The organism is Actinospineispora eucalypti (assembly GCF_039543365.1).
GTDB classification, from domain to species: Bacteria; Actinomycetota; Actinomycetes; order Mycobacteriales; family Pseudonocardiaceae; genus Pseudonocardia; species Pseudonocardia eucalypti.
On sequence record NZ_BAABJP010000057.1, the window covers coordinates 1 to 55,806 of the forward strand.

General features: G+C 71.6%; 54 protein-coding genes (1 of these 54 only partly in view). 19 read left to right on the forward strand and 35 right to left on the reverse strand.

The window, feature by feature from the left end; genetic code table 11:
- Positions 1-1,207, reverse strand: a 1,207-nt coding sequence (locus ABEB12_RS36965; protein WP_345703470.1) for an HlyD family secretion protein, incomplete at its 3' end; no start/stop codon positions are given.
- A gap of 124 nt (positions 1,208-1,331) precedes the next feature.
- On the opposite strand from ABEB12_RS36965, the gene ABEB12_RS36970 reads away from it, so the two are divergent.
- Positions 1,332-2,108 (forward strand): efflux RND transporter periplasmic adaptor subunit, encoded by a 777-nt coding sequence (locus tag ABEB12_RS36970; RefSeq protein WP_345703471.1) that lies wholly within the window; start codon positions 1,332-1,334, stop codon positions 2,106-2,108.
- Between the two features lie 65 nt (positions 2,109-2,173).
- Here the strand turns inward: ABEB12_RS36970 and ABEB12_RS36975 are convergent, their stop codons facing one another.
- A complete protein-coding gene (locus ABEB12_RS36975) occupies positions 2,174-2,599 on the reverse strand; it encodes a response regulator (RefSeq protein WP_345703472.1) in 426 nt (141 codons plus the stop codon).
- 98 nt (positions 2,600-2,697) lie between these two features.
- Between ABEB12_RS36975 and ABEB12_RS36980 the strand changes: the two genes are divergently transcribed.
- Both ABEB12_RS36980 and ABEB12_RS36985 read left to right on the forward strand, forming a co-directional pair.
- Entirely contained in the window at positions 2,698-3,354 is a 657-nt protein-coding gene (locus ABEB12_RS36980) for a response regulator (protein ID WP_221497679.1), read from the forward strand.
- A complete protein-coding gene (locus ABEB12_RS36985; protein WP_185060688.1) occupies positions 3,351-5,459 on the forward strand; it encodes a PAS domain S-box protein in 2,109 nt (702 codons plus the stop codon). Before ABEB12_RS36980 ends, ABEB12_RS36985 begins: the two co-directional genes overlap by 4 nt.
- Positions 5,460-6,291: 832 nt before the next feature.
- On the opposite strand, the gene ABEB12_RS36990 is transcribed toward ABEB12_RS36985, so the two are convergent.
- Positions 6,292-7,131 carry a L,D-transpeptidase family protein gene (locus ABEB12_RS36990; RefSeq protein WP_185060687.1) on the reverse strand — a complete coding sequence of 280 codons (840 nt, stop codon included), beginning with the start codon at positions 7,129-7,131 and terminating at the stop codon, positions 6,292-6,294.
- Positions 7,132-7,521: 390 nt separating this feature from the next.
- On the opposite strand from ABEB12_RS36990, the gene ABEB12_RS36995 reads away from it, so the two are divergent.
- Positions 7,522-7,704: a hypothetical protein gene (locus ABEB12_RS36995; RefSeq protein ID WP_185060686.1), complete on the forward strand. Its 183-nt coding sequence runs from the start codon at positions 7,522-7,524 to the stop codon at positions 7,702-7,704.
- Positions 7,705-7,750: 46 nt separating this feature from the next.
- Positions 7,751-8,845 (forward strand): calcium:cation antiporter, encoded by a 1,095-nt coding sequence (locus ABEB12_RS37000; RefSeq protein ID WP_185060685.1) that lies wholly within the window; start codon positions 7,751-7,753, stop codon positions 8,843-8,845.
- A gap of 424 nt (positions 8,846-9,269) precedes the next feature.
- On the opposite strand, the gene ABEB12_RS37005 is transcribed toward ABEB12_RS37000, so the two are convergent.
- The 4 genes from ABEB12_RS37005 to ABEB12_RS37020 are packed head-to-tail and all read right to left on the reverse strand — an operon-like array spanning position 9,270 to position 12,409.
- A complete protein-coding gene (locus ABEB12_RS37005; protein WP_345703473.1) occupies positions 9,270-10,262 on the reverse strand; it encodes a transporter substrate-binding domain-containing protein in 993 nt (330 codons plus the stop codon).
- Positions 10,263-10,278: 16 nt separating this feature from the next.
- Positions 10,279-11,034 carry an ATP-binding cassette domain-containing protein gene (locus tag ABEB12_RS37010; protein ID WP_185061369.1) on the reverse strand — a complete coding sequence of 252 codons (756 nt, stop codon included), beginning with the start codon at positions 11,032-11,034 and terminating at the stop codon, positions 10,279-10,281.
- An 8-nt stretch (positions 11,035-11,042) separates the two neighbouring features.
- Complete coding sequence (locus ABEB12_RS37015) at positions 11,043-11,924, reverse strand: ABC transporter permease subunit (RefSeq protein ID WP_185060684.1); 882 nt, start codon at positions 11,922-11,924, stop codon at positions 11,043-11,045.
- Positions 11,921-12,409: a GNAT family N-acetyltransferase gene (locus ABEB12_RS37020; protein WP_345703474.1), complete on the reverse strand. Its 489-nt coding sequence runs from the start codon at positions 12,407-12,409 to the stop codon at positions 11,921-11,923. Before ABEB12_RS37020 ends, ABEB12_RS37015 begins: the two co-directional genes overlap by 4 nt.
- Before the next feature lie 74 nt (positions 12,410-12,483).
- On the opposite strand from ABEB12_RS37020, the gene ABEB12_RS42305 reads away from it, so the two are divergent.
- The 3 genes from ABEB12_RS42305 to ABEB12_RS37030 are packed head-to-tail and all read left to right on the forward strand — an operon-like array spanning position 12,484 to position 15,120.
- A complete protein-coding gene (locus tag ABEB12_RS42305) occupies positions 12,484-12,618 on the forward strand; it encodes a putative leader peptide (protein ID WP_425572308.1) in 135 nt (44 codons plus the stop codon).
- A gap of 52 nt (positions 12,619-12,670) precedes the next feature.
- Positions 12,671-13,732 (forward strand): LLM class flavin-dependent oxidoreductase, encoded by a 1,062-nt coding sequence (locus ABEB12_RS37025; RefSeq protein ID WP_185060683.1) that lies wholly within the window; start codon positions 12,671-12,673, stop codon positions 13,730-13,732.
- On the forward strand, positions 13,729-15,120 hold the full coding sequence (locus tag ABEB12_RS37030) for an NtaA/DmoA family FMN-dependent monooxygenase (protein ID WP_185060682.1): 1,392 nt from the start codon (positions 13,729-13,731) through the stop codon (positions 15,118-15,120). Before ABEB12_RS37025 ends, ABEB12_RS37030 begins: the two co-directional genes overlap by 4 nt.
- Positions 15,121-15,283: 163 nt before the next feature.
- On the opposite strand, the gene ABEB12_RS37035 is transcribed toward ABEB12_RS37030, so the two are convergent.
- The gene (locus tag ABEB12_RS37035) at positions 15,284-16,132 is read right to left on the reverse strand and encodes an exodeoxyribonuclease III (RefSeq protein ID WP_345703475.1); all 849 of its coding nucleotides are present in this window, start codon (positions 16,130-16,132) and stop codon (positions 15,284-15,286) included.
- A 2-nt stretch (positions 16,133-16,134) separates the two neighbouring features.
- Positions 16,135-17,043, reverse strand: a complete 909-nt coding sequence (locus ABEB12_RS37040; RefSeq protein ID WP_221497678.1) for an FAS1-like dehydratase domain-containing protein — start codon at positions 17,041-17,043, stop codon at positions 16,135-16,137.
- Between the two features lie 197 nt (positions 17,044-17,240).
- On the opposite strand from ABEB12_RS37040, the gene ABEB12_RS37045 reads away from it, so the two are divergent.
- Positions 17,241-17,495 (forward strand): hypothetical protein, encoded by a 255-nt coding sequence (locus tag ABEB12_RS37045; RefSeq protein ID WP_185060680.1) that lies wholly within the window; start codon positions 17,241-17,243, stop codon positions 17,493-17,495.
- A 75-nt stretch (positions 17,496-17,570) separates the two neighbouring features.
- On the opposite strand, the gene ABEB12_RS37050 is transcribed toward ABEB12_RS37045, so the two are convergent.
- Together ABEB12_RS37050 and ABEB12_RS37055 are read right to left on the reverse strand one after the other, a co-directional pair.
- Entirely contained in the window at positions 17,571-18,452 is an 882-nt protein-coding gene (locus ABEB12_RS37050) for a GDSL-type esterase/lipase family protein (RefSeq protein ID WP_185060679.1), read from the reverse strand.
- A gap of 158 nt (positions 18,453-18,610) precedes the next feature.
- Complete coding sequence (locus ABEB12_RS37055) at positions 18,611-19,474, reverse strand: GDSL-type esterase/lipase family protein (RefSeq protein ID WP_185060678.1); 864 nt, start codon at positions 19,472-19,474, stop codon at positions 18,611-18,613.
- A gap of 110 nt (positions 19,475-19,584) precedes the next feature.
- On the opposite strand from ABEB12_RS37055, the gene ABEB12_RS37060 reads away from it, so the two are divergent.
- Positions 19,585-20,562 (forward strand): lipase family alpha/beta hydrolase, encoded by a 978-nt coding sequence (locus tag ABEB12_RS37060; protein WP_345703476.1) that lies wholly within the window; start codon positions 19,585-19,587, stop codon positions 20,560-20,562.
- A gap of 941 nt (positions 20,563-21,503) precedes the next feature.
- Here ABEB12_RS37060 and ABEB12_RS37065 read toward each other — a convergent pair.
- From ABEB12_RS37065 to ABEB12_RS37075, 3 genes are all read right to left on the reverse strand, one after another.
- Positions 21,504-22,394, reverse strand: coding sequence for a GDSL-type esterase/lipase family protein (locus ABEB12_RS37065; protein WP_185060676.1), 891 nt, complete (start codon positions 22,392-22,394; stop codon positions 21,504-21,506).
- Between the two features lie 98 nt (positions 22,395-22,492).
- Positions 22,493-23,545 (reverse strand): acyl-CoA dehydrogenase family protein, encoded by a 1,053-nt coding sequence (locus tag ABEB12_RS37070; protein WP_185060675.1) that lies wholly within the window; start codon positions 23,543-23,545, stop codon positions 22,493-22,495.
- Entirely contained in the window at positions 23,542-24,711 is a 1,170-nt protein-coding gene (locus tag ABEB12_RS37075; protein ID WP_185060674.1) for an acyl-CoA dehydrogenase family protein, read from the reverse strand. The genes ABEB12_RS37070 and ABEB12_RS37075 overlap by 4 nt, the downstream gene beginning before the upstream one ends.
- Positions 24,712-24,844: 133 nt before the next feature.
- Between ABEB12_RS37075 and ABEB12_RS37080 the strand changes: the two genes are divergently transcribed.
- On the forward strand, positions 24,845-25,573 hold the full coding sequence (locus ABEB12_RS37080; RefSeq protein WP_185060673.1) for a DUF998 domain-containing protein: 729 nt from the start codon (positions 24,845-24,847) through the stop codon (positions 25,571-25,573).
- A gap of 132 nt (positions 25,574-25,705) precedes the next feature.
- On the opposite strand, the gene ABEB12_RS37085 is transcribed toward ABEB12_RS37080, so the two are convergent.
- The 4 genes from ABEB12_RS37085 to ABEB12_RS37100 all read right to left on the reverse strand — a co-directional run bounded on the left by ABEB12_RS37085 (position 25,706) and on the right by ABEB12_RS37100 (position 29,647).
- A complete protein-coding gene (locus ABEB12_RS37085) occupies positions 25,706-27,187 on the reverse strand; it encodes a mannitol dehydrogenase family protein (RefSeq protein WP_185060672.1) in 1,482 nt (493 codons plus the stop codon).
- A gap of 4 nt (positions 27,188-27,191) precedes the next feature.
- Positions 27,192-28,295 carry an SPFH domain-containing protein gene (locus tag ABEB12_RS37090; protein WP_185061366.1) on the reverse strand — a complete coding sequence of 368 codons (1,104 nt, stop codon included), beginning with the start codon at positions 28,293-28,295 and terminating at the stop codon, positions 27,192-27,194.
- A gap of 98 nt (positions 28,296-28,393) precedes the next feature.
- Complete coding sequence (locus tag ABEB12_RS37095; RefSeq protein ID WP_185060671.1) at positions 28,394-28,822, reverse strand: NfeD family protein; 429 nt, start codon at positions 28,820-28,822, stop codon at positions 28,394-28,396.
- Positions 28,823-28,840: 18 nt separating this feature from the next.
- Positions 28,841-29,647: a DUF3097 family protein gene (locus tag ABEB12_RS37100; protein ID WP_185061365.1), complete on the reverse strand. Its 807-nt coding sequence runs from the start codon at positions 29,645-29,647 to the stop codon at positions 28,841-28,843.
- A gap of 107 nt (positions 29,648-29,754) precedes the next feature.
- Here ABEB12_RS37100 and ABEB12_RS37105 point away from each other — a divergent pair, with 107 nt between their 5' ends.
- On the forward strand, positions 29,755-30,549 hold the full coding sequence (locus tag ABEB12_RS37105; protein WP_185061364.1) for a hypothetical protein: 795 nt from the start codon (positions 29,755-29,757) through the stop codon (positions 30,547-30,549).
- Positions 30,550-30,555: 6 nt separating this feature from the next.
- Here the strand turns inward: ABEB12_RS37105 and ABEB12_RS37110 are convergent, their stop codons facing one another.
- Positions 30,556-30,993, reverse strand: a complete 438-nt coding sequence (locus ABEB12_RS37110) for a mycothiol transferase (RefSeq protein ID WP_185061363.1) — start codon at positions 30,991-30,993, stop codon at positions 30,556-30,558.
- A 298-nt stretch (positions 30,994-31,291) separates the two neighbouring features.
- On the opposite strand from ABEB12_RS37110, the gene sfnG reads away from it, so the two are divergent.
- Positions 31,292-32,410, forward strand: coding sequence for a dimethylsulfone monooxygenase SfnG (gene sfnG, locus ABEB12_RS37115; protein ID WP_185060670.1), 1,119 nt, complete (start codon positions 31,292-31,294; stop codon positions 32,408-32,410).
- Here the strand turns inward: sfnG and ABEB12_RS37120 are convergent.
- From ABEB12_RS37120 to ABEB12_RS37150, 7 genes are all read right to left on the reverse strand, one after another.
- The gene (locus tag ABEB12_RS37120; protein WP_185060669.1) at positions 32,407-33,465 is read right to left on the reverse strand and encodes a ferrochelatase; all 1,059 of its coding nucleotides are present in this window, start codon (positions 33,463-33,465) and stop codon (positions 32,407-32,409) included. The genes sfnG and ABEB12_RS37120 overlap by 4 nt on opposite strands.
- On the reverse strand, positions 33,437-34,207 hold the full coding sequence (fabI, locus tag ABEB12_RS37125; protein WP_185060668.1) for an enoyl-ACP reductase FabI: 771 nt from the start codon (positions 34,205-34,207) through the stop codon (positions 33,437-33,439). Before fabI ends, ABEB12_RS37120 begins: the two co-directional genes overlap by 29 nt.
- A gap of 13 nt (positions 34,208-34,220) precedes the next feature.
- Positions 34,221-34,925 carry a 3-oxoacyl-ACP reductase FabG gene (gene fabG, locus ABEB12_RS37130; RefSeq protein ID WP_185060667.1) on the reverse strand — a complete coding sequence of 235 codons (705 nt, stop codon included), beginning with the start codon at positions 34,923-34,925 and terminating at the stop codon, positions 34,221-34,223.
- Between the two features lie 33 nt (positions 34,926-34,958).
- On the reverse strand, positions 34,959-35,939 hold the full coding sequence (locus tag ABEB12_RS37135) for a VWA domain-containing protein (RefSeq protein WP_185060666.1): 981 nt from the start codon (positions 35,937-35,939) through the stop codon (positions 34,959-34,961).
- A complete protein-coding gene (locus tag ABEB12_RS37140) occupies positions 35,939-36,886 on the reverse strand; it encodes a DUF58 domain-containing protein (RefSeq protein WP_345703490.1) in 948 nt (315 codons plus the stop codon). The genes ABEB12_RS37135 and ABEB12_RS37140 overlap by 1 nt, the downstream gene beginning before the upstream one ends.
- Before the next feature lie 71 nt (positions 36,887-36,957).
- Positions 36,958-37,980 (reverse strand): AAA family ATPase, encoded by a 1,023-nt coding sequence (locus ABEB12_RS37145; RefSeq protein WP_185060664.1) that lies wholly within the window; start codon positions 37,978-37,980, stop codon positions 36,958-36,960.
- A gap of 94 nt (positions 37,981-38,074) precedes the next feature.
- Positions 38,075-39,385 (reverse strand): NlpC/P60 family protein, encoded by a 1,311-nt coding sequence (locus tag ABEB12_RS37150; RefSeq protein WP_345703478.1) that lies wholly within the window; start codon positions 39,383-39,385, stop codon positions 38,075-38,077.
- 268 nt (positions 39,386-39,653) lie between these two features.
- Between ABEB12_RS37150 and ABEB12_RS37155 the strand changes: the two genes are divergently transcribed.
- The 3 genes from ABEB12_RS37155 to ABEB12_RS37165 are packed head-to-tail and all read left to right on the forward strand — an operon-like array spanning position 39,654 to position 43,208.
- On the forward strand, positions 39,654-42,479 hold the full coding sequence (locus tag ABEB12_RS37155) for an aconitate hydratase AcnA (RefSeq protein ID WP_185060663.1): 2,826 nt from the start codon (positions 39,654-39,656) through the stop codon (positions 42,477-42,479).
- A 43-nt stretch (positions 42,480-42,522) separates the two neighbouring features.
- A complete protein-coding gene (locus ABEB12_RS37160) occupies positions 42,523-42,780 on the forward strand; it encodes a ribbon-helix-helix protein, CopG family (RefSeq protein WP_221497676.1) in 258 nt (85 codons plus the stop codon).
- Entirely contained in the window at positions 42,777-43,208 is a 432-nt protein-coding gene (locus tag ABEB12_RS37165) for a PIN domain-containing protein (RefSeq protein ID WP_185060661.1), read from the forward strand. Before ABEB12_RS37160 ends, ABEB12_RS37165 begins: the two co-directional genes overlap by 4 nt.
- A gap of 9 nt (positions 43,209-43,217) precedes the next feature.
- On the opposite strand, the gene egtD is transcribed toward ABEB12_RS37165, so the two are convergent.
- The 4 genes from egtD to egtA are packed head-to-tail and all read right to left on the reverse strand — an operon-like array spanning position 43,218 to position 47,642.
- A complete protein-coding gene (gene egtD / locus ABEB12_RS37170; protein WP_185060660.1) occupies positions 43,218-44,189 on the reverse strand; it encodes an L-histidine N(alpha)-methyltransferase in 972 nt (323 codons plus the stop codon).
- Positions 44,186-44,986 carry an ergothioneine biosynthesis protein EgtC gene (gene egtC, locus ABEB12_RS37175; protein ID WP_185060659.1) on the reverse strand — a complete coding sequence of 267 codons (801 nt, stop codon included), beginning with the start codon at positions 44,984-44,986 and terminating at the stop codon, positions 44,186-44,188. Before egtC ends, egtD begins: the two co-directional genes overlap by 4 nt.
- An 8-nt stretch (positions 44,987-44,994) precedes the next feature.
- Positions 44,995-46,317, reverse strand: a complete 1,323-nt coding sequence (gene egtB, locus ABEB12_RS37180) for an ergothioneine biosynthesis protein EgtB (RefSeq protein ID WP_185061361.1) — start codon at positions 46,315-46,317, stop codon at positions 44,995-44,997.
- A 20-nt stretch (positions 46,318-46,337) separates the two neighbouring features.
- Complete coding sequence (gene egtA / locus ABEB12_RS37185; RefSeq protein WP_185060658.1) at positions 46,338-47,642, reverse strand: ergothioneine biosynthesis glutamate--cysteine ligase EgtA; 1,305 nt, start codon at positions 47,640-47,642, stop codon at positions 46,338-46,340.
- A gap of 161 nt (positions 47,643-47,803) precedes the next feature.
- Here egtA and ABEB12_RS37190 point away from each other — a divergent pair, with 161 nt between their 5' ends.
- Positions 47,804-48,379, forward strand: coding sequence for a TetR family transcriptional regulator (locus ABEB12_RS37190; RefSeq protein ID WP_185060657.1), 576 nt, complete (start codon positions 47,804-47,806; stop codon positions 48,377-48,379).
- Positions 48,380-48,429: 50 nt separating this feature from the next.
- Here ABEB12_RS37190 and ABEB12_RS37195 read toward each other — a convergent pair whose 3' ends face one another.
- The 5 genes from ABEB12_RS37195 to ABEB12_RS37215 all read right to left on the reverse strand — a co-directional run bounded on the left by ABEB12_RS37195 (position 48,430) and on the right by ABEB12_RS37215 (position 54,790).
- Positions 48,430-49,551 carry a PIN domain-containing protein gene (locus ABEB12_RS37195; protein WP_345703479.1) on the reverse strand — a complete coding sequence of 374 codons (1,122 nt, stop codon included), beginning with the start codon at positions 49,549-49,551 and terminating at the stop codon, positions 48,430-48,432.
- 698 nt (positions 49,552-50,249) lie between these two features.
- Positions 50,250-52,187, reverse strand: a complete 1,938-nt coding sequence (locus ABEB12_RS37200; protein ID WP_425572310.1) for an ABC transporter ATP-binding protein — start codon at positions 52,185-52,187, stop codon at positions 50,250-50,252.
- Between the two features lie 107 nt (positions 52,188-52,294).
- Positions 52,295-52,654 (reverse strand): PLDc N-terminal domain-containing protein, encoded by a 360-nt coding sequence (locus tag ABEB12_RS37205; protein WP_185060654.1) that lies wholly within the window; start codon positions 52,652-52,654, stop codon positions 52,295-52,297.
- Between the two features lie 120 nt (positions 52,655-52,774).
- Positions 52,775-52,984: a helix-turn-helix domain-containing protein gene (locus ABEB12_RS37210; protein WP_185060653.1), complete on the reverse strand. Its 210-nt coding sequence runs from the start codon at positions 52,982-52,984 to the stop codon at positions 52,775-52,777.
- A gap of 177 nt (positions 52,985-53,161) precedes the next feature.
- A complete protein-coding gene (locus tag ABEB12_RS37215; RefSeq protein WP_185060652.1) occupies positions 53,162-54,790 on the reverse strand; it encodes an ATP-binding cassette domain-containing protein in 1,629 nt (542 codons plus the stop codon).
- Positions 54,791-54,932: 142 nt separating this feature from the next.
- On the opposite strand from ABEB12_RS37215, the gene ABEB12_RS37220 reads away from it, so the two are divergent.
- Together ABEB12_RS37220 and ABEB12_RS37225 are read left to right on the forward strand one after the other, a co-directional pair.
- Positions 54,933-55,724 carry a glucose 1-dehydrogenase gene (locus tag ABEB12_RS37220; RefSeq protein ID WP_185060651.1) on the forward strand — a complete coding sequence of 264 codons (792 nt, stop codon included), beginning with the start codon at positions 54,933-54,935 and terminating at the stop codon, positions 55,722-55,724.
- A gap of 15 nt (positions 55,725-55,739) precedes the next feature.
- Positions 55,740-55,806: the start of a lycopene cyclase family protein gene (locus ABEB12_RS37225; protein ID WP_345703480.1), read on the forward strand. The gene runs 1,133 nt beyond the window's last position; 67 of the gene's 1,200 nt are visible here — the first part of the coding sequence; its start codon is at positions 55,740-55,742; its stop codon lies off the right edge, out of view.

Genomic DNA, 55,806 nt, shown 5'->3' on the forward strand with positions numbered 1-55,806 from the left:
CCTCGAACGGCACCACCACCTGGAAGGTGTTGATGTCGTTCAACACCACGAACGCGCCACCACCTGGACGCGTGGCCGACAGGCCACCACCGGCGTTACCCGCCGAGTCCGACGTCGCCGCCGCACCCACACCCGGAATCGCCGCGCCACTACCCGGAGCCAACGCCGACGTCGGCGCCCCATTGCCCACATACTCGCCGACCACACCGGTCAACGCCGACACCGTCCCGGCCACCGGCGAGTACAACGTGGTGTTCTCCACATTCCGCTGCGCGTTCGCCACCTGCGCCCGCGCCGCCTCGACCGCGCCTTCCTGCGCGTCGATATTCGCCTCGCGGTCGGTGTCCTGCAACTCCTCGTTGTTCCGCGCGGTGATCAGGTTCAGCTTCTCCCGCTCCACCGTCACCTTGCCCGCAGCCCGCGCCGAATCCCGCGACGCCACCGCCGCGTCATACGACTGCTTCGACGCCATGTAGGTCTGCTTCGTCTTGATGTAGGTGTCCCGCTGCGACTGGCAGGGGTCGACCTGGTCCGCCAAGCCGCCCTGACCGGTCAACCCACTGACCAGGCCACCACTGCCGGGTTGACCGCTGGACGGGTCGTTCGCCGCGTCCGTCGCCGACTGGTCATCCGGCGCTGCCGGCGCCACGCCGCCCAACCCACGACACTCCTTGTAAGCCGCGTACGCCGCTTCCAGGGCCGCCTTGTCCATCTCCAGCTTCTTGCGGGCGTGGAACACCGCCGTGTCGTTCTGGTCGTTGACCGCGTCGACCTGCCGCTTGACCGCGTCGTAGATGTCCTTGGACTGGTTCTCCACCCGGCCGGCACCCTCAGCCTGGTTACCGTTCACGATCTTGTCCAGGTTGGCCTGCGCCTGGTCCAACAACCCCTGCAACCGGTTCAGCTCCTGCTTCGCCGGGAAGTCATCGATCTTGGCCACCAACTGGCCGGGCTGCACCTTGTCACCCACCTTGACCGCGACCTCAACCAGCTTGCCGCCCGTGGTGAAGCCCAGGTTCTGCGAGGTAACCGCCGCCAACGCACCCGAGGCGGACACCTTCGTGGCCACACTGCCGCGCTCCACCTGCGCGGTCGGCGGCGCCGGTGTCGAGCCACCACACGCGGTAACCACCGCCATGGTCAGCCCGACGAACAGCGCGCCCACCGATACTCGTCGCAGTGCCGAGTTCTTCTGGAACGCAGTCACTCCACCCTCCCCAGTTGTCCAGATGATCTGTCCAACGCGGGGAATAGCCATAAGGTACGGTGAGTTTACTAAGGTAATGATTGCTGAAGACGACCGTTCGGCACCGTCCTTGGGGGAGGTCAGCGTGGAGGACTCGCCAACCGGAGCAAGCCAAGCGACCTCAGGTCAGGCGACCGAGAGCAAGGCCGAGGACAACGGGGTAGCGCCCGCCGCCGGCCCGGAGCCGGCCGACACCGGGAAGAAGCAGATGAAGCGGTCCACCCGGATCGCGCTGAGCATCATCGGGGCGCTGGCCCTGCTGGCCGCCCTCGGCTTCGGTGGCGCCTACTTCCTGTACTCGCGCAACTTCGTCACCACGGACAACGCCCAGATCGACGGCGACAAGATCCAGATCAACGCGCCGACCACGGGAACGCTGGTCAACTGGCGGGTCACCCAGGGCACCGAGGTCAAGAAGGACCAGGTGCTCGGCCGGATCGAGGCGTTGGGCAGCTTCGCCCAGCCGCAGCGGGTGATCAAGTCGCCCGGTGACGGCACGGTCGCGGTGAACAACGGCATCGAGGGCTCGTACGTCAACGGCGGCTCACAGCTGGCCACCGCCTACGACTTCAGCAAGATCTTCGCCACCGCCCGGGTGGACGAGACCGACGTCGGCGACGTGCAGGTCGGCGCGCTGGTGGACATCGATGTCGACGCGTTCTCGGGCGCCAAGGTCACCGGCGTGGTGCAGGAGATCCAGGGAGCGGCGGCCGACCAGTTCTCGCTGTTCCCCGAGTCCAACAGCACCGGCAACTTCCAGAAGGTCACCCAGGTGATCCCGGTCAAGATCCTGCTGCTGGACACCGGCGGCGCCGCCGTTGCCCCCGGCATGAACATCACCGTGCACATCCACAAGAAGTGAGCTCTACCGCTGTGCCCCACCCGGCACCCGCAACGGCATCGCGGGCCAGGTGGGGCCGGCGGCCGTCACACGGCTCCCTCTCGTGCACACCCGCCACAGGCCGCGCGACCGCCGCGTTCCGCCACCGAGCGAATGGTGCCGGGCAGCACCGACTGCGCCTCGTGCTTGGCCACGAAGGCGGCCGCACCGGCCACCTCGGCCCTGGCCCTGGTCGCCGGGTCGTCGTGCATGCTCAGCATCACCACGCGCAGCGCCGGCCGGCGTTCGCACAGCCCGGCGGTGACCGCGATGCCGTCCGCCCCGGGCATCTCGATGTCCATCAGCACGACGTCCGGCCTCAGCTGGTCGATCAGCTCGCCGAGGCCGAGGCTCTGCGTGGCCGAGCCGACCACGTCGAAGTCCGCCTCCAGGCCGAGCCACATCCGCAGGCCCCGCAGGACCTGGGGCTGGTCGTCGACCAGCAGCAAGCGAATCTTCTCGCGAGTCCCCACGGTGTCACACTGAACCAGGCGATGGCCCGCCGCGCGCCAGGCAACGGACTGATCGTCCGGCGGCCTTCGGCCGACCCCGCCTCCGCCATGAGACGGAGATGACGGTGTCCGTCCGAGTGCTCATCGCCGACGACCACGCGGTGGTCCGGCAAGGCCTGCGCATGTTCCTTCGGCTGGATCCCGAGCTGGAGGTGGTCGGCGAGGCGGTGAACGGTGCCGAGGCGATCTCCCTGGCCCACCAGCTGACCCCGGACGTGGTGCTGATGGACCTGCTGATGCCCGGCACCGACGGCATCACCGCCACCCAGCGCATCCGCCGCGAGCTGCCGGACACCGAGGTACTGGCCCTGACCAGCGTGCTCGAGGACGCCTCCGTGGTCGGCGCGGTACAGGCCGGCGCGGTGGGCTACCTGCTCAAGGACACCCAGGCCGAGCAGCTCTGCATCGCGATCAAGGCGGCCGCGCGCGGACAGGTGCAGCTGGCCCCCGAGGCCGCCGCCCGGCTGGTCCGCGAGGTCCGCGCACCGGAGAGCCCGGAGGCACTCACCGGCCGGGAGACCGAGGTGCTCCGCGCGCTGGCCACCGGGTTGACCAACCGGCAGATCGGCCGGGCGCTGAGCATCGGCGAGCGCACGGTGAAGACCCACGTCAGCCACGTCCTGGTGAAGCTGGGCCTGCAGAGCCGCACCCAGGCCGCGCTGTACGCGGTGCGCGTCGGCCTGGTGGCCGAGGACGAGCTGAGCAAGCGGCCATGAGCACGCTGGAGCAGCGCACGGGGCAGACCGGCGACTGCGGTCCCGAGCGGCTGGAGGCGGAGCTGCTGCGCCGGGACGCCATCCTGGAGGCGGTCCGGCACGCGGCGCAGCGGTTCCTCGAGTCGCACTCCTCGTGGCGGGTGCACATCCACGACGTGCTGGCCCGGCTGGGCAGCGCGGCGGCGGTGAGCCGGGTGTACATCTTCGAGAACTTCCGGGGCGCGGACGGCGCGCTGTGGACCGCCCAGTCGCACGAGTGGACCGCCCCCGGGGTCGCCGGGCAGCGGATGGACGGCGCGGTCCCGCTGTCCGCCGAGCAGACCGAGTTCCGCGAGCTGTCGCTGCGCCTGGCTGCCGGCGAGGCGGTGGCCGGAAACGTCGGCGACCTGCCCGAGGGCGAGCGGGCGTTCTCCCTGGCCCGGGGCGTGCGCTCGCTGGTATTGGTGCCGATCTTCGTGGACCAGCGCTGGTGGGGGCTGGTCGGGTTCGACGAGTGCACCCGGGACCGCACCTGGTCGACCACCGAGATCGAGGCGCTGCGCGCGGCGGCGAGCACGCTCAGCGCCGCCGTCCGCCGCCAGCGCGCCGAGGACGAGTCCCGCGAGCAGCAGGCCCGGTACCGGCAGATCTTCGAGGCCACCGGCGACGGCCTGGTGATCACCGACCTGGACGGCAACCTGGTCCGGGCCAACCCGGCGTTCTACCGGATGCACGGCTACCGGCCCGACGAGCTGCGCAACAAGCCGGCGAGCACCTGGACCCACCCCAGCCACCGCGAGGCCAGGGACCGGTACACCGCCGACGTGATGGCCGGCGAGCAGCCGCGGATGGAGTCCGTGGCGGTGCGCAAGGACGGCACCACGTTCCCCATCCAGATCCACGGCTCGGCGTTCAACTTCCAGGGCCGGCCGCACATCCTGGGCGTGGTCCGGGACGACACCGAGCGGGCGCAGGCCTTCGAGCTGCTGGAGAAGCGGGTCTCCTCGCTGTCCACCATCGCCGCCGGGCTCACCCTGAACCAGGCGCTGCCGGACATCCTGGACGTCATCCTCCAGCAGGTGGTTGCGGCCACCCCGGCGATCGCGTCCTCCGCTTACCTGATCGACCCGGAGGACGACGCGCTGCGCGTGTACGCGGAGCTGGGCCTTCCCGCCGGCTACGTGGAGACCCTGGAGAAGTGCTGGCGGGAGGACGGCGGCCTGAACCACCGCACCAAGTACTTCGCCGACGAGCCGATGATCGTGCGCAACGCGCCGCTGCACGTGTACGCCACCCCCGGCCTGGAGCCGATGCGCGAGCTGGTGGCGGGGGCGGCCTGGGACACCGTGGCGATCGTCCCGGTGCAGTCCCAGGGGCACCGGATGGGCACAGTGAACGCCTACTACCCGGCCGGCGCCGAGCCCTCCCCCGACGACCTCACCTTCCTGCGCGCGGCGGCCGACCAGGCCGCCGTGGCGGCCCGCAACGCCCGGCTGCTGGTGGAGGCGCAGGGCCGGGCCGGCATGGAGGAGCGCCAGCGGCTGGCCCGCGAGCTGCACGACTCGGTCTCCCAGGCGCTGTACGGCATCGCGCTGGGCGCCCGCACCGCGCGCACCCTGTCCGAGCAGCGCCCGGACCAGCTGACCGAACCGCTGGACTACGTGCTCTCCCTGGCCGAGGTGGCCATGGCGGAGATGCGTTCGCTGATCTTCGAGCTGCGCCCCGAGTCCCTGGCCACCGAGGGGCTGATCGCGGCGCTGGACAAGCGGGCCGACGTGCTCCGCGCGCGCCACCAGCTGGTGGTCCAGGCCGACCTCGGCGGCGAGCCGGACATCCCGCTGCGGCTCAAGGAGACGCTCTACCGGATCGCCCAGGAGGCGCTGCACAACGCGGTGAAGCACGCCCAGGCCGGCCAGGTGGCGCTGCGGCTCGCCCTGACGGACGGCAAGGTCGAGCTGGAGATCGTGGACGACGGCGTCGGGTTCGAGGCGAGCAGCCCGCGCCCCGGCCACATCGGCATGCAGTCCATGGCCGAACGCGCGGCCACCCACGGCGGCACGGTCGACGTGCAGAGCCGCGTCGGCCAAGGCACCACCGTCCGCGCCGTCCTCCCGACGCATCGCTGAACCGACGGTTCGGCGCGGTGCCGGTTCGGCTACGGCGTGGACGCCCGACTGAGACGCGAACAGGTACGGACGGGGCACATGGGCCTGGTGCGGCAGATCTGACTCCTCAAGGTCGCCCGGGCCGGCGTTCGCCGCCCTGACCCCGGCTTGATCGCCAGCCGTGGCGCTCCAGCCTCGAATATCGCGGCCCAACCGCCACAAACAACGATCCCACCGGCACCCGAGGCCAAGCCCAGACAACCGGCCCAGACAGGCGTGGACACGACCAACGCGGCCAGCGGGGCCAGCGGGGCCATTCTCATACGACCCGCGAGCGCCACACCAGCGCCATGCCCATCTGCCGCGACTTGGGTGCCGCTCGTTGCGTTTGGTCGCCGGGAGGCGCTTCATGGTCACGTAGCGGTGAGAGACCCTTTGACGTCCGGAAACGTCTCTAGTTGCGACATGACCATGAAACCGGCCATGGCCGGGGGTTGGGGCAAGATCGAATCCCGTGGTGTTCCCCTCGCGCGGCCGGAGGGACGAATGTTGCAACGCCGACGGGACCACGGCCTCCGCGTGCCCGCGACGATCAACACCGCAAATCGTCGCCCTGCTCTGCCCGCAAACGTCGAGCACCGCTCAAGATGCGCTCTCAGATAGCGCGAGGTTGAACGGACCAGGGCACACCAGGCGCGCCAGTTTGAGAAGGTGGCGCTGAATGTCCTTGGTACTGCGCTCACCGCCGCCCTTGCCCTGGTCCGGGACGTCGCCAGCGCTCGGGCAACCAGTCCCGCCGACGGCATTCCGCAAACGCCAAACTGGGCGCGCGGCTCGGCGAGCGCGTTCGGCGCTAGTTCTCCTTGGGGTCGGTCAGGCGGCCCAGGAGGGGGGTCTTGGTCGGTTCGGGCTCGCGCTGAGGCTGGCGCTCGGCCTGGGGCTTGGGCTGGGCGTTGGCCGGCTGCGCGTTGGGCTGCGGGTTCGGCTTGGGGGCCGCCGCCGCGTTCGGCCGGGGCTGGTTCGCGCCGGACGGCGGGCTCTGCTGGGCGCGGGCCTCCGCGCTCGGCTTGGGCTGGCCGTCGCCGGCCTGCGGCCGGGCGGGGGCACTCGACTCCTTGCGGTCGTCGTCGCCCTCGTTGTCGTCCCCGTCGCCGCCGTCGTCCGAGTCCTCGCCACCGAGGTGCACCTGCACCTCGTCCTTCAGCTGCAGCGTGTTGTACCAGAACTCGGCGTCGGCGTCGTCCAGGTGGATGCAGCCGGCCGAGGCGCGCTCCAGGCTGCCGCCGTGGAAGGCGATGCCGCCGGGCGCGAAGAACACCGAGAACGGCATCGGCGCCGGCTGGCCGTTGGGCAGCCGGGACTCGTTGCTCTTGTGGGTCTTGTCCTTCCACAGCACCTTGAAGGTGCCGGGTGGGGTCTCCTTGCCGGGGCCGCCACCGGTGATCGTCACCGGGCCGCGGATCACCTTGCCGTCCTTGCCGATCAGCCAGGCCTTCTGGTGCCCGAGATCGACACAGGCGCGCGCGGCCGTGGTGCACGGGGTGCCCTCGACCTTCGCCGGTCCGGCCGGTGGCGCCGGTTGCGCGAACGCCGGGATGGCCAGCCCGATCCCGGTGGTCGCCGCGATACCCACGACGACGGCAACCCGCGACGACAGCGCCCCTAGCTTGCGGCGTGGCTGGTTATTGCCCATCCCGTCCCCTCATAAGGAAATCCAGTCGGACCAACGACGCACCCGAACGAAAGTAACGGGCGGCAGCCGAGGTGACCTTAGATGTGCCTCGCGTCATGCCTCCAACGGGTGTACCGATCGCGCGCAGCGCTACGCCTCGCAACCAAACGAACGGCGGGCGACCCGGTAGTTCCACGCCGAACGAGTGACGAGCGGCCAAACGGAGATCGACAAATCGCGACCGCCGCGACCGGAGGTCATCAGTCTGCGGTCACCGTGTGTAGTTCTGTCCATCTGAGCGTCACCCCTTGTTTCCCTCGACCGCGTGGATTCTGCATCATCGATACACCACAGCGTTATCCACAGTTGTGGATAACCTCGGTCAGAGCGCCGTCGATAGAGTGACGCATCGTGAGCTTTACGCCGATCTATGACGAGCTGCGCGCGTTGCGGATCACCCAGAGCGCGGGGAACACATCGGGTTCGCACCGGGTTCCCGCCCGGGTCGGCGGGGCTCATTCCGAGCAGGACAAGATCGGCCAGTTGGCCGGACGCCGGGGCCTCGGCGGCCGGCACCGCCGGCCCTCGGAGTGAGGCGTGTCCCACCGGCTGTCCGGCGGGGTTGTGACAGTCTGGCCGGGTGAGCGCCGCCGGTAACCACAGCAAGCGGACCACGATCACGCCGGTCGTGGCGCTGCTGCTGCTCGCCGGGGTCTGGGGTCGCCAGCTCCCGCCGCTGCTGGTGGCGGTGGTCGCGGCCCTGCTGGTCGGTGCCGTGCTGGTGGCGGTGCACCACGCGGAGGTGGTGGCGCACCGGGTGGGCGAGCCGTACGGGTCGCTGATCCTGGCCATCGCGGTGACCGTGATCGAGGTGGGGCTCATCCTGAGCCTCATGCTGTCCGGCGGGCCGGACGCGGCCACCCTGGCCCGGGACACCGTGTTCGCCGCCGTGATGATCACCTGCAACGGCATCGTGGGGCTGTGCCTCGTGGTAGGTGCGTTGCGGCACCACGTCGTGGCGTTCAACGCGGAGGGCAGCAGCGGCGCGCTGGCCACCGTCGCCGCGCTGGCCACCCTGTGCCTGGTGCTACCCAGCGTCACTACCAGTACGCCCGGTGGGACCTTCTCGGCCGCGCAGCTGGGCTTCGCCGCCGTGGTCTCGCTCGCCCTCTATTCCGTGTACGTGTTCGTGCAGACCGTGCGGCACCGTGACTACTTCCTGCCGGTGGAGCCGGCCGACGGCCAGGAGCGCCCGGAAGAGCACCTGCCCCCGCCGTCCAACCGCACCACCGTGCTCAGCCTGGTGCTGCTGATCATGTCGCTGGTGGCCGTGGTCGGGCTGGCCAAGACAGTGTCCCCGGCGATCGAGGCCGGGGTGAGCGCGATCGGTGCGCCGCTGACCGTGGTCGGTGTGGCCATCGCGCTGGTGGTGCTGCTGCCCGAGACGCTGGCCGCCGTGCGCGCCGCCCGCCGGGACCGGCTGCAGACCAGCTACAACCTGGCGCTCGGCTCCGCGCTGGCCAGCATCGGCCTCACCATCCCCGTACTGGCGGCGGCGATGATCTGGCTGCCCGGGCCGCTGGTACTCGGCCTCAGCGGCACCGAGATGATCCTGCTCGCGCTGAGCATGCTGGTCAGCACGCTCACCGTGGTAGCCGGCCGGGCCACCGTGCTGCAGGGCGCGGTGCACCTGCTGATCTTCGCCAGCTTCCTGTTCACCGCCGTCGCGCCCTGACCGGACCCGGACACGAGTGCCGGTTGGACACCGGTGCCGGTTTCACGGCGGTGCCGGTTCAAGACAGCTCGGACGGCGCGGTTGGGCGGTCCCCCGCCACTCGGGTGCCGCCCGTTGCGCTTCGCCTGGGCACCCGGCGCCCTCTTTCGCCACGCGCCGTAATTGCCGGAACAACGTTTAGCGGGTCCGAGCTGGCGTCATTCATCGAGCGCTGGTGCAGTCCTTTTCGATCATGAAAAACACCGGACTCAGCCAGCGCTCGATGAAGCCGCACGCAACGGGCGGCACCCGAGCGGCGGGAGACCACCCAGCCGCGCCGTCCAAGCCGATCCCTGGACTGGCACCCCACCCAGCTGAAGATCGACATCAACCTCACGCACCTCCTGAGCCGAGAAAAGGTGTATGAGGTTGATGTGGATCTTCCTCACAGTGCGGCGTGCGGCGCGGGTAGAGCAGGTGAGTCGTTCAGCTCCGGGGCAGGCCGGGGGGATTGACCCGGGACACCTGGACGGCCTCGCTGGACAGGTTCCAGCGGTTGAGCACCTCGGCCAGCTTGCCGTTGCGGATCAGCGCGTTCAGCGCATCGGCGAGCGGGCCGGCCGGCCAGGCCGCTGCCCTTCCTGGTCATCGCCGCGATGTCCGCGTCGACCTGGCCGCCTCCGCTGATCTGGCCGACCTTCCTGGTCTCCCCCGCCGTTGCCACGTGGTACGCCACCGACGGGTTCGGCCCCACGTAGAGGTCGATCCGGCCGGACCGCAGCGCCAGGTAGTAGTCGCCCGCGCTCTGGTAGTACTGGAAGCGCACCGGCGGCAGCCCGGCCGCCCGGTTCCGCGCGTCCCAGCGCACCAGGATCTGCTCCTGGTTGGTGCCGGCGGTTACCGCGACGGCCTTGCCGGCGATTTCCGCCGCCTTCTCCACCCGCTCGATCGGGCTGTTCCGCGCCGCCTCGAAGGCCACCAGGTCGACCCGGTAGGTGGCGAAGTCGTACTTGTCCTTGCGCTCCTCGGTGACCGTGATGTTGGAGAACCCGGCGTCGTACTGCCCGGACTCCACGGAGAGGAACAGGTTCGCCCAGGACGTCGGCCGCAGGTCCAGCTTCAGCCCGAGGGTGTCGGCGACCAGCTGGGCGACGTCCACCTCCACGCCGATCATCGTCACGTCGTCGTCGGCGTGGAAGGTCAGCGGCGGGGTGCCCTTGCCGTCGTCGCCGACGATCAGCGTGCCGCGCTCCCGCACCGCCGCCGGGACCTTGGCGGCGATGGCGTCCACCCGCTCCGCGCGGACCCGGTTCTGCTCCGGGCCGGTGTTCACGGTCGGTGCGTCGGAGGTAGACGATGCCTGGTCCGGGTCGGGCCCGGAGCAGCCGGTGGCCAGGATCGCGGCCATCACGACGATGAGGGCATACAGCCTGGTCACGGGGTTCCTCCGGGGTTCATGCGAGGACCTTGCCGAGGAACGCGCGGGTGCGCGCCTCGCGGGGGCGGTCGAGCACCTCGGCCGGCGGCCCCTGCTCGACGATCCGGCCGGCGTCCAGGACGACCACGGTGTCCGCCACCTCGCGGGCGAACCCGATCTCGTGGGTGACCACGACCATGGTGGTGCCGCCGCGCGCCAGGTCGCGCATCACGTCCAGCACCTCGCCGACCAGCTCCGGGTCCAGCGCCGAGGTGGGCTCGTCGAAGAGCAGCAGCTTGGGCCGCACGGCCAGCGCCCGGGCGATCGCCACCCGCTGCTGCTGCCCGCCCGACAGCCGGCGCGGGTACTCGTCCGCCTTGTCCGACAGGCCCACCCGGTCCAGCAGCTCGCGGGCGTGCTTCTCCGCCTCCGAGCGGGACCGGCCCTGCGCCGCGATCGGCGCCTCGACCACGTTCTCCAGCACGGTCAGGTGGCCGAACAGGTTGAAGTTCTGGAACACGAAGCCGATCTCGGTGCGCCGGCGCAGGATGTGCCGCTCGGCCAGCTCGTGCAGCCTCCGCCCTCGCCTGCGGTAGCCGATCAGCTCTCCGTCCACCCGGACGAAACCGCGGTCAACCTTCTCCAGGTGGTTGATCACCCGCAGCAGAGTGGACTTGCCGGATCCGGACGGCCCGAGCACCACGGTCACCTCGCCCGCACGCACCCGCAGGTCCACGCCGCGCAGCACCTCCAGTGTGCCGAAGCTCTTGTGCACCCCGCGCAGCTCCACCATCGGCGCGCTCACCGGCGGCTCCCCCGGCCGAAGTGCCGCTCCACGTAGTACTGCGCCACGGACATCACCGTGGTCAGCGCCAGGTACCAGATCGCCGCCACCAGCAGCAGCGGGATCACCCGGCCGTTGCGCGTGTAGATCACCTGTACCTGGTAGAACAGCTCGCTCAGGGCCATGATGTAGACCACCGAGGTGCCCTTGACCAGGCCGATCAGCTCGTTGCCGGCCGTGGGCAGGATGGTCCGCATGGCCTGCGGCAGCAGGATCCGGCGGAACTGGCGCGGCCTCGGGATGCCCAGGGCGGCCGCCGCCTCCAGCTGGCCGGCGTCCACCGAGAGGAACCCGGAGCGCACCACCTCGGCCGCGTAGGCGGCCTGGTGCAGCGCCAGCCCGAGCACCGCCGCGGTCACCGGGCTGACCAGGTCCATCGTGCCCACGGAGAACAGCGCGGGGCCGAACGGCACGCCGAAACCGATCACCCGGTAGAGCAGCGCCAGGTTGTACCAGAACAGCAGCTGCAGGATCAGCGGCACCGAGCGGAAGATCCAGATGTACGCCCAGCTGACCGCGCGCGGCAGCGGGCTGGCCGACATGCGCATCAGCGCCAGCACCGTGCCGAGCGTGAAACCGACCACGATGCCCATCACGGTCAGCCACAGGGTCAGCCCGACCGCGTTCAGGATGGACGGCGCGAACAGGAACCGGCCGACCGTCGGCCAGTCCCACGCCGGGTTGGTGACCAGCGCGTTCACCGCCATCGCGGCGAGCACGGCCACCACCGCCGTAGCCACCCAGCGCCCCGGGTGCCGGGCGGGCACCACGGTCAGCCCGGCCGCCGGGTCCTCGTCCTCGAGCCGCGCGGGGATGCGCGGCGACGTGTCGACGGTCATGGCAGGTCCTTCTGGAACGGGTGCGGCCCGATCCGCTCGGCGGGCAGCCGCCGGTCGTACAGCGGCGTGTAGCCGGTGGCCAGGTAGAGGCCGGTGGCCTCGGGCTGGCGGGGACCGGTGGTCAGGTAGATCCGCCGGTAGCCGCGCGCGGCGATCTCCCGTTCCAGCTCGGTGAGCACCCGCCGGGCCAGGCCGCGCCGGCGGTGCGCGGAGTGCGTCCAGATCCGTTTGAGCTCGGCGGTCCGCCCGTCGTAGCGGCGGAACGCCCCGCCGGCCACCGGCTGGTCGCCGGCCAGGATCAGCAGCAGGCCGCCGTCCGGTGGGCCGAACTCGGTCGGCCGGGCCCGCATCTCGGCTTCGATGTCGCCGAGCGAGTGGTCCGGGCCGTAGCGGGAGGCGTACTCGTGGGACAGCTCGACCAGCATGGGTGCCACCAGCGGGTCGGCGTACGCGACCTGGCGGACTTCCAGCGCGGGCAACGTCACGGAGGGGTCCTTCTCTCGGCAAATCGGCGGGGTAGCCACGCTGCCCGTCCCTTCTTTCGAGGTAATACCGTTCAATGTTGACTTGTCAAGTCAGGATTAACTCGTGGCACGGCGGGCCGGGGGCGCGTATTTTCGAAAGCGTGCACCGGTCACTCGCGCTGATCTCGCGCCGCCACGTGGACCTGTGCCGCACCGCGTCCGCGGTCTGATCCGCCCTTCCGACTCGCGCTCTGTCCAGCCCCCTCGGAAGGACGCACCGCCATGCCCCTGCACCTCGCGCTGGAGATCGACGGCGACGGCTCGCACCCGGCCGCCTGGCGCCGGGCCGCGCACCCGCCGGCCGCGCTGCTGACCCCGCAACGCCTGCGCTCGGTGGGCGCGATCGCGGAGAACGCCGGGTTCACCCTGGTCACCCTGGATGACGAGATACTCGCCCCGGGACGCCACCCCGACGCGGTCGGCCGCATCGGCGCCGTGGAACGCGCCGCCTACCTGGCCGCCTCGACCAGCGTGCTCGGCGTCGCCCCGGTGATCTCGACCAGCTACGCCGAGCCGTTCCACACCTCCTCCCAGCTGGCCTCGCTGGACCATGTCTCGGCCGGCCGGGCCGGCTGGGTGGTCGCCGACTCCCCCGCACCCGAAGCGGCGCGCGCCTGGGGTCGCCCGCTGGTCTCCGGCTCACCGGCGAGGCGGGCCGAGGCGCGCGACTCGGTCCGGGTGGCCCGGGACCTGTGGGACTCCTGGGAGGACGACGCGGTCGTCCGGGACGTCGCCACCAGCCGTTACCTGGACCGCGACCGCCTGCACTACATCGACTTCACCGGTGACACGTTCGCGGTGAAGGGGCCGGCCATCGTGCCCCGGCCGCCGCAAGGGCAACCGGTGGTGTTCGCCCCGGCCGGGCTGCTGCCCGCCGACCAGGTGGACGTGACGCTGGTGAACGGCGCCGACCCGGCCGCCGACACCCCACTGAGCTTCGCCGAGCTGGAGGTCGCGCTGGACCTCCCCGGCGCGCCGGCGGCCGAACGGGTCGCCGAGCTGGAGCGCCACACGCCGTGGCCGGACCGGGGCCGGCCGCGCTATACCGGCCCCCCGGACGGCCTGGTCCGGCGGCTCACCGAGCTGGCCGGCACGGTGCACGGGGTCCGGCTGCACCCGCTGGTGCTGGACGAGGACCTCGGCGAGCTGTCCCGCCGGGTCACCCCCGCACTCCTCCGTGCCGGGGTGACCGCGCGCCCGGTGGCCGGGACGTCCCTGCGCGCCACCCTCGGCCTGCCCCGGCCGGCCAACCGCTTCGCGACACTCCCCGGAGGTGCTCGATGAGCCGCGCCGACGTGCCCTACCCGGACGCCCAGCTGCATTTCGGGGTGTTCTTCCAGGGCGTCAACCACTGGACCATCTGGTCCGACCCGGCCAGCGGATCACAGATCGACCCGGCCTCGTTCCGCCGGGTCGCGCAGACCGCCGAGCGGGGCCTGTTCGACGCGTTCTTCCTCGGCGAGGGGCTGCGGCTGCGCGAGGTGGACGGCCTGATCCACGACCTGGACGTGGCCGGCCGCCCGGACGCGATCACCCAGCTGGCCGCGCTGGCCGCGGTCACCTCGAAGATCGGCCTGGTCAGCACCTCGAACACCACGTTCAACGAGCCGGCCGACCTGGCCCGGCGCCTGTCCGGGCTGGACCTGCTGTCCGAGGGCCGGGCCGGCTGGAACGTCGTCACCACGGACAACGCGTGGACCGGCGCGAACTTCCGCCGGGGCGGATACCTGGACCACACCGACCGGTACCGCCGCGCCGAGCAGTTCCTCACCGTGGCCCGGGCCATCTGGGACGGCTGGGCCGACGACGCGATCGCCCGGTCGGCGGACGCGCCCGCCTGGTCCGAGCCCGAGTCGGTGGTGCGGGTGCGGGAACACACCGCGCAGTTCGACGTGGACCTCGCGCCCACCCTGCCGCGCAGTGCCCAGGGGCATCCGGTGATCTTCCAGGCCGGCGACTCGGCCGAGGGCCGCGACTTCGCCGCGCGCAACGCCGAGGTGATCTTCTCCGCCCACGGCACCGAGTTCGACGACGCGCTGGCCTTCGCCGACGACATCCGCAACCGGTTGCGCGCCGCCGGCCGGCCCGCCGACGACCTGCGCATCCTGCCCGGCACCGAGATCATCATCGGCGCGACCGAGGAGGAGGCCAGGGAGAAGGCCCGCTGGGTGCGGTTCGCCCAGGTCACCCCGGCCACCGCGCTGAACCTGGCCGGGCTGGTGTGGAACCGGGACCTCTCCGACCGGGACGCGGACGGCCCGTTGCCCGCCGAGGACCCGGTGGTCGCGGAGAACAGCGGGGCGTTCGGCGCCCGCCGCATCGCCGACCCGCACGCCGTGGTGGCCGAGTGGCGGGCCAAGGCCGAGGCCAACAACTGGTCACTGCGCGAGACCGTGATCGCCCTGGGGCCGCAGCGCGGCCACGTGGGCACCCCGGCCGGGCTGGCGGAGAAGTTCATCCGGTTCGCCCAGCACGGCGCCGTCGACGGGTTCAACATCACCCCCTACCTGATCCCGGACGGCCTGGACGACATCGTCGACCTGCTCGTCCCAGAGCTTCAGGAACGCGGCGCCTACCGCACCCACTACACCGGCAACACCCTCCGCGAACACCTCAACCTGCGCACCCCCCTAACCCACCGAGACACCCACCCCCAGCGCGCCGCCGGCTAACGCGCCTCCCACCCACCCGATTCAGTGCCTTCAGCATGCTGATTCAGTGCCTTCAGCATGCTGATTCGGTCACTTCGGCAGGCCCGAAGTCACTGAATCACCCTGCCAAAGTGACCGAATCACCGTGCTGAACGCACTGAATCAGCCTGCCAGAGTGACTGAATCAGGTTGGGTGGCCGGGGCGGCGTTTGGGGTTGGAGGGGGGCGGGACCATCGGGCCGATGTTGCCGTCGGGGGCCTCGTCCAGGTCGACGATCACCGGGGCGTGGTCGCTGGGGGCGGTGCCTTTGCGGGCCTGGCGGTCGATCCAGGCCGCCGCCACCCGCCCGGCCACCGGTTCGGCGGCCAGGATCAGGTCGATGCGCATGCCCAGGTCCTGGTGGAACCGGCCGGCCCGGTAGTCCCAGTAGCTGAACACCCGCTCGTCGGGCCACCGGTCGCGCACCACGTCGTGCAGGCCGAGCTTGGTCAGCTCGGCCAGCGCGGCCCGCTCCGGCGGGGTCACGTGAGTCGAGTCGACGAACACCGCCGGGTCCCACACGTCGGCGTCGGTGGGCGCGATGTTCATGTCGCCGCAGATCACCGCGCGCTCGGCGTCGCCGGCGGCCGCCTCGCGCAACGCGCCCAGCCAGGTCAGCTTGTACTGGTAGTGCGGGTCGTCCGGGGTGCGCCCGTTGGGCACGTACACCGAGGTCACCCGCAGGCCGTCGCAGGTGGCGCTGACCGCGCGCGCCTCCGGGTCCGGGAAGCCCGGCTCACCGGGCAGGCCGAGCACCACGTCGTCCAGGCCGGCCCGGGAGACCAGCGCCACCCCGTTCCACCGACCCTCGCCGTGGTGCGCGAACTCGTAGCCCCGGCCGGCCAGCTCGTCGGCGAGCAGCTCGGTGAAGGAGTCGTTGTCCAGCTTGGTCTCCTGCAGGCACACCACGTCCGGTTTGCGCTGGTCCAACCAGGGCAGCAGGCGGGGCATGCGGGAACGCACCGAGTTGACGTTCCACGTGGCGATGCGCACGTTCAGTCCTTTCCGAGCCGCACGGTCGCGGTGAGCGATGCCGGCGCACCGACCGCGCCGACCTCCAGCCGGCGCACCCCGTCCCGGTCCGGCTCGCCGCACCAGGCGCGCACCGGGGCACCGGCGAACGCCGGGCGGCGCAGCCGGTAGTGGAACTCGGCGACCGGCTCGCCCGGGTGGTGCCGGCGCGGCAGCTCGAGGGCGAGCAGCGCCAGCAGCGGCCCATGCACCACCAGCCCCGGGTAGCCCTCCACACCGGTGGTGTAGGGCTGGTCGTAGTGGATCCGGTGCGCGTTGTAGGTGAGCGCGCTGAACCGGAACAGCAGCGTGGCGTCCGGCTCCAGCAACAGCTCGTGCGCGGCTTCCGGCGCCTCCTCGGTCGGAGTAGTCGTCGGAGTAGTCGTCGGAGTAGTCGTCGCCGCCGGCTTGGCCGGCTCGGGGGACGGCTCGGACCGGTAGACGATGTCCTGCTCCTCGGTGGCCAGCACCCGCCCGCCGCACCCGAACTCGGTGCGCACGGTGACGAACGCCATCTCGCCGCTGCGCCCCTGCTTCACCTCCACCGAGGTCACGGCCGAGCGGCGGTCGATCGGCTCGCCCACCGGCAGCGGCTCCGGCCCGGCGAACCAGCGACCACCGGCGAACATCCGCCGGCGGTGCGGGATCGGCGGCAGGAACTCGCCCTCGGTGGGATGCCCGTCGGCGCCCAGCTCGGCCTGCGCCGGGTGCGGCAGCAGCCCGAACCCGGTCCACAGCGGGGGCAGGTCACCCCGGCCGTCCACCAGCGGGCTGGGCTGGTCGAGCAGGGCGCAGAACGCCTCCACCGCCCAACCGGTGACCACGCCCGTGCGCTGCACCGGCGCCGGTGCCCACCCTTCCAGATGCCCGGCCAGACCCGTGGATTCCCGCACGATCGCCGACGCTAGCCCATCCCGCAAGGTGACGGAAAACCGCTCGCCGCCCCGGCGGCCCTTGGGTACCTTGGTGTACATGGACCTCTGAGACCGCGCGCCGTGAACGGCGCCCGCCGAGCCAGTTTCCCGTTCTCATTCGAGCGCCGTCGCGCGCCGTCGAGTCGGCGCTCCCGAAACTCAGAGGAGGTCCACCCATGCGATCCGCCCAGCCCAGAAAACCCGCAACCCAGGCCCCGGACGCCCTGCGCGCCGCCGTCCGCGACGCGCTCACCCGTGACCGGCAGACCGACGAGGTGCCGGCCGTGCCCCTTCCCCGCCCGCCGGCGCAGTCCGGCCGCGGCGGAAACGGTGCACCGGTCGCCCGCCACAACGGCCAGCCGGCTCACGGACGGGGCGGCCGAAGCCACCAGCCGAACATCGCGCGCCCACTGCGGCGGCGCGGCGGCTGAATATAGCGGGGGTGGTCGGCGGCGCCGTGCACTTCACGCAGCGCCCCGACCACCCGCCGCGCTACTTTCGAGGCGTCAGCTGCCGGCCAGCGCGTCGGTGTTCAGTGATCCGAGCACCTGCTTGGCGCTGTTGCGCATGCCGGCCGCGTTCGGGTGCACCGGTGCGGCCGGAGCGGTCGGGATCAACCCCTCCACCCATTTCACCGTGGGCAGCTGACAGACGTCGTGGCCGATGCTGGAGCGGTAGGTGTCCACGTACTCCACGTCCGCCCGCTGGGCCTCCCGCTTGAGCATCCCGTTCAACGACTTGGTGGTCTGCCGCAGGTAGGCCACGTCGCCCGGGGAGAACGGGACCAGGGGGAAACAGCCCGGCCCGTCGTCGGGCAGGATCGTCGGGTAGCCGACCACCCGCACGGTGGCGTCCGGCGAGCGCCCGGCGATCTCCTTGAGCACCGAGGCCACCTTGGGGCCGGTCGCGGCGATCCGCCTGGCCAGCTCGTCCTTGCCGTTCTTGCGGTAGTGGTCGCGGCAGGCGGCGCCCAGCGGCTGGGTGGAGGACACGGTCGCGCAGGTCTGGATGATCTCGCCGAAGCCGATGTCGTTGCCGCCGATTCCCAGGGTGACCAGCGAGGTGTCCGGGCCGAGCGCGTCCAGCTGGGGCGGGTTGCTGCCACCGGTGACGGCCTGGGGCTCGGTCATCTCCTTGGTCGTCGCGCCGCCGCAGCTCACGTCCTTGAACGTGTCGGTGCGCACCGCCGCCCGCACCAGCGACGGGTAGTTGTGGTCGGAGCGCAGGCAGCCGATCGGTTGGCCGGTCTGCAACGGGATCAGCGGGCCGCTCACGTACGAGTCGCCCAGCGCGACGTACTCGCTGGTGCGCGGCGTCGCCAGGCTCACCGCCGGTACCGCGACGGCCACCCCGGCCCCCGCCACACCGGCCACCGCCAGCCTGATCATCCGGCCTCTGCGCACCTGTCCGCCCCCCAAGAGCCACCGCCGAGCCGAGCGAGATCCAGCGCGGAACGCGCCGCCGAGAGGGCGCCCGGTCAGGCGCCCGCGGGAGACCCTAGTGGCCGATCACTCACACGCGTCTCGAGGGCACTCTTCCGGTGTGTTCACCCCGCGCGCAGCGCGGACAGCACCCGTTCCGCGACGTGCCGCATGCCGGCGGCGTTCGGGTGCCAGGGCGCGGCGGGGGTGGTGGCCACCGCACCCTCCACCCAGCGCACGCCGGGCGGCTGGCAGGCGTCGTGGCCGGCGCTACCGGAAGCGGTGTCCACGAAGCCCACGCCGGCCTCCCGGGCCTGCTCGGCGAGCATCGCGTTCAACCGGCCGAAGGTGCGGCTCAGGTAGCCGGCGTCCCCGGGGCTTAGCGGCAGGCAGCCCAGGCCGGCGTCGGAGACGATGGCCGGGTACCCGATGACCAGCACCTTCGCCTTCGGCGCCCGGTCACGGACGGCGCGCAGCGCGGCGGCCACCCGGGGCGCGGCCGAGTCCACCCGGGCGCCGAGCTCGTCGCCGCCGCCCCGGTGGTAGTAGTCCCGGCAGGCCGCTCCGAGGGGCCGGGTCACCGAACGCGTGGTGCAGCTGCCGACGATGTCCGCGAAGCCGATGTCGTTCGCCCCGATGCCCAGGGTGATCAGGTCGGTCCGGGCGGTCAACGCCTCGAGCTGGGGCGGGTTGACCCCGTCGCCGCGCACCCGCTGCGGCTGGGTCAGGTTGCCGGTCGTGGCCCCGCCGCAGCTGACGTCCCGGAACACCGCCGGCCGCAGCGCGGCGACCACCAGTGACGGGTAGTTCCGGTCGGACCGCTCGCAGCCCAGCGGCCGGTCCAGCTGCACCGGGATGAACGACCCGGAGGTGTAGGAGTCACCCAGCGCTACGTACTCGCCCACTCCGTCCGCCGCCTGGCTGACCGAAGAGGGCGAAACCGCCAGTGCGACCACTGTGAGACAGACCGTCAGCAACCGTTGCCCCATGCCCCCTCCCCCACAGCACTGAACTGTAGGTCCGAACCGGGTGAACCGGAAGATCGCCGACCATGCGCGGGCCGTTATCAACCAGGGACGGCAACGAGGTCGGAGGCGGCGTGATCGGACGACGGTGGGCGGCAATCGGTATTGCACTGGTTGCCTCGGCGACATTGTTCACCGTCGGGCGGACCGCCTCCGCCGACGAACCCGCCGCGTTCCCCGTGCCCTACGGCGCCGAGGCGCGCTCCACCAAGGACCGCCCGGCGGACGCCTCCCCACCCGGGTCGAACGACTTCGACTGCAAGCCCTCCGAGCGGCACCCCAACCCGGTGGTGCTGGTGCACGGGCTGGGCGCGAACCAGTGGGAGAACTGGCAGACCATCGCGCCCCTGCTGGCCAACGAGGGCTACTGCGTGTTCTCCCTGACGTACGGGCGCAACCCGCTGGCCCCGCCCGGGCTGGACCAGATCGGCGGCCTCAAGCGCATGGAGGAGAGCGCGCGCGAGCTCGGCCACTTCATCGACAAGGTGCGCGACGCCACCGAGGCGGACAAGGTCGACATCGTCGGCCACTCCGAGGGCAGCCTGATGCCCAACTACTACGTGAAGTTCCTCGGCGGAGCCCGCTACGTCGACCACTACGTGGGCATGACCCCGCTCTGGGACGGCACCAAGCTGCTCGGCCTGCACCTGCTCTACCAGGCCGGCAAGCCGTTCGGGCTGAGCGCGGCGGCGTCGGCGACGCTGGCCCCGCTGTGCGCCTCCTGCACCCAGTTCCTGCACGGTTCGGACTTCATCAAGAAGATGAGCTCCGGCGGCGGGCCGGCGGTGGACGGCGTCAAGTACACGATGATCATGACCAGGTACGACGAGCTGGTCATCCCCTACACCAGCGGGATCATGCACAACGGGGACGCGAAGAACACGGTGCTGCAGGAGGGCTGCCCGAACGACGTGGCCGAGCACGTCGCCGTGGCCTTCGACCCGATCACCGCGCAGCACATCCTGAACGCGCTGGACCCGAAGCACTCCCGGCCGGTGGACTGCCACGCGACCAGCGCACAGCGCACCGAAAGCGAGCCCGACCCCCGCTAGCCCCAATGCGCTCAGTTAAGGCGCCACGCCCGTTGTCGATGTCGGCGGGCGGTTCGGTGGGGCTTGGGTTCGAAAGATGGCCTGGACGGCGGTGTGGCGGCGACCTTTGCGTGCCCGGCCGGCGGTGTGGGGGTGCGGAGCGTGGCCGGGTGTGTGGCTATCGGTCGGCGCATTCTGGGATGGGGCCTGATGATGACGGGAGATCAACATCATCGACAGAGACGTTACCCGCGAGTAGAACGTCTGTAAGGATGATGTCGATCTTCATCGACTCCTGGAACGCCGAATAGCCGGACGAACCGGCGCGTCTGGGTTGGCGACAGTCCCAAACCACTAACTGGACGGCAATGCCGTTAGCCCGTGTTTCGATGTGCTGACCTGACGATTTGTCCGACAACCTAGCCACCGCCGCAGCGTGAAGATCGACTTGGACGGCACGGTTGGATCGGTCTTCCGCACCTCGGGTGCCGCCCGTCCCTTGTCACGATCATCGATTCCATGGTCATCAGGGCACCAGGGTCGCCTAACGACCCCGCAACGACCCTCCTGCCCTGATGACCATGAACTGCCCGTCGACTCCGCGCCACCTGTCACTCTGCTTGCGTGAGGGCCACACCCTGGGGGTTCGATCTCCGCCGCAACCCCCACGATGTACCACTCATGAACGGAAGCGACCAGCGAGGTAAACGCAACGGCCGGCACCCGAGCCGCGGCAGACCCGCCAACTCCGGCCGTCCAAGCCGCTCTTCACACCGGCACCGAACCGATCGTGACCGGCGCCGACCGGATACCACCCCACCCCGGCGCGCCGGGCACTGATCGCTGTTTGCGGCGGTTCGGCCGCAAAAATCGCGGCTCCACCACCTGAAACAGTGATCATCCCTGGATGCGCCCGCTGCCGCGTAGCGATCACGAACTGAGCGCGCGACTTCGACCCGGGCTCAGCTGACGGGCACGGGTTGACCTAGCCGGGCCAGCACCTGGTCGGCCGCGTTGCGCATGCCCAGGGCGTTCGGGTGCATGGGCGCGGCGCGGGAGGTCGGCACGAAGTGCTCCACCCAGCGCACGCCGGTGTCCTGGCAGATGTCGTGCCCCACGCTGGAGCTGTAGATGTCCAGGAACTCCACGCGCGCCTTGGCCGCCTCGTCGGCGATCATCTTGTTCAGTGCCACGGTGGTGTCCCGCAGGTAGGCGGTGTCGCCGTTGCTGAACGGCAGCGCCGGGTAACAGCCCCGCCCGGAGTCCGGCAGGATCACCGGGTAGCCGACCACCAACACCCGCGCCCTGGGTACCCGCTTGCGTACCTCGGTCAGCACGCCGGCCAGCTTGGGCGCGGTGTCGGCGATCCGTTTGGCCAGCTGGTCGGTGCCGCCCCGGGTGTAGAAGTCCTTGCAGGCGGCGCCCTCCGGTTTGCTCGGCGACTTGGTCGCGCAGGTCTGCACGATCTCGCCGAAGTCGATGTCGTTCCCGCCGACGCCCACGGTGACCACGGATGTGCCGCCGCGCAGCGCGTCCAGCTGCGGCTGGTTCACCCCGTCCCGCACCGCCTGGGCACGCCACATGTGCGAGGTCTTCGCGCCGGCGCAGCTCACGTCGGTGAACTTGGAGAAGCGCAGTGTGGACTGCACCAGCGACGGGTAGTTGTGGTCCGAGCGGCGACACCCGGGCGGCTTGCGGTTCTGCTCGGGGATCAGCGGCCCGGCGGTGTACGAGTCACCCAGGGCCACGTAGGTGCCCGCGCGCAGGGACGGCGAGGCGGCGCTCACCCCCGGCGTCGCCGAGATCGCGATGGCGCTCACCGCCAGTGAGCACCACACGTGCCAGGCCCGCATCGCCCACCCCTTCGACACCCCCGGAAGTGGCGCGAAGCGTATGCGCCGCGCGCGCCAGGTCACCGGATCGGCGCGCCACCATCACCTGCTCAGGGGAGCTAACTCGCCCGGGTGAGTAGCGGCCACAACCCGTCCGGCCCCTCGGCCAGCGCCCGCCGGCCGATCACCGTGTGCCAGTGGGCGTCGCTGCCGTCCTCCTCCCGCCAGGCCCACAGTCGGGTGGTGGAGAGGCGGAGGTCGTGCTCCAGGGTGAAGCCGATCGCGCCGTGCACCTGGTGGGCGATGCGCGCGATGGACGCGGCCGCCTCGCTGGTCCGCGCCTTGGCCACGGCGACCGCGAAGCCCGCGTCGTCACCGGCGAAGTCGGTCGCCGCCGCGATCCGGGCGGCCGACCGGGCCGCCGCCTCCCCCGAGGCCACCTCGGCGGCGGCCAGTGCCAGCTGCTGCTGCACGGCCTGGAACTTGCCGATCGGCCGGCCGAACTGGATCCGCTCCCCCGCGTACTGAACCGACCGCTCCAGCGCCCGCCGCGCCGCGCCGGCCAGCAGCAGCGCCCGGAACAGCGCGGACCGCCGGGCCAGCTGCTCGCGGGCGCCGGCCGGGGCCGGCGCCCAGTTCGCCACGGTCGCGTCCAGGCGCACGCCGTCCCGGGCCTCGCCGGCCAGGTTGACGCCCTCGGTGATCTCAGCCGCACCGGCGTCGACGGAAAGCACCACGTCGCCTTCGGGGCCCTCCGCCAGCACCACCAGCCGGGTGGCGTGCCGCGCCCAGCCGACCCGGCTCAGCTGCCCCCGGACGGCCAGCCCGCCGTCCGCCGGGGCCACGCTCAGCCCGTCGCCGGCCGCGACGGCCAGCACCCCGGTGGGCACCTCCAGCCCGGCGGCGGCCAGCAGCCACCCGCCCAGCTCGGTCTCGGCCAGCGGCACCGGCGCCGCGCTCTCCCCGGCGACCAGCAACAGCGCGGCCTCGTCGGCCAGTGCGCCGCCGCTGCCGCCGGCCTGGTCGGACAGGGTGAGCTGGACCAGGCCCAGCTCGGTCAGGGTGGACCACAACGCCTCGGGCAGCCCCTCGGACGCCTCGGCCGGGTGATCGGCGAACACCGCCCGCGCGGTCGCGGTCAGCTCGTCGGTCTCGCTCTGGGTTGTCGTCATCGCAGGCCAAGCCCCCTCGCCACCACGCCCCGCAGGATCTCGTTGGTACCGCCGCGCAGCGTGAAGCCGGGGGCGTGCAGCACCGCGTCCGCCAGCAGCCGGGCGAACCCGCCCTCGGCGCCCGGGTCCGGCGGCACGTCCACCAGCAGCCGGGCCGCCTCGATCACCTCGTTCTCGTACCGCGTGCCCAGGTCCTTGACCAGCGCCGCCGGCACGTCCGCCGGCATCCCGGAGGACAGCAGCGAGGCGATCCCGATGGACAGCCGGCGCAGCGTCCACACCCGGGCCACCAGTGCGCCCACCTCGCGCGCCCCGGCGTCGCCCAGCCGGTCACCGGCCGAGGAGAGCTCGCCGACCAGCGCGACCAGCAGCGGGAACGTGGACAGAAACCGCTCCGGGCCGCTGCGCTCGAAGCCCAGCTCGGAGGTCACCTGGTGCCAGCCCTCGCCGATGTTGCCCAGCACCAGCTCGTCCGGCACGAACACGCCGTCCAGCACCACCTCGTTGAAGTGGTGCGCGCCGGTGAGCAGCCGGATCGGGTTAATCTGCACTCCCGGCGAGTCCAGCTCCACGATGAACTGGGAAAGACCCGCGTGCCGGTTCCCGTCCTCCACCGGTGCGCTGCGGGCCAGCGCGAAGAAGGCGTGCGCGTGGTGCGCGCCGGAGGTCCACACCTTGGTGCCGGACAGCTGCCATCCGCCGTCCACCCGGGTGGCCTTCGTCCGCACCGAGGCCAGGTCGGAGCCGGAGTCCGGCTCGCTCATGCCGATGCCGAAGTAGCACTCGCCGGCCGCGATGCGTGGCAGGTAGCGCTGCTTCTGGAACTCGGTGCCGAAGCGCAGCAGGGACGGCCCGATCTGCCGGTCGGCGATCCAGTGCGCGGCGACCGGCGCCCCGGCGGCGAGCAGCTCTTCGGTGACCACGTAGCGGTCCAGGGTGCCCCGGGCGTGGCCGCCGTACTCCTTCGGCAGGGTCATTCCCAGCCAGCCGCGGGCGCCCAGCTCGCGGCTGAACCGCTCGTCCCAGCCGGAAAGCCACACGTCACAGCGCGGCACGATCCGCCCGTCCGCGCGTTCCTTGGCCAGGAACTCCCTGACCTCGGCCCGCAGCTCCTCGGTCTCGGGCGGCAACCCGACGGCGGGTGGCGCGAGGTCCAGATCAGACATGACCCGATCCTCGCACGAGCGTCGGCCCGGCGCCGATGTCAGAAATTTCTCATCCACTTCTCAGACGGCAGCCGGAACAGCACCGTTTCCCGGCGCGTTCGCCGAAGTGAGACCTTCAGCCCTGGGAGCGAATGTGACCGTGCAGACCGCCCGACAACTCGACCCGGTCCCGGCCGCCGTTGCCGCCGGGCGTCACCTGGCCGCCGTCGGCACCGGCCTGACCGCGCTCGCGTTGGTGCTGATCGGGTCGCTGCACGTGCTGCCGCCCTCCAACCGGGTCAACCCGCTGACCCGGACGATCTCCGAGTACGCGCTGGGCGGCAACGGCTGGCTGTTCAACCTGGGCGTGCTCACCCTGGCCGCCGGCTCGGCGGTGGTGCTGGTCGGGTTGGTTCGCGCCGGCGCGGCCCGGGCGGCCGGCGCGGGTTCGGTGCTGGTCGGGCTGTGGGCGGCGGCCCTGGTGGTAGTGGTGATCTTCGAGAAGACCAACTGGGCGGTGGGCCCGAGCATCGGCGGCACCATCCACCGGATGGCCAGCCTGGTCGCCTTCCTCAGCCTGCCGATCGGTGCCCTGGTGCTGGCCGCCCGGGCGTTGGGTCCCGCTGGTGACCCGCGCTGGCGCGGCCCGGCCACCGCCACCCGCTGGACCGCCCTGGCGGCGCTGACCTGTCTGTCCCCGCTGTTCTACGCGATCGGACAGACGTTCTTCACCGATGTGCCGTGGTACCGGGTTTTCCCGCTGGGCGCCATGGAACGTCTGCTGGGCCTGGCCGAGGTGACCGTGATGCTCGCCCTAGGCTGGTGGGCCATCCGAGCCGCCCGACCCGCCTCCGCTCCTGATTCAGTCACTTCAGCAGCCTGATTCAGTGGGTTTGGCAGCCTGATTCAGTGGCTTTAGCAGCCTGACCGGCGTGCCAAAGCCACTGAACCACCCTGCCAAAGTCACTGAATCACCGTGCTGAAGGCACTGAATCACCGTGCTGAAGGCACTGAATCAGGGGGATGCGGTCCAGGCGGCGACGGTGGCGGCGGCGCCTTGCTCGTGTAGGGAACGTAGGGCGCGTTGGTACTCCGTCACGAAACCGGGGTTGTCCACCAGGTCGCCGAACAGGTCTCGGTTGGCCACGAAGTCCAGGCCGTCCACGCCTTGTTCGGCCGCCGCCGCCATGAGCTGGTCGCGGAGCTGGTCCTGCACGTCGATGGGCTGGCCGGCCTCGTCGACGCCCTCCGCGTAGCGGGCCCAGGATGCCACGGTGAGCACCGAGCGGCGGAACTCCCCGCCGTTCGCCAGCTGCGCCCGCAGCACCGGCACCAGGAACTTGGGGATGCGGTCCGAGCTGCCGAAACACAGCCGGGCCAGGGTGTCCGCGACGGCCGGGTTGGCGAACCGCTCGATCAGCGTGCGGCAGTACTCGGCCAGGTCCACCCCGGGCACCGGCGCCAAGGTGGGCACGCCCTCGTGCTCCCAGTAGCCGTCCAGCAGCGCCACGAACGCCGGGTCGGCCGCCGCCTCGTGCGCGTACCGGTAGCCGGCCAGGTAACCCAAATAGCACATCACCTGGTGGCCGGCGTTGAGCAGGCGCAGCTTCATCAGCTCGTACGGCGTCACGTCGCCCACCAGTTGGACGCCCACGTTCTCGAACGGCGGGCGGCCGGCGGTGAAGTGGTCCTCCAGCACCCACTGGGTGAACGGCTCGCACACCACCGGCCAGCGGTCCCGGATGCCGAACCGGTCGGCCAGGGTCTGCCGGTCGGTGTCGGCGGTGACCGGGGTGATCCGGTCGACCATGCAGTTCGGGAAGGACACCTCGGCGGCCACCCAGTCGCCCAGCTCGGCGTCCCGGGCGCTGGCGAACGCGGTCAGCATGCGCCGGGCCACGTCCCCGTTGCCCTGGATGTTGTCGCAGCTGAGCACCGTGAACGGGGTCTGCCCGGCCGCCCGCCGGCGGGCCAGTGCCTCGGTGATCATGCCGAACACGGTGTTCGGCCGCGCGCCCGGGACCAGGTCCTCCTGGATGGCCGGGTCCCGGGCGTCGAACTCGCCGGTGACCGGGTGCAGGTGGTAGCCGCCCTCGGTCACGGTCAGCGAGACGATCCGGGTGCGCTCGTCCACCATCCGCGCGACCACCGCCTCCGGGTCGTCCGGGGCGAACAGGTAGTCCATGATCGAGCCGATCACCCGGGGCTCCAGCCGGCCGTCCGGGTGCTTGAGCACCAGCGTGTACAGGTAGTCCTGGGCGCGCAGCGCCTCGGCCATGGCCCGGTCCCCGGGCAGGGCGCCGACCCCGCAGATGCCCCAGTCCAGGGCCTCGCCCCGGGACATCAGCTGGTCCAGGTACATCGCCTGGTGGGCCCGGTGGAACCCGCCGACGCCGAAGTGCACGATCCCGGTCCGCTCCGGCGAGCGGGGATAGTCGGGCACCGGCAGGGTGTCCCGGAGCTCGGCCAGCCGCTCTGCGTCGAGTGGGTGCGTCATCCCCTCAGCTTGCCGGCTGGTCGCCCCCCGGCGCGAGAGGGCCGTCCGCGGCGTGGCGGCCGGTGTCCGCGAGCGGCGGCAACGGGTTGCGGGCCTCCGCCTCGGCCTGGGCGACCACCTTGGCGATCTCCGGGTCGGTGGCGGTGTCGAACCAGCCGGCCACCGCCTCGTCGTCGTCCTCCGGCCTGCTGGCGGGCACGCCGTCGTCCTGGCTCGGCTCGAACCGGAAAACCCCGTCCTCACCGGGGGCACCCAGCATCCGGGTGAACCCCTCGAGGGCCTTCCCGAAGTCGCTGGGCACGATCCACACCTTGTTCGCGTCGCCCTGCGCCATCTGCGGCAGCGTCTGCAGATACTGGTAGGCCAGCAGCTCCGGGGTCGGCCGGCCGGACTTGATCGCGGCGAACACCTTCTCGATGGCCTTGGCCTGGCCCTGCGCCTGCAGGTAGCGGGCCGCCCGATCACCCTGGGCGCGCAGGATGCGGGACTGCCGCTCCGCCTCCGCGCTCAGGATGGCGGCCTGCTTGGCGCCCTCGGCGGACAGGATCTGCGACTGCTTCTGGCCCTCGGCGGTGCGGATCGCCGACTCCCGCTGGCCCTCGGCGGTGAGGATCATCGCCCGCTTCTCCCGGTCGGCCTTCATCTGCCGTTCCATGGAGTCCTGGATGGACGCCGGCGGGTCGATGGCCTTGATCTCCACCCGGTTGATCCGGATGCCCCAGCGACCGGTCGCGTCGTCCAGCTCGCCGCGCAGCGCGGTGTTGATCTGCTCGCGGGAGGTCAGGGTCTGCTCCAGGCTGAGCCCGCCGACCACGTTGCGCAGCGTCGTGGTGGTGACGTTCTGCACGCCGTCGATGAAGTTGGCCACCCCGTACAGCGCGTCCCTCGGCTCGATCACCTTGTAGTAGACGACGGTGTCCACGTGCACGGTCAGGTTGTCCTGGGTGATCACCGACTGCGGCGGGAAGGTGACCACCTGCTCGCGCATGTCCACCCGCTGGCGCACCTTGTCGACGAACGGCACCAGGAACGCCAGGCCCGCCTCCTTGGTGCCCTTGTAGCGGCCCAGCCGCTCCACGATGGCCACCGACGCCTGCGGAACGATCATCACCGACTTCACCACGGTGATGATCACGAACAGGACGATCAGCCCCACTACCAACAGCACGATCGTTTCGCCCCCACTCACGGCCCCTCCTTTGACGTCTACATTTCGTGCGACACCACGGCGGTCACCCCGGACAACTGCAGCACGGTCACCCGCTCACCGGGCTCGAACACCCGCTCGTGCTCCAGCGCGCGGGCCGACCACAGCTCTCCGTCGATCTTGATCTGGCCACCGTCCCGGTCCACCCGGGCCACCACCAGCGCGGTGGCGCCGACCGGGCTGTGGCCGGTGTTTAGCGCCGGCGGGTGCAGCCGGCGGCGCAGCGCCGGGCGCACCCCGGCCAGCAGCAGCACCGAGACCACCGCGAAGATCGCCGCGTTGGCCACCGTAGGGGTACCGAGGAAACCGGCGGCGGCCGCCGAGGCCAGCGCCCCGCCGCCCAGCATGACCAGCACGAAGGTCCCGGTGAACACCTCGATGCCGAGCAGCGCGATGCCCACCACCAGCCAGATCAGCGCCTCGGACATATCGCGATACTGCCAGAGCTAGGCGGGTGCCGTGACGAAATCGATGAGCCGCTCCACAGCCGTTATCAATGGGGTTTCCAGATCACGAAAATCACGGACCGCACCCAGCACCCGGCGGGCGCCGTCCGCCGGCTCGCCCCAGCCCAGCGCGGCGCAGACCCCCGTCTTCCAGTCGGTGCCCCTCGGTACCTCGGGCCAGGCCGGGATCTTCACCAGCGCCGGCCGCACGGCCTGCCATACGTCCACGTACGGATGGCCGGTGACCAGCACGTGCGGCCCGGCCACGCCGGCGGCGGTGCGGGTCTCCTTGCTCCCGGCGACCAGGTGGTCCACCAGCACCCCCAGCCGGCGATCGGCCGAAGGGGCGAACTCGGCGACCGCGCCGGCCAGGTCGTCGATGCCGTGCAGCGGCTCGACCACCACGCCCTCCACCCGCAGGTCGTGCCCCCACACCCGCTCGACCAGCTCCGCGTCGTGCAGCCCCTCCACCCAGATCCGGCCGCCCCGGGCGGTCCGGGCGCGCAGCCCCTCCACCCGAACCGAGCCGGAGGCCGAGCGTTGCGGCTTGTCCGGTTCGGCCGCCGGCCGGATCACGGTGACCGGCTGGCCGTCGATCAGGAAGCCGCCCGGGCGCAGCGGGAACACCCGCCGCCGACCCTTGGCATCCTCCAACAGCGCGCCGTCCTTGCCCAGGCTCACCAGCGCGCCGCAGAAGCCGCTCACCGGGTCCTCCACCACCAACCCGGTCTCACCCACCACGGTCGGGATCTCCTTGCGCCGCCGGGCCCCGGAAGTCAGCGGATCGCGGTACTGCTGTGCACGAATGCTTTCCACAACAGCGGAAGGTAACCGCTACGTCACCCACTCGGCGGCAGTGCCACGCCGGGGACTGCCCTACTAACCTGGCGGCCGTGCCCTGCTCTTCCGCGACGATGACCGTGTGGATCTCCGCCTGGCTGGCCGGCGTGGCCGCGCCCGACGACGTGCTCGACGCGCTCGAGCCCTGGGCGGAGGCGCACGACGTGCTCGCCGCGGACGACCCGACCGCGCACGCCATCGACCTGCCCGGACCCGGTGAACGCCCCACCTCGGTGCCGTTCCTGCTGGCCGCGCTGCGCCGGGCCCGCGCGGCGGTGTCCGGCACCCCGGTACGGCTGGTGCTCGCCGCGCCCGGGGACATCCGGGGCCTGCCCGGCCCCGGCGCGTTCAGCCAGGCGGCCATGGACAGCGGCGAAGGGGTGCTGTTCGCCGAGATCGGCTACGGGCTGGTGCCGAGCCGGCTGGGCAGCAGCCTGATGCGCTGGACGGTGCACTCGGTGCTGGAGCCGGCCCCGCTGGAGGAACCGACGCGGCTGGGTGAGGCGGAGTTGGCGCTGCGCGAGCAGGTCCGGCACTCGACGTCCACGCTCACCGCGCTCGGCGTGGCGCGGCACCGCCCCGGGGTGCGCCAGGAGATCTCCGAGGCGCTGCGCGCCCGGCCCCGGTCGCTCTGGCCGGCCGGCATGCCGAAGCAGAGCCTGCGGGTGCTGCAGCAGGCCGACGAGGTGGAGGCGATCCTGACCGCCGCGCTGGTGGACGACCCCGGCGGCGCGCTGTCCGCGTCCGAGGCGCGCGCCCGCACCGACGCGCTGCGCCCGCTGGCCACGGCGGTCCGGGTGGCCCGCCGTTCCGCCGTCGCCGATGCGGTCCGGGTGCTCGCGGCCACCCCCAACCAGCTGGAGCAGTAGCCGGGGTCAGCGTCCGGTGGCGCCGTCGATGAGCTCCCGCAGGATGTCCGCGTGCCCGGCGTGCCGCCCGGTCTCCTCGATCAGATGGGTGAGGGTCCAGCGCAGCGAAGGCGCCGGGCCGGGCCGCCCGCCCGGGCACGGTCCGGCGGCGGCGAGGTCGGGATGGGCGGCGAGCACCTCGTTCGCCCGCGCGCTGGTCTCCCGGTAGGCGCGGAGAACGTCGTCGACGCTCTCCGCCGGTTCCGCGTGGAAGGTGGCCGCCCAGTCGGGGACCCGTTGGCCGAGCAACCAGTGGCGTTCCACGTTGGTGAGATGCTTCACCAGGCCGAGCAGGTTCGTCCCGGACGGCACCCCGGGCGCGCGGATCTGGGGCTCCGGGACGCCCTCGGCCTTGGCGATCACCGAGGCGCGCAGGTAGTCGAGGAACCCCAGCAGCACGTCCATCTCCCCCGGGCCGGTCTTCGGGGGGCGGGTGTCACGGCGGGGCTTGGCGGAAAGTTCGGGCACGACGACCACTTCACCTCAACCCGCCGCCGATTGCCCGGAAACTTGCCGATCCGGCAAAACCCGGACCATGGCCCGGGTCACGGGGCCATTGACATAAGTTGACTGTTCTGATGGATTTGGTCATATGAAGCTCACCCAGCGGCGGTACATCGACTACGCGCTGGTCAGCTCCCAGGGCTGTCGGTTCTGAACCCCTTCCCGCCCGTACCCGTACCTCGAGCCAGGGAGTTCAGCCATGTCGGCACACCCGTCCACCGACCCGATCAAGTTCGCCTACTGGGTGCCCAACGTGTCCGGTGGCCTGGTCACCAGCACGATCGAGCAGCGCACCGACTGGGGCTACGACTACAACCGTGAGCTGGCCGTGCTGGCCGAGAACAACGGCTTCGACTACGCGCTCTCCCAGGTGCGGTACATGGCCAGCTACGGCGCCGAGTACCAGCACGAGTCGACCAGCTTCTCGCTGGCCCTGCTGCTGGCCACCCAGCGGCTGAAGGTGATCGCCGCGGTCCACCCCGGCCTGTGGCACCCCGGCGTGCTGGCCAAGCTCGGCGCCACCTCGGACCACCTGTCCAACGGCCGGTTCGCGGTGAACGTGGTGAGCGGCTGGTTCAAGGGCGAGTTCACCGCGCTGGGCGAGCCCTGGCTGGAGCACGACGAGCGGTACCGCCGGTCCGAGGAGTTCATCCGGGCGCTGCGCGGCATCTGGACCGAGGACAACTTCGAGCTCCCCGGTGACTTCTACCGGATCCGGGACTTCTCGCTCAAGCCCAAGCCGGTCGAGGTGCCCGGCCGCCCGCATCCGGAGATCTTCCAGGGCGGCAACTCGACCGCCGCACGGGCGATGGCCGGCCGGGTCTCCGACTGGTACTTCAGCAACGGCAAGGACTACGAGGGCGCCGCCGAGCAGCTGCACGACGTGAACCGGTCCGCCGCCGAGCACGGCCGTTCGGTGAACTTCGGGCTGAACGGCTTCATCATCGCCCGCGACACCGAGAAGGAAGCCCGGGAGACCCTGCGGGAGATCATCGCCAAGGCGCACAAGCCGTCCGTGGAGGGCTTCCGGGACGCGGTCACCCAGGCCGGCCGGTCCACCTCCGACCAGAAGGGCATGTGGGCGGACTCGTCGTTCGAGGACCTGGTGCAGTACAACGACGGCTTCCGCACCCAGCTGATCGGCACTCCCGAGCAGATCGCCGAGCGCATCGTGAAGTACAAGGCCCTGGGCGTGGACCTGATTCTGGCCGGCTTCCTGCACTACCACGAGGAGGTCGAGTACTTCGGCCGCCACGTCCTCCCCATCGTCCGCGACCTGGAAACCCGCCTCACCACCCGGCAGCCGGTCACGGTCTAGCGGCGCGGCCGGGCGGGCAGGCAGCAGTCGGGGGCGCAGGGGGCGCCGTTCGCCGTACAGCCGGCGGACGGGACCTGGCCGAGGGAACGGGCGGGAGCGTGCTCGGTGTGCTCGCGGACCAGTTCGACCACCATCCGGGCGAAGCGGTCGTCCTCGCCCGCGGCGGCGGCGCGGGCAAACGCCATGCCGTGCTCGGCGGCCCGCTCCCGCGCCTCGTTGTCCAGGTCCCAGACCACCTCGACGTGGTCGCTCACGAATCCGACCGGGCAGACCAGCACCCCCGGGAGCGCCTTTCCGTGCAGCTCGTCCAGGTGGTCCAGTACGTCCGGCTCCAGCCAGGGCACGCTGGGCGGCCCGGAGCGGGACTGCCACACGACGTCGTAGTCCGGCGCACCCACTTGGGCGGCGACCAGCCGGGCCGCCTCCGCCACCTGGCGGGAGTAGCGGTGCCCGCCCTCGGCCGGGGGGCCGGCGGCCGCGTCGGCGGCGCTCGGGATGGAGTGCGCGGTGAACACCAGCCGGTACCCGTCGGGCAGTGACCCGGCGGCCGCCCTGGTGGCATCGGCGACGCTGCCGACGAACTCGGGGTGGTCGAAGAACTGCCGCAGCTTGACCAGCTCGGGCGCGCCCTCGCCCACCGAGGCGCGCGCCCGGGCGATGTCCTCGTGGTACTGCCGGCAGGCCGAGTAACCGCCGTACGCGCTGGTCGCCAGCACCAGGGCGCGGCGCACCCCGTCGGCGGCCATCCGGGCCACGGTGTCCTCCACCAGTGGGTGCCAGTTGCGGTTGCCGAAGTACACCGGCAGGTCCAGCCCGGCGGCGGCCAGCTCGCGCTCCACCCGGGCGATCAGCTCGCGGTTGCGGGCGTTGATCGGCGAGACGCCGCCGAAGTGGTCGTAGTGCTTGGCCACCTCGAGCAGGCGCTCCCGGGGTACGCCGCGCCCGGCGGTCACCCGCTCCAGGAACGGCAGCACGTCGTCCGGCCCCTCCGGGCCGCCGAACGACAGTACGAGAAGCGCCTGGTAGTCAGACCCCGATCGCGTGGAAGCCACCATCCGCCCACACCATCGATCCGGTGGTCACCGGCAGCCAGTCGGAGAACAGCGCGCAGCAGGTGCGGGCCACCGGCTCCGGGTCGGCGACGTCCCAGCCCAGCGGGGCGCGGCCGTCCCAGGCGTCCTCGAAGGCGGCGAACCCGGGGATGGACTTGGCCGCCATGGTCTTCACCGGGCCGGCCGCGACCAGGTTCACCCGGATGCCCTGGGGGCCGAGGTCACGGGCCAGGTAGCGGCAGGTGGACTCCAGCGCCGACTTGGCCACGCCCATCCAGTCGTAGGCCGGCCAGGCCTGCCGGTTGTCGAAGTCCATGCCCACGATCGACCCGCCACTTCCCATCAACGGCAGGCAGGCGGTGGCCAGCGACTTGAACGAGTAGGCGCTGACCTGCAGGGTCTGCGCCACGTCCTCCCACGGCGCGGCCAGGAACGCCCCGTCGCCCAGGCAGCTGGCCGGGGCGAAACCGATGGAGTGCAGCACCCCGTCCAGGCCGTCGGCGTGCTCGCGCACCCGCTCGGCCAGGCTGTCCAGCTGCGCCTGGTCGGAGACGTCCAGCTCCAGCACCGGCGCGGGCTCCGGCAGCCGCTGCGCGATGCGCTCCACCAGGCGCATCCGGCCGAACCCGGTGAGCACCACCTGTGCGCCCTGCTGCTGCGCCACCTTGGCCACGTGGAAGCCCAGCGAGGCGTCGGTGATCACTCCGGTGATCAGCAGCCGCTTGCCCTCAAGAAGGCCGGTCATGTGTTCCTCTCTGTTAGTGGCCCATGCCCAGGCCGCCGTCCACCGGGATCACCGCTCCGGTGACGTAGCCGGCCGGCTCGGAAGCCAGCCAGGTGGTGACGGCGGCGATCTCCTCTGGCTTGGCGATCCGGCCCAGCGGGATCTGGCCCATGATCTCCTGCTGGCGCTTCTCCCCCAGCTCGGCGGTCATGTCGGTCTCCACGAACCCGGGCGCGACCACGTTGGCGGTGATCGACCGGCTGCCCAGCTCCCGGGCGATCGACCGGGCCAGCCCGACCAGGCCGGCCTTGGAGGCGGCGTAGTTGACCTGCCCCGCGCCGCCGGACAGCCCGACCACCGAGGAGATGAAGATCATGCGCCCGGACCGGGCCCGCAACATCGGCCGTGCGGCCCGCTTGGCCACCCGGTAGGCGCCGGCCAGGTTGGCGTCCAGCACCCGGTTGAACTGGTCGTCGCTCATCCGCATGAGCAACGTGTCGTCGGTGATGCCGGCGTTCGACACCAGCACCTCGACCGGCCCGTGCGCCTGCTCCACCTCGGTGAACGCGGCGTCCACGGCCGCCGAGTCGGTCACGTCGCACTGCACCCCGAACAACCCGTCCGGGGCGCCCGAACCTCGGTGCGTGACCGCCACCTTGTCGCCCTGCTCGGCGAACGCTCGCGCGATCGCCAACCCGATACCCCTATTGCCGCCGGTGACCAACACGCTGCGTCCCACGAGCCCAAGGCTATCCAACGCGGCCGGGAGAACTCAGGGCAGGCGGCGGCCGAGGACGAAGGCGCTGGCCATTCCGAGCATGGCCAGGAGGGTGCCGACCACCAACCAGGGGTGGCTCACGTCCACCCGGCGCACCTCGTAGCCGATCTGTTCGCCCAGCGTGGCGTACACCTGCCGGAGCTCCTCCTGGCTGGCGGCGGTGAAGAACTGGCCGCCGGAGATCTGCGCGATCTCGTGCAGCGACGCGTCGTCCACCGGCACCGGGGTGCTGCGCCCGCTCAGGTCGATCCGGCCGAACAGCGTGCCGAAGGAGATCGTGGAGATCGGGATCTTGTCCTTGGCCGCCTCCCGGGCGGCGGTGAACGAGCCGCGCGTTTCGTTCTCCCCCTCCGGCCCGGGCAGGGTCTGCTTGCCGTCGCTCATCAGCACGATGCGCGCCGGCGGGGGCCCCTCGCCGGTGCCGGCCAGCACCTGGGACAGGCTCTTCACCGACTGCAGCGCGGCAAAGATCGCCTCACCGGTCGCGGTGGACTCGGAGGTCTGCAGGTTCTCGATGGCCTGCTTCACCGGCTCCCGCTCGACCGTCGGCGACACCAGCACGGCGGCGGTGCCGGCGAACGAGATCAGGCCCAGGTTGATGCCCGGGGTGAGCCGGTCGGCGAACTCCTTGGCCGCCGCCTTGGCGGCGAGCAGCCGGCTGGGCGCGACGTCGGTGGCCTTCATGGACAGCGAGACGTCGATCACCATCATCACCGTGGCTCGGTTGCGCGGCACCTTGGCCTCGGCGTTCGGCCCGGACAGCGCGACGGTCAGCAGGACCAGCGCGACCAGCAGCAACGCCGTCGGCACGTGCCGGGTCCAGCGCCGCTTGCCCTTGGCCACCTGCTCCAGCACGGCCAGGTTGCTGAACTTCAGCACGTCCCGGCGGCGCCGCCGCTCCATCCACAGGTAGCCGGCGACCAGGGCCGCCACCACCACCAACAGCAGCAGCCACCACGGCTGGTTGAAGCTCATCACACCACCGCCGGCCGGCCGCCGCTGATCGGCTGGCGCCCGGAGGCGTCCGACCACTGCCGCTTGCGGGCCACCGCGAACCGCACCACGTCGGCGATCCAGTCCCGGTCGGTGCGCAGCGTGAGGTGCCCCGCGCCGGACCGGCGCAGCGCCGTCGCCACCTTCTCCCGGTGCGCGGCGGCCGCCGCCGCGAACTCCCGGCAGAGCAGCGGCGTGGTGTCCACCTCACGCTGCTTCCCGGTCTCCGGGTCGGCCAGCACCACCGTGCCGACCTCGGGCAGCTCCACGTCCCTGGGGTCCAGCACCTCGACGGCGAGCAGGTCGTGGCGGGCGGAGAGCGCGCGCAGCGGCCGCTCCCAGTCGGTGTCGCCGAGGAAATCCGAGATCACCACGGCCAGCCCCCGCCGGCGCGGCGGCCGGCGCAGCTGTTCGACCGCCTTGGCCAGGTCACCCCGGGTGCCCTCGGGCGCCTTCGGCGTCTGGGCCACCCGCCTGATCAGGCCCCTGGCGTGCATCAGCCCGCCCCGGGCCGGAATGCGGACGGTGCGCTCGCCGGTGGAGACCAGCGCGCCGATCCGGTTGCCACCGCCCCGGGTCAGGTGCACCATCGCGGCGGTCGCGGCCACCGCGAGGTCCCGCTTCTCACAGCTGGCGGTGCCGAAGTCCAGGCTGGCGGAGAGGTCCACGACCAGCCAGGTCTCCAGCTCCCGGTCCGCCTCGGTCTCCCGGATGTGCGGCTCGGTGGTGCGCGCGGTGACCGCCCAGTCCATCCGCCGCACGTCGTCGCCCGGCTGGTACGGCCGCGCCTCACCCAGCTCGCTGCCGGGTCCGGGAACCAGGCCGATGTGGTTGCCCTGGAGCAACCCGTCCAGCCGGCGCCGCACGTTCAGCTCGAGCACCCGCAGCGCGGCCTCGAGCTTGCCGTCCCGCAGGTTGGGCGGCGCGATGCCCGGCCGCTCGTCCTCGGCGGGGTCCGGGTGGGCGGGATGAACCCGCTCGGGCGGCGGGGTCGGACCGGTCACTGCGCCGTCGCGTACTGCGGCCGGGAGCTGACCTGGGGCAGCGGCACGGTCTGCAGCACCCTGGACAGGATGTGGTCCACCGGCACCGAGTCGGCGACCGCGTCGTAGGACAGCACCAGCCGGTGCCGCAGCACGTCCGGCGCCACGTCCATCACGTCCTGCGGCAGCACGTAGTCCCGGCCCCGGATCAGGGCCAGCGCACGGGCGGCGGCCACGATGCCCAGGCTGGCCCGGGGCGAGGCGCCGTAGGAGACCCAGCCGGCGACGTCGTCGAGGCCGTGCTCGCCGGGCGCCCGGGTGGCCACCACCAGCCGCACCACGTAGTCGACCAGCGCGTGGTGCACGAACACCCGGGAGGCCACGTCCTGCAGCCGGACCAGCTCGTTCGGGTTCAGGATCTGCTCGGCCACCGGGGGCTCGACGCCCATCCGGTAGATGATCTCCCGTTCCTCCTCGAGGTTCGGGTACTCGATGATGATCTTGAAGAGGAAGCGGTCACGCTGCGCCTCGGGCAGCGGATAGACGCCCTCGTTCTCGATCGGGTTCTGCGTGGCCAGCACCAGGAACGGGTTGGGCATCGGGAAGGTCTTGCCGCCGATGGACAGGTGCCGCTCGGCCATCACCTCGAGCATGGCGGACTGCACCTTGGCCGGCGCGCGGTTGATCTCGTCGGCCAGCACGAAGTTGGCCACCACGGGACCGAGCTCGACGTCGAACTGCTCCTTGCCCTGGCGGTAGATCCGGGTGCCCAGGATGTCGGCCGGCACCAGGTCGGGGGTGAACTGCAGGCGGGCGAAGCTGCCGCCGACCACCTTCGCCACGGTCTCCACGGCGAGCGTCTTGGCCACGCCGGGCACGCCCTCGAGCAGCAGGTGGCCCCTGGAGAGCAGGCCGACGAGCATCCGCTCGACCAGCCGGTCCTGCCCGACGATGACCCGCTTCACCTCGAACACCGTGCGTTCGAGCAGCTCGCCCTCCCGGGCCGGGCTGGGCGGACCGCTCTGCTCCGGCTTGGTCACGCGCGTCTCCCTCTCCTGCCGTAACTCGGAGAATCCCCCCGGGTCTACGGCACACCCAACCGCGTCGGCCGTATAACCGAGGTGAAGACACCCGTCAGATCAGCCGGCGGGCGTAGGGCAGCAGCCCGTCCCGGCGGAGCGGGGTGATCCGGACCTTGCCGCCGGAGTACGGCGCCTCCACCATCTGGTCGTCGCCGAGGTAGAGCGCCACGTGGTGCACGCCCCCGTCGTCGGCCCAGAACAGCATGTCCCCGGGCCTGATCTGGGAGATCGGGACCTTCTGGCCCTTGTTCGCCTGGTAGCCGCTGAAGTGCGGCAGCCCGATGCCGGCCGCGCCGAACGCGTAGATCATCAGGCCGGAGCAGTCGAAGCCGGTCTTCCGGAAGTCGCCGAACGAGTCAGCGACGCCGCCGTCCTTGATGCCCTTGGTCGGCCCGCCCGAGTTGCCGCCGCCCCAGGCGTAGCTGACGCCGACCTGGGACACCGCCCGGTCGATCACCGCCTGGATGCCCCCGGTCGCGCCACCCCGGGACACCCGCCCGGCGGCGGCCGCCTGGGCCGCCCGGGCCGCGGCGGCGATCTGTTCCTGGTACTGCAGGTACCGCTGGCGCTGGGCCCGCAGGCCGGCGTCGCGGGAGGTGAGCGTGTCCAGCTGGCGCTCGATCAGGTCGCGCTGGGTGTTGACCTGGTTCAGCTCGGCCATGCCGGCGGCCACGGCCGTCCGGGCGGTGGCCACCGCGCCGTCGGCCGTGCGCTTCGCCCCGGCCGCGGCCGCCTGCTTGGCCCGCGCCTCCTCGTGCGCCGCGCGGGCCAGCGAGTCGGCGTTGACCTTGGCCACCCTGGCCCGCTGCAGTGCGTCCAGCGCGTCCCGCTGCTGGTCGGCCACCGCCTGGGTCAGCTCGGCCCGCTCCACCAGCTCCTCGGGGTTGGCCGCCTCGAGCAGCAGCCCGAGCGCGCCGGCCTGTGCGCCCTGCTGGTAGGCGACCGCGATGAACTCGTCCAGCTGCCGGTGGGCGTCCTCGATGGCGTTCGCCGCCGCCGCCGACTCGGTCCGGGTGGCGTCCGCCCGCGCCGCGGCGGCGGCCGCGTCCTGCTCGGCGGCCTGCAGGTCGACCAGCGCCTTGTTCGCGCTCTCCTGACGGGCCTGCAGCTTCAGGCCCAGCTGGTCGGCCTTGGCCTGCACCTCGGCCAGCTGGCTGGTCAGCTTGCCGACCTGTCCGGCCGCGGTGGTCACGTCCTGCCGGCTCTGCTCCAGCTGCTGGTCGGACGGGTTCGGCGGGGGCGTCGGCGGCGGGGCGGGGTCGGCGAGCGCCACCCCGCTACCGCCGACCATGGATGCGGCCAATGCCGTGGCGACCAGCACGACGACGGCAGCCCGCCGCGCGTACGCCCGCCAGCGATGCACGACCGACCTCCACCCGTCCGTGATCGATAGATCGTCCGGACCTTCTCACTTTGGGGGCGGATATCGCGGGACCCACACCGATGGTGGTCACAAACTGTGGCGATCACCGCACGCTCGACTTTCAAGCAGTACGCGCGTACTGTTTGGGATAGGGGTCCACCGGATACCCGTTCAGTGGGTATGCGAAAGACTGCCGGTGACGCCCGTACCACCACCCCGGTCCCGGTCACCCGAGCACGGGGACCAGGCTCGTAGGAGAGGACGCGACGTGAGTGCGACAAACCCGACTGACAGCTACGGCGCACGCGGCACCCTGAAGGTCGGCGACGCCGAACACGAGATCTTCCGGCTGTCCGCGGTCAAGGGTGCCGAACGACTGCCGTACAGCCTCAAGGTGCTGCTGGAGAACCTTCTGCGCACCGAGGACGGCGCGAACGTCACCGCCGAGCACATCCGCGCGCTGGCCGAGTGGGACCCGGCGGCCGACCCGAGCACGGAGATCCAGTTCACCCCGGCCCGAGTGATCATGCAGGACTTCACCGGCGTGCCGTGCGTGGTCGACCTGGCCACCATGCGCGAGGCCGTGACCGAGCTGGGCGGGGACCCGTCCAAGGTCAACCCGCTGGCCCCGGCCGAGCTGGTCATCGACCACTCGGTGATCATCGACATCTTCGGCACCCCGGACGCCTTCGAGCGCAACGTGGAGTTCGAGTACGGCCGCAACAAGGAGCGCTACCAGTTCCTGCGCTGGGGCCAGGGGGCGTTCGACGAGTTCAAGGTGGTGCCGCCGGGCACCGGCATCGTGCACCAGGTCAACATCGAGCACCTGGCCCGCACCGTGATGACCCGGGGCGGCCAGGCCTACCCGGACACCCTGGTCGGCACGGACAGCCACACCACCATGGTCAACGGCCTGGGCGTGCTGGGCTGGGGCGTCGGCGGCATCGAGGCCGAGGCCGCCATGCTCGGCCAGCCGGTGTCCATGCTGATCCCGAGGGTGGTCGGCTTCAAGCTGACCGGCGAGATCCCGCCCGGCGCCACCGCCACCGACGTGGTGCTGACCATCACCGAGATGCTGCGCCGGCACGGCGTGGTCGGCAAGTTCGTGGAGTTCTACGGCGAGGGCGTGGCGGCGGTGCCGCTGGCCAACCGGGCCACCATCGGCAACATGAGCCCCGAGTTCGGCTCCACCTGCGCGATCTTCCCGATCGACGACGAGACGGTCCGCTACCTGAAGCTCACCGGCCGGTCCGCCGAGCAGATCGCCCTGGTCGAGGCGTACGCCAAGGAGCAGGGCCTCTGGCACGACCCGGCCGCCGAGGCACACTACTCGGAGACCCTCGAGCTGGACCTGTCGACGGTGGTGCCGTCCATCGCCGGCCCGAAGCGCCCGCAGGACCGCATCGCGCTGTCCGACGCCAAGTCCTCCTTCCGCAAGTCGCTGCACGACTACACCGACGACGCCGAGGCCCCCGCCACCCCGCACAACCACGTGGACGAGGCCGGGCGGGAGTCCTTCCCGGCCAGCGACTCGCCGGCGGTCGGCTTCGCCGACGACGACGCCGAGCCGACGGTGAGCCACTCCGCGGCCAACGGCGGCCAGGGCCGCCCGTCCAAGCCCACCCAGGTGCGCTCGGAGTCGCGCGGCGACTTCGTGCTGGACCACGGCGCGGTGGTGATCGCCTCCATCACCTCGTGCACCAACACGTCCAACCCGTCGGTGATGCTCGGCGCGGCGTTGCTGGCCAAGAACGCGGTGGACCGAGGGCTGTCGGTGAAGCCGTGGGTGAAGACCTCCATGGCGCCCGGCTCGCAGGTGGTCACCGACTACTACGAGAAGGCCAACCTGTGGCCGTACCTGGAGAAGCTGGGCTACCACCTGGTCGGCTACGGGTGCACCACCTGCATCGGCAACTCCGGCCCGCTGCCCGAGGAGATCTCGGCGGCGGTGAACGAGGCCGACCTTTCGGTGGTTTCCGTGCTGTCCGGCAACCGCAACTTCGAGGGCCGGATCAACCCGGACGTGAAGATGAACTACCTGGCCTCGCCGCCACTGGTGATCGCCTACGCGCTGGCCGGGACCATGGACTTCGACTTCGAGAACCAGCCCCTGGGCACCGGCACGGACGGCCGGCCGGTGTACCTGCGCGACATCTGGCCGAACCCGGCCGAGGTGCAGCAGGTGATCGACTCGTCGATCAACCAGGAGATGTTCACCAAGGACTACGCCGACGTGTTCGCCGGCGACGATCGGTGGCGGTCGCTGCCCACTCCGGAGGGCAAGACCTTCGAGTGGGACGCCAAGTCCACCTACGTCCGCAAGCCCCCGTACTTCGACGGCATGGCGGCGTCGCCGGAACCGGTGGCGGACATCTCCGGTGCCCGGGTGCTGGCGCTGCTCGGCGACTCGGTGACCACCGACCACATCTCGCCGGCCGGCGCGATCAAGGAGGGCACCCCCGCCGCCCAGTACCTCACCTCGCACGACGTGGAGAAGAAGGACTTCAACTCCTACGGATCCCGCCGGGGCAACCACGAGGTGATGATCCGGGGCACGTTCGCCAACATCCGGCTGCGCAACCAGCTGCTGGACAACGTGAGCGGCGGCTACACCCGGGACTTCACCCAGGACGACGCCCCCCAGGCGTTCATCTACGACGCCGCGCAGAACTACGCTGCTGAGGGCATCCCGCTGGTCGTGCTGGGCGGCAAGGAGTACGGCTCCGGCTCGTCCCGGGACTGGGCGGCCAAGGGCACCGCGCTGCTGGGTGTGCGAGCGGTGATCGTGGAGTCGTTCGAGCGGATCCACCGGTCCAACCTGATCGGCATGGGCGTGCTGCCGCTGCAGTTCCCGTCCGGCGAGTCGGCCTCCTCGCTGGGCCTGGACGGCACCGAGACCTTCGACATCAGCGGGGTCACCGGCCTGAACGACGGTTCCACGCCGTCCACCGTGCACGTCACCGCGACGAAGCCGGGCGGGGAAAAGATCGAGTTCGACGCGGTCGTCCGCATCGATACCCCCGGCGAGGCCGACTACTACCGCAACGGCGGCATCCTGCAGTACGTCCTGCGCCGCATGCTCGCCGACAACTAGCGGGCGAGGGGCTCCGCAGACCTGCACATGCTAATGTATGAGCATGTCTGCGGAGCTCACTCGGCGCCTTCAGGTGTTGTTGGACGAGCCCCGCTATGCGCGCCTGGAACGCACTGCGCGCGAACGGGGCACTTCGGTGGCCACGATCGTGCGTGAGGCGATCGATGCGGCGTTTCCCGACGATGGACCGGACCGCGCCGAGGCTGCACGCCGGTTCCTCGCGGCGGACCCGATCGCGTTCGGCGACTGGGCCGACGTCAAGGGCGAACTCGACGACTACTACGGACCCTCCGCCCCGTGACCCGTTTCCTCTTCGACACCGCGGTGTTCGTCTACGCGCGTGGCGCCGAACATCCGTACCGCGAGCCGTGCCGGCAGATCATCGAACTCACCGGCCGGGGAATTTTACGCGGCGAAGCCAGCGTGGAGCTGGTCGGCGAGTTTGCGCACATTCTGCGTCGGCGCGGGTTGGCCCCCAAGTCGGTGGCCGAACTGTCCCGCCAGGTTGCCGCGATGTGTCGGCTGCACGCGCTCGAGCCGGAGGACCTCAGCACGGCCCTCACCATGCTGGTCGGCCACCCTCGGCTTGGCGTGCGAGACGCGCTGCACGTGGCCACCGCGCTACGCCGGGGTATCGGGCTGATCGTGTCCTCGGACCGCGACCTTGACGGAATCCCCGGCGTCGAACGGGTCGACCCGGTGGATGCGGTGGCTCGGCTCGCCCCCTAGGGAGTTCTGCTACAGCGCTGTGGCGAGGGTGAGGGCGAAGCGGTTGGTCGAGTCGGTCCACCATTCGGTCAGCTCGAAGCCGGCCGCCCTCAGCTCGGTGCGCACGCCGTCGCGGCGGAACTTGGCCGACACCTCGGTGAGCAGCTCCTCGCCCTCGGCGAAGGGAACATCCAGGCCCAGCTCGGCGACGTGCACGATCATCCGGCGGGTCGCGCGCAGCCGCATCTCGATCCACTCCCGCTCGGCGTTCCACAGGGCGACGTGCCGGAACGCGCCCAGGTCGAAGTCGGCGTCCAGCTCGCGGTTGAGCACCCGCAGCACGTTCAGGTTGAACTCGGCGGTCACCCCGGACGGGTCGTCGTACGCGGTGACCATGGTCGCCGGGTCGATCACCAGGCCGGCGCCCAGCAGCAGCTGCTCGCCCGGCCGCAGCGCGGCCCGGGCCGAGTGCAGGAAGTCGGCCCGCTCGGCGGGCACCAGGTTGCCGATGGTGCCGCCGAGGAAGGCGAGCAGGCGCTTGCCGCGCGCCGGGATGCGGCCCAGGTGCTGGGTGAAGTCCCCGACGATGCCGTGCACGGACAGCGCCGGGTACTCCTCGGCCAGCGACCTCGCCGCGTCCCGCAGTGCGCTCTCCGACACGTCCAGCGGCAGGTAACCGCGCAGCGTGCCGGCTTCGGTCAGCGCGTCCAGCAGCCACCGGGTCTTCTCCGAGGAGCCGGAACCCAGCTCGACCAACGTCTCCGCCCCGGAGGCGGCGGCGATCTCGCCGGCCCGCTCGCGCAGGATCTCCCGCTCCGCGTTGAACGGGTAGTACTCGGCCAGCTCGGTGATCCGTTCGTACAGCTCGCTGCCGCGCGCGTCGTAGAACCACTTCGGCGGCAGCACCTTCGGGATGGCGGTCAGCCCCGCCCTGGCGTCCGCGCGCAGCGCGGCCTGGCCGTCGGCCTCGGTCAGATAGACGTCGAGCACGGCGGTCGTCATCGGGCTCCTTCGGGGTGGGTGGGGCGGGTGCGATGGGTCAGGCGTTCCACGGGCTGGGTGGTGGCGGAACCGGGGCGGGCCACCACCAGGTGACCGTCCGGGACCGGTACCCAGCCGGGCAGTTCGTCATGCGGTTCGGAGGCGACGAGCACGCCGTCCGGTTCCTCACGCACCGCCAGCGAATGCCGCCAGGCGGTGGCGTAGACCGTCCGGCCGTCGGTGAGCAGCAGGTTCAGCTTCGAGCCCCCGGCCGCGCCGGCGACCTCGCGGACCACGCCGGCGAGCACGTCGGCGGGGTCGGCGCCGGTGCGCAGCCGGGCCCGCACCAGTGCCCAGAGCAGGCATGCGTCGGTCGGCGCGTCCAACGTGAGCAGGTCGGTGACCGGCAGCGCGCCGGCCAGGCCGGCCACCGAACCCGGCCAGCCGGTGACCACCCCGTTGTGGCTGAACAGCCAGCGGCCGTCGGTGAACGGGGCGCACGCGGTGCTCACCACCGGCATCCCCGCGGTCGCCGACCGGACGGCCGCGAGCACCGCGCCGGACTCGGTCACCGGCGCGAGGTCGGCGAACGAGGCGTCGGTCCAGAACGGCCGCTCGGTGCGGTACCGGACCGGCTGGCGGGCCCGCACGGCGCCCGCGCCCGGATACCAGCCGACGCCGAAGCCGTCCGCGTTGATGGTGCCCCCGCCGCGCATGTCCCGGGGCGCGTAGGACTGCCGGAGCAGGCCGTACTCCGGGGTCAGCAGCAGCTCGGACAGCGGGCGCGGTGGACCCAGGTAAGCCAGATGACGGCACATGACCCCGGTTACGCCACCCGTCCGGCTTCGGCGGGAGTGGCGTCCCTGGCGCACCGGAAACCGGAGAAGATCTGCCGGCGGATCGGGTGATCCCAGTTGCGGAAGGTGCCCCGTACGGCCGCCGCGTCGGCCCCGAACGAGCCGCCGCGCAGCACCCGGTAGTCCCCGCCGAAGAACACCTCGGAGTACTCCGGGTACGGGAACATCTGGAAGCCCGGGTACGGGTGCCAGCCCGAGGAGGTCCACTCCCACACGTCCCCGATGAGCTGGTGCACGCCCAGCGGCGACGCCCCCTTCGGGTAGGCGCCGACCGGGGCCGGGCCGAGGTGGCGCTGGCCCAGGTTGGCGTGTTCGGGGGTCGGGTCCTCGTCGCCCCACGGGTAGCGCCGAGAGCGGCCGGTGGCCGGGTCCCAGCGGGCGGCCTTCTCCCACTCCGCCTCGGTGGGCAGGCGCCGGCCGGCCCAGGCAGCGAACGCGGCGGCCTCGTGGAAGCAGACGTGCACCACCGGCTCGTCCTCGCGCACCGGTTCCACCACGCCGAACCGCCGCCGCCACCAACGCCCGTCCGCCCGGTGCCAGAACAGCGGGGCCGCCAGGTCGCCCTCCACCCGGTGGCGCCAGCCCTCCTCGCTCCACCAGCGCGGATCGGTGTAGCCGCCGGCGTCGACGAACTCGGCGTACCGGCCGTTGGTCACCGGCGCGGTGTCGATCACGAAGGCGGGCAGGTCGACCCGGTGGGCGGGCCGTTCGTTGTCCAGCGCCCACGGCTCGGTGGAGGTGCCCATGGTGAACGGGCCGGCCGGGACCAGCACCTCGGACGCCGTGGGCGGGGCCACCGGCGGCGGGGGCGGCTCGGCGTTCAGCACCGGGGCACCCGCGCGCAGCTGGTGGGTGGCCAACATGGTCTCGTCGTGCTGCTGCTCGTGCTGCACGATCATGCCGAAGACGAACGCGTGCTCCTCCAGCCGCCGCCCGCTCAGCCGGCTGTCGTGCAGCGCGTCCAGCGCCTTCTCCCGCACCTGCGCCACGTAGTCCCTGGTCTCCTCCGGGGTGAGCAGCGGCAGCTCCACCCGGCTGGCCCGGGAGTGCTGGAAGGCGTCGTACAGCCCGTCGATCTCCGGTCGCAGCGGCGCCCGGCCCCCCACGTCCCGCACCAGCCAGAGTTCCTCCTGGCTGCCGATGTGCGCCAGATCCCAGACCAGCGGGGACATCAGCGGCGAGTGCTGGCGCACCAGGTCGGCCTCGTCGACCGACTCGGTGAGCACGGCGCTGCGCGCCCGCCCCCTGGCCAGCTCGGCGGTCACGTGGTCACGCAGCGTGTCGGCGGTCATCTCGATCAGCGGAGTGTCGGTCACGGGGTTCCTCCCGAGTCGATGTTCGGGATGTCGGCGGTGTCGGCCAGGTCATCTCCGGGGCAACGGCCGCGCAGCGCCCGCAGCACGGCCCTGGACACCAGCGCGCGGACCGGTCCCGGGCCGATCAGCGCGGGCAGCGCGTCACCGGCCAGGGTGAAAACCTCGGCCGCGGCCTTGGCCAGCGCCGGGTCGGCCAGCCCGACGCGCGCGGCGTCCAGCCAGCGGCCGGCCACCGGCAGGCAGGCCAGCAGCGCGGCCTCGGTGGTCTTCCGCTCGGCGAGCAGTGCGGCCAGCACGGCAACCGGAACCACCCACTCGTCGCCCACCTGCGCGTCCACGTACCGCACCTCCACGTGGCCGTGCGGGCGGACCGGCGGGAACAGCGTGGACAGGTGCAGGTCCAGGTCCTCGGTGGTCGGCGGGACGGGTATCGCGCCGGCCAGCCAGTCGGCGAAGCTGACCCCGGGCGGGGTCACCCAGTCCCCCGGCCCGCGCCGGCAGATCACCCCCGCGTCCATCGCCCGCCGGGCGTAGCCGGCCACCGGGTCGGCCTGGCCGGGCTCCGGTGGCGCGGTGCGCGGCGGGTCGAGCGCCAACCAGACGGCCATCCGGGAGGACTTCCACCCGGTGCGCCGGCCGTGCAGGGTCGGCGAGTTGGCCAGGGCTGCGATGAGCACCGGACCCAGCGCGTGCAGGGCGGTCCAGCGCAGCTCCAGGTCGTCGCGCTCGCCCAGGTCGAAGCAGGGTTGCACGGCGGCGGTGGAGCACATCATGCTGCGTCCCTCGCTGCCCAGCCGGTCGAAGGCCGTCTCCATCGCCGTGTACCTGGGCGTGCCGAGCACCCGGTGCGCGGGCAGCACCGGGTCGGCCGCTGACCGGCCGGGGTAAAGATCGTGGGAGGCGAGTCGGGCGTGCAACTCTGCCGCGTCCGAACGGACCTCGTGGACCAAGTTGTCGAGCCGCTCGTAGGGGCGACTGGCGAGCTCTACCTGGCCACCGGGCTCCACCGTGACCGTGGAACCGAAAGTCAAGGGAAGTGCTGGTGAATCGGGGGCTAGCGAGGTTGGGGCATGGGGACCGAGTGCGTCCGCGAGGGTTGTCGCGTCGAGCGGATGGGGTGGGCGCGCTCGGCGCGTGAGTAACCACTCCAGCTCGACACCGAGCAACCGGGGTGGGCCGTGCTTGAAACACACCGAGGCCACGTAGGCCTCGGCCTCCTCCCGGCTGCGCAGCACCCGCACAGCCCGTTCCGCCAGGCTCGACTCGTTCTTGCGCGCCTTGGCGGCCGCACGCGGTGACATCTCCCGACCTCCCGGATATCACTCGTCCAGCTCCGGATCGACGCTACACAAGGACCCCGACAAAAGCAGGGCGCCGGCTGAGGCCGTAATAATTGGACGCCGGGTGCGCCGAACCACCTGACAATCCGTACATACGGCCTGTTAACGACTACGCTGGGTGGATGCCCCGCGTAAGCGCTGGCCACCTGGCCGCACGTCGCGAGCAGATCCTGGACGGTGCTCGCGCCTGCTTCAGCCGGTACGGCTACGAAGGTGCCACGGTCCGGCGGCTCGAAGAGGCCACCGGGCTGTCCCGGGGCGCCATCTTCCACCACTTCGGCGACAAGGACTCGCTGTTCCTCGAGCTGGCCCGGCAGGACTCCCGGCGGATGGCCCAGGTGGTCGCCGACCAGGGCCTGGTGCAGGTGATGCGGGACGTGCTCGCCGACGCCGCCCTCGGGGGCACCGGGATCAGCTGGCTGGGCACCCGGCTGGAGATCTCCCGGCGGCTGCGCACCGACCCGGCGTTCCGCGCCGACTGGGAGAAGCACTCCCGCGAGCTGACCGAGGCGGTGCAGGGCCGGCTGGAACGGCAGCGGCAGGCCGGCGTGGTCCGGCCGGACGTGCCGATCCCGGTGCTCACCCGCTACCTGGAGCTGGCCTTCGAGGGACTCATCTCACACCTGGCGATGGGCCTGCCCGCCGACGACCTGCGCTCCGCGCTGGACGTGGTGGAGAGCAGCGTCCGTCGAGGCTAGCGCGGAACGCGCTTGCTGAGCGTGCGCCCAGTTCGGCGCACGCGGGGGCACTAGCCGGGTTTGGTCACCCGGAGCAGGTAGTCGTCCGCGTCCTCGTCCCACTTCATGGTGATCAGGTCGCGCGCCCGGGCCGCCTTCGCGAAGGACAGGAAGCTGTTGAATCCGTAACGCTTCTCGCTGAACTCCGGCGCCCGCTTGCGCAGCTGGTTCTTCAACCCGCTGAGCTGAGGTGACGCGTCCGGCCCCTGGAGCTCGCCGACCACCTCGACCAGCAGCTCGAACGCGTCGTGGTCCGCCGACTCGTCCTCCGGGAAGGACACCTCGGGGTCGCCCTGCGCGGAGCCGGGGCGCAGCTGGACGACCCGCTGGCTCTCCAGGTTGCGCAGCAGCTCGCCGAACGCCCGGAAGCCGTGGTCGGCCTCGTCGAAGGTGGGGTCCTTGCGCAACACCGCCCGCTTGAGCCGGGAGGCGAGCACCGGGCCGTCGGTGAGCCGTTGCAGGCCGGTGAGCGTGCGCACCACCAGCTGGCCGACGTCCCCGTCCTCGGCCGGGCCGGCCGGTTCCTCCGCCGGGCCGGCCGGTTCCTCGGCCGGCAGGTCCGGCTTGATGTCCGCCTTCGGGTCGGTCTTCGGCTCCGGGTCGGCCTTCGCGTCCGGCGCGCGCCTGCGCCCGCGCCGGGGCCGGCTCACCGCGGGCTCGCCGATCAGCCGGTCGTAGAACAGGAACTCGTCGCAGGCCGGCGGCAACAGCGCCGACGTGGACGACTGAACCCCGATGCCAATCACCCGTTTGTCCAGTTCACGGAGCTTCTGCACCAGCGGGGTGAAGTCGGAGTCGCCGGTGCCGATGGCGAACGTGGTGACGAAGCCGCGCTCGTAGGCCAGCTCGATGGCGTCCACCGCCATTTTGATGTCCGCCGCGTTCTTGCGCGAGCCGCCGATCCGCTGGGGGATCTCGATCAGCTCCACGTTCGCCTTGGCCAGCAGCCGCCGGTCCGCCTCGAAGTAGGACCAGTCGGCGTAGGCCCGCCGGGCCACCACCCGGCCACGCTCGGCGAGCGCGTCGGCCACCGGGCCGAAGTCGAACGGGGACACCCCCAATCCGTCCCGCGCCCCGATGGCCAGGTTCTCGTAGTCCAGGAACAGCGCGATCCGCTCGTCATCGTTCGCCACCGTCGCAGCGTACGGGCCTCGGCCGGGCGCCGAAGGGCCCCGTCCGGTGATCGACGTCCCCGGCGGTCGCGCAGCGCTCAGCGCGGTCGAGCCGCCAGAGACAACGATCATCCGTGCCCGCCCGGCAACCGCATCGGGCAAGGCCTCCGGTTAGGTGGGTCGGCGCCGCTTTAGAGATCGGCTTGGACGGCCGCGGCCAGGACGGTCTCCCGCCGCTTGGGTGCGGCCGTCGAGTTGCGGCCGGCCACCTGGGCGCGGCCCTCACGTTACGGCCGGCCGCTTGAGTGCGATCCCTCGCGTTGCGGCCGGCCACCTAGGCGCAGCCCTCACGTTACGGCCGGCCACCTGGGCGCGGCCCTCGCGTTGCGGCCGGCCACCTAGGCGCGGCCGCTCGCGTCGCGGTTACGGACCGTGGTCGGTCTGCGGTTGGTCGGAGCGGTCGTCTTCCTCGAGTGCCAGCTCAGTCCGGTGGATTCCATGATCAAATCGGACTGAACCAGCACTCGGCGAGCGCGGCGGCGCGAACCCGCGACGAAGCCGCACTGGCCATCACGCTCCGTAGCGAGAGGGTCGCCGGCGCCCGCGCCCGGCGCAAGGGGCCGCACCCAAGCGGCGGGAGCCCGCCAGCCGCGGCCGTCCAAGCCGATCTTTAGACCGTCACCCACCCGCCTGAACGAAGACCGATTCCCACCGAGCCCTCAGGCCGCCGAGGCGCAGAGCTCCGGGCACCCCGCGACGGAAGCCCGGGCCTCCGCCGAGCCGGCGAACTGCCGCTCGTACAGCTCGGCGTACCGCCCGCCGGCGGCCAGCAGCTGCTCGTGGGTGCCCCGCTCCACGATCCGGCCGTGCTCCACCACCGCGATCAGGTCGGCGCCCCGGATGGTGGACAGCCGGTGCGCGATGACCAGTGCGGTGCGGCCGTGCAAGGCCTCGGCCAGGGCCTCCTGCACCGCCGCCTCGGAGTCGGAGTCCAGGTGCGCGGTGGCCTCGTCCAGCACCACCACCGCGGGCCGGGCCAGCAGCAGCCGGGCGATGGTCAGCCGCTGCCGCTCCCCGCCGGAAAGCCGGTAGCCGCGCTCGCCGACCACGGTGTCCAACCCGTCCGGCAGCGAGTCCAGCAGCTCACCCAGCCGGGCCCGGCGCATCGCCTCGACCAGCTCGGCGTCGGTGGCTTCGGGCCGCGCGTAGCGCAGGTTGGCCCGGATGGTGTCGTGGAAGAGGTGCCCGTCCTGGGTCACCACGCCGACCGCGTCCCGGATGGCCGGCATGGACAGATCCCGCACGTCCACCCCGGACAGCTCCACCGAGCCGCCGTCCACGTCGTACAGCCGCGGCACCAGGCCGGCCAGGGTGGACTTGCCGGCGCCCGAGGAACCGACCAGCGCGACCAGCGAGCCGGCCGGCACGTCCAGGTCGACGCCGTGCAGCACCTCCTCGCCGCCCCGGGAGTCCAGCGTGGCCACCTCCTCCAGCGAGGCCAGCGAGACCCGCGACGCGGCCGGGTAGCCGAACCGCACGTCCCGCAGCCGCACCGAGACCGGCCCCTCCGGCAGCTCCCTGGCGTCCGGCTTCTCGGTGATCATCGGCTTCAGGTCCAGCACCTCGAAGACCCGCTCGAAGGAGACCAGCGCGCTCATCACGTCCACCTTGGCGTTGGACAGCTGGGTGAGCGGGCCGTACAGCCGCGACAGCAGCAGCGCCAGGCTGACCACGGTGCCCGGGGCCACCCGCCCGGTGACCGCCAGGTACCCGCCCAACCCGTAGACCAGCGCCTGGGCCAGCCCGGAGGCCGAGGTGAGCAGGGTCAGGAACAACCGGGACACCATCGCGGTGCGCACCCCGATGTCCCGCACCCGCGACGCCTTGGCGGTGAAGTCGCCCAGCTCGCGGTCCGGCCGGCCGAACAGCTTCACCAGGGTCGCGCCGGGGGCGGAGAACCGCTCGGCCATCTGTGAGGTCATCGCCGCGTTCAGGTCGGCCGACTCGCGGCGCAGCCCGGCGATCAGGCCGCCCATCCGCCGCGCCGGCAGCACGAACACCGGCAGCAGCACCAGCGCGAACAGCGTCACCTGCCAGGCCAGCCCGATCATCACGGCCAGCGTGAGCACCAGCTGCAGCACGTTGGAAACCAGGCTGGCCAGGGTGTCGGTGATCGCCGACTGGGCGCCGATCACGTCGTTGTTCAGCCGGCTGACCAGTGCGCCGGTCCGGGTGCGGGTGAAGAACGCCACCGGCATCCGCTGCACGTGCCCGAACACCGCGCGGCGCAGGTCCAGGATCAGCCCCTCGCCGATCCGCGCCGACTGCCAGCGGGTGACCAGGCCGATCAGCGCGTCCAGAAGCGCCAGCCCGGCGATCACCAGGGCCAGCTGGATCACCGTGCCCGCCGCGTCCGACAACGACCCGGCTGTGCCGATGCTCGTTCCGCTGCCGCTGCTCTCGGCCACGATCACGTCCACCACCCGGCCGGCCAAGATGGGCGTGCCCACCCCGATCACCGCCGACACCATGGTGAACAACAGGAACACGACCAAGAGCCGCCGGTAGCCGGCGGCGAACCGGGCAACCCGGCGGACCGTGCCCTTGGTCACGCCCCGGTTGCCCAGCTCCCCCTTGCGGGCGACGGACTGCACCATCGCCCAACCGTTCACGCCCTCCATGGCGCCCTCGCTTCCTCGTCATCAGCCTCTTCGCTGATAACAAGTCTTCAACCTCAACTATTCTCGAGGTCAAGGGCGAGGTTTCAGGAGTCGTTCTCCCCGCGCGCCTTCCGGCGCTGTTCCTCCGCCCGCTCCCGGCATTTGCGCAGGAACTCGGCGTCGGATTCCGCATCGGGCGCGGCGAACCGGCCCGGGCGGTCGTACTCGGGGAACGCCGGCGCCGAGCGTTCGAGGCTCGTTCCCCTGGTCGAGCCGACCCGCCGAGGTCGGCCCACCGCCAGCCAGAGCACCGAACCGGCGAACGGCACGAACAGCACCAGCAACAGCCACAACAGCTTCGGCAGGTGCTGGCACTCGGATTCGTCGCGGGTAATCAGATCGGCCAGCGCGAAGATCCACAGCGCCAACCCGATGAGGCCGAGCAGACCACCGACCAACGGCACGTTTTCCCCCTAAGCCCACGCCACGCTTCGGCTGGCGGGCGCAGCTTACCGGTCCGTCTCGGTGATATACCGGCCTGGGCGGTGCCCCCCGACACCGCCTTAGCTCACCGCGAGGTGAGGCTACTTCTTCTTCGTGCGGGTAGCACCGCCTCGACCACGCAGCTGCACCCCGGTCTCGCTGAGCACCCGGTGCACAAATCCGTACGAGCGCCCGGTCTGCTCAGCCAGTGCCCGGATGCTCGCCCCCTTTTCGTACTTCTTCTTGAGATCGCTGGCTAACTTGTCCCGCTGGGTGCCAGTGATCCGCGCACCCTTCTTCAGGTCGGCCACGCGAGCGGCCCTCCTTCGCCGAATGGGGATCGTCCCTCCGGATCCCCGGTGGTCGACATGATGATCCACCAGACCCGATCAACGCCAGGAGATCCACATAAAGATCGGTGAACGGTTGCGCCAAATGGCTTTCGCGTCTGGGTGATCATCGTGCGCATTCGGGTGATCAGGTTGTGATCACGCCAGCGTGACGAGCTCCAGGTACTCCCCGGACCAGTGGTCCTCGGTGCCGTCCGGAAGCAGGATGACCCGCTCCGGGTTGAGTGCCTCCGCCGCGCCGGGATCGTGCGTGACCAGCACAACCGCGCCCTCGTAGCGGCGCAGCGCGTCCAGCACCTGCTCCCGGCTGACCGGGTCCAGGTTGTTCGTCGGCTCGTCCAGGAGCAACACGTTGGCCGCCGAAGAGACCAACCCGGCCAGGGCCAACCGGGTCTTCTCACCACCCGAGAGGGTGCCGGCCAGCTGGTCAAGCTGATCACCGGAGAACAGGAACGCGCCGAGCAGGGTGCGCAGCCGTTGCTCCGGCGCGTCCGGTGCGGCGTGCCGCACGCACTCCCAGACCGTGGCCTCCAGGTCCAGGGTGTCGTGCTCCTGGGCGTAGTAGCCCAGCCGCAGGCCGTGCCCGGCGACCACCTGGCCGGCGTCCGACTGCTCCTCCCCGGCCAGCAGCCGCAGCAAGGTGGTCTTGCCGGCGCCGTTCAGCCCGAGCACCACCACCCGGCTGCCCCGGTCGATGGCCAGGTCGACCCCGGCGAAGATCTCCAGCGAGCCGTACGACTTGGCCAGTCCCTCGGCGGTCAGCGGGGTGCGCCCGCAGGGCGCCGGCTCCGGGAAGCGGATCTTGGCGACCTTGTCGTTCTGCCTGGTCGGCTCCAGGTTGGCGATCATCGTGTCGGCCCGACGAGCCATGTTCTTCGCGGCCACCGCCTTGGTCGCCTTGGCGCCCAACTTGGCCGCCTGCAGGTGCAGCGCGGCGGCCTTCTTCTCCGCGTTGGCCCGCTCCCGGCGGCGGCGCTTCTCGTCCGTGGCCCGCGCCTCCTGGTAGCGCCGCCAGGACATGTTGTACGTGTCGATCTCGCCCCGGGTGGCGTCCAGGAACCAGACCTTGTTCACCACGGCCGCCAGCAGGTCGGTGTCGTGGCTGATCACCACCAGGCCGCCCTCGTGGCGCTGCAGGAAGCCGCGCAGCCAGACGATCGAGTCGGCGTCCAGGTGGTTGGTCGGCTCGTCCAGCAACAGCGTGGTGGCGGACCGGCCGTTCGCGCCCGCGTCGCTGGCCGCGTACAGGATGCGGGCCAGCTCCACCCGCCGGCGCTGCCCGCCGGACAGCGTGGCCAGGATCTGCTCCAGCACCCGGTCGGGCAGGCCGAGGTGGGCGCAGATGCGCGCGGCCTCGCTCTCCGCCGCGTAGCCGCCGAGCGCGGCGAACCGCTCCTCGATGCGCCCGTAGTCGCGTACCGCCTGGTCCCGCTCCGGGCCGTCCACCAGCTCGGCCATCGCGGTCTGCGCCTTCTCCATCTGGCGCAGCAGCTGGTCCAGCCCGCGCGCCGAGAGCACCCGGTCCTTCGCGGTCACCGAGAGGTCGCCCTCACGCGGGTCCTGCGGCAGGTAGCCGACGGCGCTGGAGGCGGTGGCCGAGCCGCCGTACGGCTGGCCCTCGCCGGCGAGCACCCGCATCGTGGTGGTCTTGCCGGCACCGTTGCGGCCGACCAGGCCGATCCGGTCGCCGGGGGCAACGCGCAGCGTGGCGCCGTCCAACAGGATCCGTGCACCAGCACGCAACTCGAGTTCGGTTGCGGTAATCATTCGGACGAGACACTCCCTCAGAGGTGGCGGACAGGTCTGATCGGCCCGCCCGCCGTAGCGGGTGGGCTACCCGGCCAGCTAGCTCGTCCGGACCACGCCTCCATTGTATGTGATGGGCCAACGGGAATTAGGCTCGGCAACCATGACCGCGCTCACCCAGGATCTTTCCGATCTCTCCGGCCGCGCCGCCCTGGTTACCGGGGCCAGCCGGGGCATCGGCTACGCCATCGCCGCCGAGCTCCTCGCCAGGGGCGCCTCGGTGACCATCACCGCCCGCAAGCCGGACGAGCTCGCCGAGTCCGTGCGCGCCCTGGCCGCCGATCAGGCCGACGGCGACGCGCGGGTGCTCGGCATCCCGGGCAACGCGGGCGACGAGGGCTCCCGTGAGGAGACCGTGGCGGAGGTCATGCGGAAGTTCGGCCGGCTGGACATCCTGGTCAACAACGCCGGGGTCAACCCGGTGTACGGCGCGCTGATGGAGGCCGACCTCGGCGCGGTCCGCAAGGTGTTCGACATCAACGTGGTCGCCGGGCTGGGTTTCCTGCAGCTGGCGCACAAGGCGTGGATGGGCGAACACGGCGGCTCGGTGGTGAACCTGTCCTCCACCGCCGCGCTCCGGTCCACCGGCGTGATCGGCGCCTACGCGGCCGCCAAGGCGGCCCTGGTCCGGCTGACCGAGGAGCTGGCCTGGCAGCTCGGCCCGGGTATCCGGGTGAACGCGGTGGCCCCGGCGGTGGTGAAGACCAAGTTCGCCACGGCGCTCTACGAGGGCCGCGAGGAGCAGGTGGCCAACGCCTACCCGATGAAGCGGCTGGGCTCCCCGGAGGACGTGGCCCGGCTGGTCGGCTTCCTGGTGTCGGACGCGGCGTCCTGGATCACCGGCGAGACCGTTCGGGTGGACGGCGGCATCCTGGCCACCGGCTCCCTGGGCTGAGCCGCTCTGGACGACGTGTTGGTGGTCGGCGGCGGGCCGGCCGGGCGGGCGGTGGCCGCCGCGTGCGGCGAGCGCGGGTTGC

Bases quoted from the DNA above. Each gene is read 5' to 3' on its own strand.
- ABEB12_RS36980 (WP_221497679.1), top strand. From the start codon at position 2,698: ATGACGGTGTCCGTCCGAGTGCTCATCGCCGACGACCACGCGGTGGTC.
- ABEB12_RS36985 (WP_185060688.1), top strand. From the start codon at position 3,351: ATGAGCACGCTGGAGCAGCGCACGGGGCAGACCGGCGACTGCGGTCCC.
- ABEB12_RS36990 (WP_185060687.1), bottom strand. From the start codon at position 7,131: ATGGGCAATAACCAGCCACGCCGCAAGCTAGGGGCGCTGTCGTCGCGG.
- ABEB12_RS37010 (WP_185061369.1), bottom strand. From the start codon at position 11,034: ATGGTGGAGCTGCGCGGGGTGCACAAGAGCTTCGGCACACTGGAGGTG.
- ABEB12_RS37015 (WP_185060684.1), bottom strand. From the start codon at position 11,924: ATGACCGTCGACACGTCGCCGCGCATCCCCGCGCGGCTCGAGGACGAG.
- ABEB12_RS42305 (WP_425572308.1), top strand. From the start codon at position 12,484: ATGTTGACTTGTCAAGTCAGGATTAACTCGTGGCACGGCGGGCCGGGG.
- ABEB12_RS37025 (WP_185060683.1), top strand. From the start codon at position 12,671: ATGCCCCTGCACCTCGCGCTGGAGATCGACGGCGACGGCTCGCACCCG.
- ABEB12_RS37030 (WP_185060682.1), top strand. From the start codon at position 13,729: ATGAGCCGCGCCGACGTGCCCTACCCGGACGCCCAGCTGCATTTCGGG.
- ABEB12_RS37045 (WP_185060680.1), top strand. From the start codon at position 17,241: ATGCGATCCGCCCAGCCCAGAAAACCCGCAACCCAGGCCCCGGACGCC.
- ABEB12_RS37050 (WP_185060679.1), bottom strand. From the start codon at position 18,452: ATGATCAGGCTGGCGGTGGCCGGTGTGGCGGGGGCCGGGGTGGCCGTC.
- ABEB12_RS37055 (WP_185060678.1), bottom strand. From the start codon at position 19,474: ATGGGGCAACGGTTGCTGACGGTCTGTCTCACAGTGGTCGCACTGGCG.
- ABEB12_RS37065 (WP_185060676.1), bottom strand. From the start codon at position 22,394: ATGCGGGCCTGGCACGTGTGGTGCTCACTGGCGGTGAGCGCCATCGCG.
- ABEB12_RS37070 (WP_185060675.1), bottom strand. From the start codon at position 23,545: ATGACGACAACCCAGAGCGAGACCGACGAGCTGACCGCGACCGCGCGG.
- ABEB12_RS37075 (WP_185060674.1), bottom strand. From the start codon at position 24,711: ATGTCTGATCTGGACCTCGCGCCACCCGCCGTCGGGTTGCCGCCCGAG.
- ABEB12_RS37085 (WP_185060672.1), bottom strand. From the start codon at position 27,187: ATGACGCACCCACTCGACGCAGAGCGGCTGGCCGAGCTCCGGGACACC.
- ABEB12_RS37090 (WP_185061366.1), bottom strand. From the start codon at position 28,295: ATGATCGTTCCGCAGGCGTCGGTGGCCATCGTGGAGCGGCTGGGCCGC.
- ABEB12_RS37095 (WP_185060671.1), bottom strand. From the start codon at position 28,822: ATGTCCGAGGCGCTGATCTGGCTGGTGGTGGGCATCGCGCTGCTCGGC.
- ABEB12_RS37105 (WP_185061364.1), top strand. From the start codon at position 29,755: ATGACCGTGTGGATCTCCGCCTGGCTGGCCGGCGTGGCCGCGCCCGAC.
- ABEB12_RS37110 (WP_185061363.1), bottom strand. From the start codon at position 30,993: ATGGACGTGCTGCTGGGGTTCCTCGACTACCTGCGCGCCTCGGTGATC.
- sfnG (WP_185060670.1), top strand. From the start codon at position 31,292: ATGTCGGCACACCCGTCCACCGACCCGATCAAGTTCGCCTACTGGGTG.
- ABEB12_RS37120 (WP_185060669.1), bottom strand. From the start codon at position 33,465: ATGGTGGCTTCCACGCGATCGGGGTCTGACTACCAGGCGCTTCTCGTA.
- fabI (WP_185060668.1), bottom strand. From the start codon at position 34,207: ATGACCGGCCTTCTTGAGGGCAAGCGGCTGCTGATCACCGGAGTGATC.
- ABEB12_RS37135 (WP_185060666.1), bottom strand. From the start codon at position 35,939: ATGAGCTTCAACCAGCCGTGGTGGCTGCTGCTGTTGGTGGTGGTGGCG.
- ABEB12_RS37160 (WP_221497676.1), top strand. From the start codon at position 42,523: ATGTCTGCGGAGCTCACTCGGCGCCTTCAGGTGTTGTTGGACGAGCCC.
- egtD (WP_185060660.1), bottom strand. From the start codon at position 44,189: ATGACGACCGCCGTGCTCGACGTCTATCTGACCGAGGCCGACGGCCAG.
- egtC (WP_185060659.1), bottom strand. From the start codon at position 44,986: ATGTGCCGTCATCTGGCTTACCTGGGTCCACCGCGCCCGCTGTCCGAG.
- egtB (WP_185061361.1), bottom strand. From the start codon at position 46,317: ATGACCGCCGACACGCTGCGTGACCACGTGACCGCCGAGCTGGCCAGG.
- egtA (WP_185060658.1), bottom strand. From the start codon at position 47,642: ATGTCACCGCGTGCGGCCGCCAAGGCGCGCAAGAACGAGTCGAGCCTG.
- ABEB12_RS37190 (WP_185060657.1), top strand. From the start codon at position 47,804: ATGCCCCGCGTAAGCGCTGGCCACCTGGCCGCACGTCGCGAGCAGATC.
- ABEB12_RS37200 (WP_425572310.1), bottom strand. From the start codon at position 52,187: ATGGTGCAGTCCGTCGCCCGCAAGGGGGAGCTGGGCAACCGGGGCGTG.
- ABEB12_RS37215 (WP_185060652.1), bottom strand. From the start codon at position 54,790: ATGATTACCGCAACCGAACTCGAGTTGCGTGCTGGTGCACGGATCCTG.
- ABEB12_RS37220 (WP_185060651.1), top strand. From the start codon at position 54,933: ATGACCGCGCTCACCCAGGATCTTTCCGATCTCTCCGGCCGCGCCGCC.